Origin of the sequence: Streptomyces sp. NPDC046831, assembly GCF_040645305.1 — a bacterium.
GTDB lineage: Bacteria > Actinomycetota > Actinomycetes > Streptomycetales > Streptomycetaceae > Streptomyces.
Window position 1 is genome coordinate 117,779 of the sequence record NZ_JBEYXZ010000006.1, and the last position, 56,330, is coordinate 174,108.

The window sequence follows — 56,330 nt, forward strand, 5'->3', positions numbered from 1 at the left end:
CCGCCGCCCACCGGCACGGGAACGCGGACACCGCCGCCTTCACCGCCTACGTGGAGCAGCGCGCGCCGGACAAGGACTTCGGCGCCGTCTGGGCGGACTGGCTGTACGGCGAAGGGAAGCCGGACCATCCGTGAGGGGTGGCCCGGCGACTCCGACCCGCTTGCCGGGCCCGCGCCGTGCGGCGGTGAACCTCGCACGCCGCGTTTTCCGGTGGCTGCTTCAGGTGTGGAGGACGGGGGAGCCGCCGGAATGCGCGGCCCCCGGACTGCCCGCGGGCGGAGCGCATGTCGCGCGGTCCCGAAGGCGGCCGGTGACACGCGGAGCCCCGGCCGGCGGCGCCACCGCCGGCCGGGACTCCCGGCACCGTCGTGCCCGGAGCGGCCCGGTGCGGCCCGAAGGGCCCTGTGCCGGTCAGACGTTGACGCCGAAGTCCTGCGCGATGCCGACCAGGCCGGAGGCGTAACCCTGGCCGACCGCGCGGAACTTCCACTCCGCACCGTTGCGGTACAGCTCGCCGAAGATCATGGCCGTCTCGGTGGCGGCGTCCTCCGACAGGTCGTAGCGGGCGATCTCGGCGCCGCCGGCCTGGTTGACGATGCGGATGTAGGCGTTGCGGACCTGGCCGAAGTTCTGGCCGCGGTTCTCGGCGTCGTAGATGGAGACCGGGAAGACGACCTTCTCGATGTCGGCCGGGAGCGCGGCCAGGTTGACGTTGAGGGCCTCGTCGTCGCCGGCGCCCTCACCCGTGCGGTTGTCACCGGTGTGGACGATGGAGTTGTCCGGGGTCTGCTTGTTGTTGAAGAAGACGAAGTGCTGGTCCGAGTAGACCCTGCCCTGCGTGTTGACCGCGATCGCGGAGGCGTCCAGGTCGAAGTCCGTGCCGGTGGTGGTGCGGACGTCCCAGCCGAGGCCCACGGTGACGGCGGTCAGGCCCGGAGCTTCCTTGGTGAGCGAGACGTTGCCGCCCTTGGACAGGCTTACAGCCATGGTGTGGGAGTCCCTTCCCTCGTTGCGTGATGCCGACGAAGCTACCGGCACTCTGCACAACGCCTGGGGGGGTCCCCTCGGTTCCGGATCTCTTTACCTTTTTTACCCGGCTCGTCTCCTTCGGCCGCATCGCCGGGAAAACCGGGTGACGTGAACCGTGGGGGGACGGGAACATGGGAGCCATGTCCGGTCCGTATGTCGTCCGCGGCTCGGTGTTGCTGCCCGAGGCCGAGCTCATGTGGCGTTTCTCGCGGTCGTCGGGTCCCGGCGGACAGCACGTCAACACCAGCGACTCCCAGGTGGAACTCCGTTTCGACCTGGCGCGGACCGAGGCCCTGCCCCCGGTGTGGAAGGAGCGGGCGCTGCGGCGGCTGGCCGGCCGGCTCGTCGACGGCGTCGTCAGCGTCCGGGCCTCCGAGCACCGTTCCCAGTGGCGCAACCGGGAGGCCGCCGCCGTCCGCCTGGCCGCGCTGCTCGCCGAGGCGACCGCGCCGCCGCCCAGGCCGCGCCGGCCGACCCGGATCCCGCGCGGGATCAACGAACGACGGCTGCGGGAGAAGAAGCAGCGCTCGGAGACGAAGCGGGGCCGTTCCGGCCGCGACTGGAGCTGAGCCGCCCCGGCCGTCCCCGCCGTCCCAGGCCGCATCCGCGGCGCCCGGCCCCGCGCCCCGGCCGGCGGCCGCGGTCACGCCAGGTGCCGGTAGCGGCCCCGGAAGTACATGAGCGGGCTGCCGTCCGCGCTCGGGATCCTCGCCGTGAGGACACGGCCCAGCACCAGGGTGTGGTCGCCCGCCGGGACCCGCTGCTCCGTGCGGCACTCCAGGGTGGCCAGGGCGCCGCCCACCAGCGGGGCCCCGGAGACCTCGCCGCGCACATACGGGATGTCCTGGAACAGCAGGCGGTCGCTGATGCGGCCCTTCATGGAGAACCGGCCGGCGATGTGGCGCTGGCTCTCGGACAGGACGGAGACGGCCCACAGGGGCTGCTCGGCGAGCAGGTCGTCCATCCGGGAGTCGGTGCGCAGGCTGACCATGGCGAGCGGCGGGTCGAGGGAGACGGACATGAAGGCCGTCGCCGTCATGCCGGCGTCCTCGCCGGCCGGGGCCCGTGGGTCGTCCGGGTCGAGCGGCGGCTCCTGCGCGGTCACCAGGACCACGCCCGCGGCCAGCCGCGACATGGCGGCGCGGAACTCGTCGTCGGTCACTCCCCCAGCATGCCCGGAGCCGGGCGGGGCGAAGGAGCCCGGCGGGCCCGGCGAGGTGGAGGGGGCGGACCGGGCGGCGGACGGGTCGGAGGAAGTGTTCAGCACGCGAAAACGCTAGTCACCGGCCCGCGCCGGCCGCATCGGGCCAGGGCCCGAAACGGGACCTAGGACCCGGGGAGGAGCCGTTTCGGCCCGCCCGGCGCGCCCCTCGTGCATCATGTCCACACACCTACAAAGTCTGCGTTCGGGAAACGCGCAGGGAAACCGCAGGAACTCCACGCAATCGTTCACGTTTGGCTGTGACTTGAGTCACAAGAGCGACTAATTGTTGACCCTGTGTACCGAGTGGGCTTCGCGCTGTGATTCAGTGGCGGGGACGACCGCAAGGAAAGATACGCCGAAGAGAACCCTTGATTCGCTGCGAGGTCTCGGGGGGGAGGGCGAGCATGGAGACCGAGTCGGAGCCGTATGTCCGCCTTGCGACCCTGCGACAACTGCACCAGGTCATGGCGGACATGAACACCGCGCGGAGCCTGGCCGACACACTGCAGAGCGTCGCCGACGGCGTCGTGAACGGCCTGGGTTACGAGCTGGCGTGCGTGAACCTCGTCCGCCCCGACGGCGACCTCGTCGTCGCCGCCTTCTCCGGGAACTCCGCCGCCGAGGCGCTGATCACCGGCCGCGTCGGCTCCCGCGACTCCTGGGAGCGGCGGCTGACCATGGGGGAGCAGTGGGGCGACCTGGTCTTCATACCCCACGCCGAGGGCTGGGTCCTCGACGACGACGACGTCCCGCAGTGGTACACCGACGGGCCCGAGCCCCGCTTCGAGGACGAGTGGCACCCCTCCGACCGGCTCTTCGCGCCGCTGTACACCCCCGGAGGGCCGGGCGGCTCCTCCGGCGAGCTGCTCGGCGTGATCTCCGTGGACCGCCCGCGCAACGGCCGGCGGCCCGGCGCCTGGGGCCGCGAGGCGCTGCAGATGTACGCCTTCCAGGCCGCCATCGCGATCAGCAACGCCCGGCTGCGCGCCAACATGCAGCGCGCCCTGGTCCGCCTGGAGCGTGAGCAGCAGGCCCTGCGCGCCAGCGAGGAGAGCTTCCGGCAGGCCTTCGAGTACGCGCCCTCCGGCATGGCCATCGCCGAGATGGGCGGCGAGCAGCACGGCCGCATCCTGCGCACCAACGACGCCCTGTGCCGGCTGCTGGGCCGCCCCGCCTCGGCGATGCGCCGCTACTCCTTCTCCGACCTCGTCCACCCCGAGGACATCGGCACCCTGCTGCGGACCTCCGCCGAGGGCGGCCGCGCCGAGCTGCGCCTGGGCCGCCGCGACGGCACCTACGTGTGGGTGTCCCTGCGCAACTCCGTCGTCGCGGACGCCGCCGACGGCCCGCGCTTCCTGCTCACCCACGTCGAGGACATCGAGGAGCGCAAGCGCCGCGAGCTCCAGCTCGCCCACCGCGCCTCCCACGACTCGCTGACCGGCCTGCCGAACTCCGCCGAGCTGCGGGCCCGCCTGTCCGCCCGCCTCTGCCGGCGCCCGCAGTCGGGGTACGCCGGCGAGCTGGACTCGCTCGACGCGGCCTACGGCCACCCCGCCTACGACGTCGGCGGCCACGGCTTCGACTTCCGGCCGGAGGCGGAGGCGTACGACGCCTACGACCACCACGTGCACACCGTGGCCCCCGAGGGGGAGCACGACGACGGCACCAAGGGCCTGGCGGTCCTCTTCTGCGACCTCGACGGCTTCAAGTCGATCAACGACCGGTTCGGGCACAACGCCGGCGACGCCGTCCTCATCGAAGTCGCCCAGCGGCTCAGCAACGGCGTCCGCGACGGTGACACCGTCGCCCGGCTCGGCGGCGACGAGTTCGTCATCCTCGCCGACGGGCTCGGCCGCGCCGACGCCCAGGACCTGGCCGTACGGCTGCGCAACGAGATCATCCAGCCGATCAGCGCCGAGGGCCGCGCCGTCCGCGTCGGCGCCAGCTTCGGCATCGGGTGGGCGCACTGCGGCATGACGGCGGACGAGGTGCTGAAGTCCGCGGACGAGCGCATGTACGTCGAGAAGCGGTCTCGTCCCAGACAGCACCGGCGCGCCGGATGAACCCCCCGCCGGCGGGATGACGCGGGCGGTGTGACCCGTCACGGGCCCGCGCCGGGCGCCCCCCGTTCGACCGCGTTCGAGTACGGGGGAGGGTAGGCTCGCCTTTCCCATGTACCGCATCCGACCGCACCTGTTGAGGAGTACCTAGGGATGACGCCCGGCAACAACGGCGCGAGCACGCCCGAGGACGACGACCCGTTCGGCTACCTCTACGCCGACGGCCAGGCCAACGGAGCCCAGCCGCCGTCCGGTGGCTACGGCTACCCGAACTCGGTCAGCCGGGTCCGCACGGTCGGCCAGCGGCAGTACGGCCAGCAGTCCCCCACCGCGCCGCACGGGCAGGCCCAGCAGCAGGGCGCGTACGGCCAGCCCGGCGCCCACTACGCGGCCCCCGGGACCTCTCCGGGTGGCCCGAGCGGCCCCCGTGCGACCTCGTCCCAGGGCGGCAGCGGCGGCCGTGGCCGCGGCCCCAACACCAAGGGCCTGCTGATCGGCGCCGTCGCCGTGGTCGCCGCGGTCGTCGTCGGCATCGGCGTCGTGATGATCGGCGGCAACGACGACGAGAAGCCGAACGACTCGGCGGGCGGCGCCTCGCCGACGGCCGCGCAGAGCGACGGACCGAGCCCGTCGGCGAGCGACAGCGCCGCGTCCGAGGAGGACCTCCCGGCCATCGACGCCAAGGCCCTGCGCCTGGACGGCGGCGCGGTCACCGCGTCGAACGTCAAGGGCGCCCGGGCGGACGGCGGCGTCTACGTCACGAACTTCAACACCCCCGGCGCCTCGGTGACCTGGAACGTCAACGGCATCCCCGAGGACGGCAAGTACACCCTGTTCGTCGGCTACGGCGTTCCCGGCAAGGACGGCACGGCCACGCTCACGGTCAACGGCACCGCGGCCGGCGTGCCCGTCAAGCTGAAGAACTGGGCGAACGCGCCGGCCGGCGACTACGAGAAGGGCTGGACCAAGACGTTCAACTACATCCAGCTCAACAAGGGCACGAACATCATCAAGATCTCGTGCGAGCCGGGCAACCAGTGCGACGCCAACCTCGACCAGCTCTGGCTGGCCAAGGGCTGGGTGAAGTCCGGCTGACCCTCAGGCCGCGCTGGCCTCCGCCGTCACCGCCACCCGGCCCAGCAGCTTCGCGTAGGCCGTGTGGTCGAACTCGCCCGCCACGGGTGACAGGACACTCGCCGCGGACAGGGCGGTCGCGCGGGCCAGACGGTCCGGCCAGGGCAGGCCCTCGACCAGGGCGGACAGCAGGCCCGCGACCGCCGAGTCGCCCGCGCCCGTCGGGTTGCCGTGGATCCGGTCCGGGGGCGCGGCGCGCCACCGGCCCTCCGTGGTGACCGCGAGCAGGCCCTCGGCGCCGAGCGAGGCGACCACCGCCCCGGCGCCGCGCCGGCGGGTGTCCTGGGCGGCGCGGACCGGTTCGTGGGAGCCGGTGAGCTCGGCCAGTTCGTCGGCGTTGGGCTTGATGATGTCGGGGCGGGCCGCCACCCCCCGCCGCAGCGCCTCCCCACCGGTGTCCAGCAGCACGGGCACGCCCGCGGCCCGCGCCGCGCGCACCAGCCCGGCGTACGCCCCCACGGGCAGCCCCGGCGGCAGGCTGCCGCACAGCGCCACCGCCGAAGCCGACCCGAGCAGCTCCGCGTAGACGTCCTGGAAGGCGGACCACTCGGCGGTGGCGATGACCGGTCCGGGCTCGTTGAGCTGGGTGGTGTCCCCGGTCCGCTCGTCGACGACGGCCGTGGTGCGCCGGGTCGCCCCGGCGACCGGCACCAGCGCGTCCACCAGGCCGGGCGTGCCCGCGAGCAGGTCGCGCAGCAGGCGCCCGGTGCCGCCGCCGGCGAAGCCGGTGACCGTCACCTCGTGCCCGAGGGCCGCGAGGACCCGGGCCACGTTCACGCCCTTGCCGCCGGGCCGCTCGGCCACCGCGGTCACCCGGTGCGAGGCGTGGGGCCGCAGGGACGGCACCCGGTAGGTGATGTCGAGAGCGGTGTTCAGCGTGACCGTCAGGATCACGTCGGCTGCCTCCCCCGGGTGAATGCGCGTGTCGCGAAGTGCCGGAGGCACGATCATGCCAAACGGACGGCGGACGGCCCAGTCGAGGTGCGGGCCGCCGCCGCCGTATGGCCGGACGGATCAGCCCAGTTGGGGATCGACCACCCATTCACCGCGGCGCATCACGCCCTTGAGCGCGAAGTCCTCGTCCAGGATCACCAGGTCGGCGTCCTTGCCGGGCTCCAGGGAGCCGATCCGGTCGTCCAGGCCGAGCAGCCGGGCCGGGTTGGCGGACAGGGCGGCCACCGCGTGCTCCACCGGCAGTCCGTCGACCGTCACCGCCCGCTGGAAGGCCCGGTCCAGGGTGAGCGTCGAACCGGCGATCGAACCGCCCTCGACCAGACGCGCCACCCCGTCCGCGACCTCGACCTCCATCGGCCCGAGCAGGTAGCGGCCGTCGCCGAACCCGGCCGCGTCCATGGCGTCGGTGATGAACGCGACCCGCCCGGCGCCCGCGTGGTGGAACGCCAGCCGCAGGGCGGCCGGGTGCAGGTGCGTGCCGTCGTTGATCAGCTCGACGGTGATCCGCTCGTCCTCCAGGAGGGCGGCGATCGGGCCGGGGACGCGGTGGCCGAGGGCCGGCATCGCGTTGAACAGGTGCGTGGCCACCGTCGCGCCCGCCTCGATCGCCTCCACCGTCTGCTCGTAGGTGGCGTCCGTGTGGCCGATCGCCGCGATCACGCCCTGCTCGGCGAGCAGGCGCACGGAGTCGATGCCGCCGGGCAGCTCCGCGGCCAGGGTCATCATCCGGGCCTGGCCGCGCGCGGCGTCGACCAGCTTGCGCACCTGAGCCGGGTCCGGGTCGCGCAGCAGCTCCTCGGAGTGCGCTCCCTTGCGGCACGGCGAGATGAACGGTCCCTCGAAGTGGACGCCGGCGAGGTCGCCCTGCTCGGCCAGCTCGCTGAGCAGCCCGGCCCGCCGGGTGAGGAAGTCCAGGTCGCCGGTGACGGTGGAGGCGACGAGCGTGGTCGTGCCGTGCAGCCGGTGGGTGCGGATGCCGCGCAGGACGTCCTCGACGGTGCCGGAGGTGAACGAGGCGCCGCCGCCGCCGTGGTTGTGCAGGTCGACGAAGCCGGGCACCACCCAGTGGCCGCGCGCGTCGACCACCCGCGCGTCCGCCGGGAGCGCCGCCGGGCCTCCGTCGGGCTCCGGCCGCGCGGGGCCCACCTGCGTGATCCGGGCGCCCTCGACGACCACGCGTCCCTCGGGCACGACTCCGGTGGGCAGTACCACCCGGGCACCGGCGAGAACCTTGCTGGGGGCCATCAGGCGGTTACCTCCGGGGAGTCGTGGGAGGGGGTCAGGAGATCCCGGGCGAGGAGCCCCGCGCCCAGGCAGCCGGCGGTGTCCCCCAGGGCCGCGGGGACGATCGACGGCAGCTTCTGGAAGGTGACGCGCCGCCGGACGGCGTCCCGCAGCGGTGCGAAGAGGGTTTCCCCCGCCTCGGCGAGTCCGCCACCGATGATCAGCGTGCGCGGGTCCAGCAGGGTGAGCGCGGTGACCAGTCCGTCGGCGAGCGCGTCCACGGCCTCCTGCCACACGGCCCGCGCCCGCGGGTCGCCGGACTCGACGGCCCGTACGCAGTCGGCCGCGTCCGCCGCCGGGTTCCCCGCGGCCCCGGCCCAGGCCTGGCCGACCGCCGCCGCGGACGCGTACCGCTCCAGGCAGCCGCGCTGCCCGCACGGGCAGGCCGTGCCCCCGGGCCGGACGACGATGTGGCCGATCTCGCCCGCGACGCCGTGCGCGCCCGCCTCCACCCGGCCGTCGATGCCGATGGCGCCCGCGATGCCGGTGCCGAGCGGGACGAACAGGAACCGGTCGGCGCCGCGTCCGGCCCCGATCCGGCCCTCGGCGAGCCCGCCGGTGCGCACGTCGTGGCCGACGGCCACCGGCGCACCGCCCAGCCGCTCGCTCAGCAGGGCGCGCAGAGGCACGTCGCGCCAGCCGAGATTGGCCGAGTAGACCGCGGTGCCGCGCTCCTCGTCGACGACGCCGGGGACCGCGACACCGGCGGCGGCCGCGGGTTCGCCCAGGTGCTCCGCGCCCCACGCGCGCAGCTCGGCGGCGAAGCCGAGGATGTCCTCGACGACGGCGCCGGGCCCGCGTTCGCGGCCGGTCGGGCGACGCGCCCGGTGCAGCACGCGCGGCCGGCGGGAGGCGTCCCCGGGCGGCGGGGCGCCGTCCGCCGCGACCAGCGCGGCCTTCATCCCGGTGCCGCCCACATCGAGGGCGATGACGTGTCTCACGGGGGACAGTGTGACCCTTTCACCCGCAAGAGGTCTAGTCCACTTACGTGGTGTAGACCTTATGTCTGACGATTCGAAAAGTTTCGCGTCGCGGGGGGCACAGGGTCCGTTCCTGTCCGCGCCCCGGGCGGCGAGCCGGCAGTGAGCGGGACGGGAGAGGCAGTGCAGCGGCGCAGGACAGGAATGATCGCGGTGGTGTCCGCACTGGGCATGACCGCGGTCCTCGGCGGCTGCGGGAGCACGGGCTCCTCCGACGTCACCCTCCGGCTGGTCGCGGCCGACTACGGCGACTCCGCGGCCAACAGCTCGCAGAAGTACTGGGACCGGCTGGTGAAGGACTACGAGTCCGAGCACCCGGACGTGCACGTCGAGGTCAGCGTCCACTCCTGGAACGACGTCGACCGCAAGGTCGGGGAGCTGGTCGCCGCCGGGAAGGCCCCGGACCTCGCCCAGATCGGGGCGTACGCCGACTACGCCGACAAGGACCTGCTCTACCGGGCCGACGACCTGCTCTCCATCCCGGTCCAGGCGGACTTCCTCGGCCAGCTCTCGGACGCCGGGCAGGTGCGGCACACGCAGTACGGCATCCCGTTCGCCGCCTCCACGCGCGTCCTGTTCTACAACAAGGCCCTCTTCGCCGAGGCCGGCGTCACCCCGCCGAAGACGTGGAGCGGGCTCGCGACCGCGGCCCGGGCGCTGAAGGCCGAGGGCGTGAAGTACCCGTACGCGCTGCCCCTCGGGCCGGAGGAGGCGCAGGCCGAGACCATGCAGTGGCTGCTGAGCGGCGGCGCCGGCTACACCGACGACGTCGGCACCTACACCCTGGACTCCGAGCGGAACGTCGAGACCTTCACCTGGCTCAAGGACGAGCTGGTCGGCAAGGGCCTCACCGGGCCGATCGAGCCCGGCAGACTGAACCGCGCGGACGCCTTCGCCGCGTTCGCCGCCGGCGACGTCGGCATGCTGAACGGCCACCCGACGCTGATGCAGCAGGCGGCGAAGAAGGGCGTGAAGTTCGGCATGGTGCCGATGCCGGGCCGCGACGGCACGCCCGAGTCGACCATGGGCGTCACGGACTGGATGGCGGCGTTCAAGAAGAACGGCCACCGCGACGAGGTCGGCGACTTCCTCGACTTCGTCTACAGCGAGAAGAACGTCCTGGACTTCTCCCGGGAGTACGACCTGCTGCCCGTCACCGAGTCCGCGTCCGAGGTGATGGCGCAGGCGGAGGAGGACCAGGATCTCCGGCCGTTCCTGCAGGAGCTGCCGGTCGCCCAGCTCTACCCGGTCGGCAAGACGTCGTGGGCGCGGGTGAGCGCGGACATCAAGAAGACGATCGGGCAGGCGGTCGCCCCGGACGGCAGCCCGTCGGCGGTCCTCGGGCGGCTGCAGGCGACGGCGTCCACGGCGGACAGCGCGGCGGAGTAGGCGCCGCCTGCGCCGGCCGCCCCTGCCGGGGGAGGGCGGCCGTGCCGGCCGCCGCGACGACGGCCGCACCCGGCGGGCGGGCGGCCCGCCGCGGCCCGCGGGGTGCGGCCGCACGCCGGCCCGCCGTGCTGTCGGTGGCCGGGGTTACCGTGCCGGTATGGACGACCAGGAGCGGCTCGGCAGCAGGGAACGGGACATCCTCGCGCTGGAGCGCCGCGGCTTCGCCGGACCCGGTGCGAAGGAGCGGGCGATCCGTGAGGAGCTCGGGCTGTCCCCGGTGCGCTACTACCAGCTGCTCAACGCCCTCCTCGACGACACGCGCGCGCTGGCCCACGACCCGGTCACGGTCAACCGGCTGCGACGGGTGCGGGAGAGGCGGCGCGGGGAGCGGTGAGGTGCGGGGCGCGCGGTTCACCGGCCGCGTCGTCGTCGCTGCTGCGGCAGCGTTTCGGGCCGTGAGGGCCCCGTGCGCGGTGCCGGCCCCGGCGTCCCGCCGCCGGCGGCGCGGCCGAGGGATGGCGCAGGGCGCGTGGGTGTGCGGCGCGGACCGCCGTCGCTGCCGGACCACCGCTCGGCCGTCGGGGCGGTGCCGCCCGCCGGTGCCCGCCGGGCCGGCTGACGGGTCGCGCGCGGGTGGCCGGCGGGCAGGGGGCCGATCCGCCCGCGCCGCCGGGGCCGGCGACGGTGGGCCGTTCGCGTCCCCGTCGCGTCGTTCGGGACGACAGGCGCTTCGCGCAGGCGTGCGGTCGCGGCACGCTGGATAGGTTCGCCGTATGGGCAGCCACGACACGGACTCGACCAACCCCAGGCACCCCCTGCCGACGCCCGCCACGCAGGCCGGCCGGGACGGGCTCGACGCGATTCTCGCGCAGCCCGGGAAAGCGGTGATCGCGCTCGACTTCGACGGGACGCTCGCCCCGATCGTGCCGGACCCGGACCAGGCCCGGGCGCACCCGGACGCGGTGCCCGCGCTGGCCGCGCTCGCCCCGAAGGTGGGCGCCGTCGCGGTGGTCACCGGCCGCCCCGCCGGAGTCGCGGTGCGCCACGGCGGCTTCGCGGGCGTGCCCGGCCTGGAACGCCTCGTCGTCCTCGGCCACTACGGTGCCGAACGCTGGGAGGCCGCGACCGGCGAGGTCGTCGCGCCGCCCCCGTACCCCGGCGTCGCCGCCGCCCGCGCCGAGCTGCCCGGTCTCCTGGACCGGGTCGGCGCCTGGCAGGGCACCTGGATCGAGGAGAAGGGCCGGGCCGTCGCCGTCCACACCCGCCGGGCCGAGGATCCGCAGGCCGCGTTCGAGCTGCTCCGCGAGCCCCTCGCCGGCCTCGCGGACCGGCACGGGCTGCTCCTGGAACCGGGCCGGCTGGTCCTGGAGCTCCGTCCGCCGGGCATGGACAAGGGGGTGGCCCTGGCGGAGTACGCCCGCCGGGTCGGCGCCGGCTCCGTTCTCTACGCCGGCGACGACCTCGGCGACCTGCCCGCCTACGCCGCGGTCGACACCCTTCGCTCGGACGGCGTCCCCGGCGTGCTCGTCTGCAGCGGCAGTACCGAGGTCACGGAGCTCGCGGACCGGGCCGACCTGGTGGTCGACGGCCCGGCGGGCGTGGTGGAGCTGCTGACGGCCCTGGCGGAACGGCTGCACTGAGACCGGCGCCCCGGGCCGACGCCGAGCCGGCGTCGGCCCGGGGCGCCGGTGCGGCCGGGCCGTTGTCAGCCGGCTTCGCCGTCCAGCTCGGTGAGCTGGTCGAGGAACCACTGGGCCGGCGGGAGCGCCGTCGCGGCCGCCGCCAGCCGCTTCGAGCGCTCCGCCCGCTCGTGCTCCGGCATCCGCAGCGCCTCGTGCAGTGCCGCCGCCGTCCCGACCACGTCGTACGGGTTCACCGCGATCGCGTCCTCGCCCAGCTCCGCGAACGCCCCGGCCTCCCGCGAGAGCACCAGCGCGCAGCCCGCGTCCGACACGACCGGCACCTCCTTGGCGACCAGGTTCATGCCGTCCCGGATCGGGTTCACCAGCGCCACGTCCGCCAGCCGGTAGGCGGCCAGCGAGCGGGCGAAGTCGTCCTTGACGTGCAGGACGACGGGGGTCCACCCGGGCGTGCCGTACCGCTCGTTGATCTCCTCCGCGAGCCGCCGCACCTCGGCCGTGTACGCGCGGTAGACCTCGAGGTCCTGGCGGGAGGGGTAGGCGAAGGCCACGTGGACGACCCGCTCGCGCCACTCGGGGCGGTCCTCCAGCAGCCGCCGGTAGGCCAGCAGGCCGCGCACGATGTTCTTCGACAGCTCGGTCCGGTCCACGCGCACGATCGTCCTGCGCGGAGCGCCGTCGGGTCCGGTGCCGATCTCCTCGCGCAGGGCGGCCATCCGCTCGTCCACGTCGGCCCGATGGGAACGGTCGCGCAGGAACGCGGCGTCGGCCCCCAGCCCGTGCACGCCCACCCGTGTGTCCCACAGCCCGCCGACGATCTCCTCGCAGCAGCCGGCGAACGCGTCCGCCCACCGCCGGGTGAGGAAGCCCAGCCGGTCGGCGCCCAGCATGCCGCGCAGCACCTGCTCGGCGATGTCGTCCGGGAGCATCCGGAAGTAGTCGACGGGCGCCCAGGGCGTGTGCGAGAAGTGGCCGATGCGCAGGTCCGGGCGCAGATCGCGGAGCATCCCCGGGACCAGGGTGAGGTGGTAGTCCTGGACGACGACGGCCGCGCCCTCGGCCGCCTCCTCGGCCAGTGCCTGGGCGAAGGCGCGGTTGTAGGCCTCGTACGACGCCCACTGGCGCCGGAACTCCGCGTCGAACACCGGCTCCAGCGGCGTCTGGTACAGCATGTGGTGGACGAACCACAGCACCGAGTTGGCGATGCCGTTGTAGGCGTCGGCGAAGACGCCGGCGTCGATGTCGAGCATGCGGACCTGCTGGCCGCCGGTCGCGTCGGCCGGCAGCCGGCGGCCGCCCTCGAAGCGGCGGGCCGCCTCGCGGTCGGCGTCGCTCAGGGCGGCGCACACCCACACCGCGCCCGCCTCGGGCCCGATCGCCGACAGACCCGACACCAGCCCTCCGCCTCCGCGTCGGGCGTGCAGCGAGCCGTCCTCGCGCAATTCGTACGAAACCGGGCCGCGATTGGACGCGACCAGCACCTCGGCACCGTGCGTTGAAGCCATACGCCTCAACCTAGCCCGGCCCGGAAACGCTCAAACGTACGGTTCCGGTTCGTACCGGCCGGACCGGCGGGGAGGGCGGTCTTCACGCCACCCACCGGGAGGCGTACTCCGCGACCTCGATCATCGGCGGCCGCTCCTCGGTGTCCACCGGGTACGTCCGCGGCGCGAAGCCGTGCTCGACCCGCTCGAACTGGGTGAGGGACGGCCGGAGGAGATGGCCGCGCGCCAGGCGCAGCTGGGCGGTGCGGTAGATCGCGGCGGCCATGCGGCCCAGCGCCTGCCCGTCCTGGTGGCGATGCCGGCGCACGCCGACGTCGACCTGGGCGAGGGCGTCCAGGCCCACCAGGTGCAGCGCGTCGACGAGCATGCCGAACTCGACCCCGTAGCCGACCGGGAAGGGCAGCCGCTCCAGCAGCGAGCGGCGTGCCGCGTACTCGCCCCCGAGCGGCTGCACGAAGCCGGCGAGCTGCGGCCAGTGCATGTTGAGCAGCGGCCGGGCCATCAGCTCCGTGACACGTCCGCCCTGCCCGGCCACCACGCCGGACGCCTCTTGGCCGGCCAGGGCCAGCGGGCGGTCGTACATGGCCTTGACCAGGTCGACGCCGGGGTCGGTGAGCAGCGGGCCCACGATCCCGGTGACGAAGTCGGAGGAGAACTCCCGCAGGTCCGCGTCGACGAAGCAGACGATGTCGCCCTTGGTGACGAGCAGCGAGCGCCACAGCACCTCGCCCTTGCCGGGCACGGCCGGGATGCGCCGGAGTATGTCGTCGCGGTGGACCACCCGCGCGCCCGCGGCGGCGGCGACCTCGGCAGTGCGGTCGGTCGAGCCCGAGTCGACCACGACGATCTCGTCGACGAGCGGCGCCCGCACCACCAGGTCGCGGCGGATGGCGGCGACGATGTCGCCGACCGTCTCCTCCTCGTTGAGCGCGGGCAGCACGACGCTCACCGACGTGCCGCCGGCGCGTTTTGCGGCCAGGATGCTGTGCAGCGGACGATCGGTGACGGACCAGGAGCGGGTCCTGAGCCAGCGCTCGACTTCTTCCAGCATGGTCGGCGGCTCCCTCACTGATGCCTCGGATCACGGTGACGGAACGCACGGTTCGTGATCCGTCTCGCGGTTCGGACGACTCTCTGAACTGTCCTGGCCTTCGGTTACAGTCTTGAACAACGCGGGTGACCATCGCATGTCGGGAGGCCACCGCGCGCCGACAATCACATACCGCTCATCCAGAGGGGCAGAGGGACACGGCCCGATGAAGCCCCGGCAACCCTCCAGCCGGTTCTCGTGACGATCGCTGTGCGAGCACGGATCGTCCCCGCGAGGCTCCCGGCTAGGGAAGGTGCCAAATCCGTCTCACGGCGAGATGCGTCGTGAGGAAGATGAGGAGAAAGGGCCTCGCCTCACATGGCTGTGCAGACAGTTGCAAGCAGCACCGACTCCGCCGTCGACCTCGGCCCCGCCGCGGCCCTGAGCTGTCGCGAGTGCGGCCACCGCGTCCCCCTCGGACCGGTCTTCGCGTGCGAGGAGTGTTTCGGCCCGCTGGAGATCGCCTATGACTTCTCGGCGTACGACACCGAGGAGCTGCGCGGGCGGATCGAGGCGGGTCCGGCGAACATCTGGCGCTACGCGCCCCTGCTGCCGGTCCCCGCGGACGTGGCGACCAAGCCGAACCTGAACCCGGGCTGGACCAGGCTTGTCCAGGCCGACCGCCTCGCCCGCGAGCTCGGCGTGACCGGCGGGCTGTACGTCAAGGACGACTCCGGCAACCCGACGCACTCCTTCAAGGACCGCGTCGTCGCCCAGGCCCTGGAGGCCGCCCGCGCCTTCGGCTTCACCACGCTGTCCTGCTCCTCCACCGGCAACCTGGCCGGCGCCGTCGGCGCCGCGGCCGCCCGCGCCGGATTCCGCTCCTGCGTGTTCATCCCTCACGACCTGGAGCAGGGCAAGGTCGTCATGGCCGCCGTCTACGGCGGCGAGCTCGTCGGCATCGAGGGCAACTACGACGACGTGAACCGCTTCTGCTCCGAGCTCATCGGCGACCCGGCCGGCGAGGGCTGGGGCTTCGTCAACGTCAACCTGCGGCCGTACTACGCCGAGGGCTCCAAGACGCTGGCCTACGAGATCTGCGAGCAGCTCGGCTGGCGGCTGCCCGACCAGATCGTCGTCCCGGTCGCCTCCGGCTCCCAGCTCACGAAGATCGACAAGGGCCTGCAGGAGCTGGTCCGGCTCGGGCTGGTCGAGGACCGGCCGTACAGGATCTTCGGCGCCCAGGCCGAGGGCTGCTCGCCGGTGTCCACCGCCTTCAAGGCCGGGCACGACGTCGTCCGCCCGCAGAAGCCGGACACCATCGCCAAGTCGCTGGCGATCGGCAACCCGGCCGACGGCCCCTACGTCCTCGACATCGCGCGCCGCACCGGCGGCGCCGTGGAGGACGTGAACGACGAGCAGGTCGTCGACGCCATCAGGCTGCTCGCGCGCACCGAGGGCATCTTCGCGGAGACGGCGGGCGGCGTGACCGTCGGCGTGACGAAGAAGCTGATCGAGGCGGGCGTCCTCGACCCGGCCCTGACGACGGTCGTCCTCAACACCGGTGACGGCCTGAAGACCCTGGACGCGGTGGCGGGCACCGGCCCGACCGCGACCATCCGCCCGACCCTGGACTCCTTCCGAGAGGCTGGCCTCGCATGAGCGTGACCGTTCGCATCCCGACCATCCTGCGCACCTACACCGGCGGCCGGGCCGAGGTGACCGCCGAGGGCGCCACCCTCGCCGAGGTCATCGAGCACCTGGAGAAGAACCACACCGGCATCGCCGCCCGTGTGCTGGACGACCAGGGCAAGCTGCGCCGCTTCGTCAACGTCTACGTCAACGACGACGACGTCCGCTTCGAGCAGGGACTGCAGACCGCCACCCCCGACGGCGCGGGCGTGTCCATCATCCCGGCCGTCGCCGGCGGCTGATCATTACCTTCGGTAACTCCCGTCACCGCGCGTAGGTCGTATTGCCCCCTCCGTGAGAGAAACGGAGGGGGCAATTCCGTGTGATTGAGCGCGGTAGAGTTGGGGAACGCGTTCCCGGTTCGTGCCTCGGACGCCTTTGATTTCTGCCGCTCGCCCGACAAGAAGTAGCCAAAGTCCGGGTCTTTTCCGCGGCTTTTGTTCTGTTTATGGGGCCCGACTTGCCCTGAAATCGGGCGAATTGTCGGCATATTCCCGACCCCCGGGCGTCCGGAATTCTCGTCCGGATGACCTGTTGCAGACGGCAGTTGGACAGATACATTCAGCCGCGGTCGACGCGTTCCGGCGCACGCCCCCAATCCATGGGGGGTGAGGTCTGACCCGGATCCGCGAAGTGTGGATCTGTGCAAGGGCCAGTAATAGGGGAGTTAGGCATGGCTCAGGGCACCGTCAAGTGGTTCAACGCGGAGAAGGGGTACGGCTTCATCGCGGTCGACGGTGGTGCGGACGTCTTCGTCCACTACAGCGCGATCCAGATGGACGGCTACCGCACGCTGGAAGAGGGCCAGCGGGTCGAGTTCGAGATCTCGCAGGGCCAGAAGGGCCCGCAGGCCGACATGGTCCGCGTCACGGCCTGAATCGCGCGACCACCACGAGCGACGTTCTTTCGAAGGGCCCGTGTCTCCGCTGAGACGCGGGCCCTTCGGCGTGCCCGGGGTCCGCGGGAGGCGGCGCGGCCGGCGGTCGCCGTGAGCGGCGGGGGTCCGGGGGCCGGTGCCGTCCCGGAGGGCGGCGGTCGCCGCGGGACGCGCAGGCGCACCCGTGCGCACGCCGGCTGCCGCCTGGCGCAGGCGCACCCGTGCGGGCGCCGGCCGCCTCGGGGACGGGCGCACTCGTGCGCGGCGCGCCCCGGGGGCGGACCTCTTGTGTCCGGCGCCGTTCCGGGGGCGGACACGCTCGTTCCTGGCGCGCCCCGGGGGCGGACGCCTTGTGTCCGGCGCCGTTCCGGGGGCGGATGCGCGCCCATGCCCGGCGCCGTCACGGAGGCGGCTGCGCGCCCGTGCCCGCCGCCGTCATGGAGCGGGCGCATGCTCGTGCCCCGCGCCGTCACAGGGGCGCAGCCGGGCTCGGCCGGGCGCTGCCAGGGAGGCGCGCCCGGGCTCGGTCCGGTGCTGCCGGGGGGCGCACCCGCTCGCGGCTCGGCTGGCCCGGGCGTGGACCACTGCCCGGTCCGGTGCTGCCCGGGGGCGGACCGTGCTCGGTCCGGTGCTGCCAGGGGGGTGCACCCCGTGCTCGGTCCGGTGCTTGCCCCGGGGGGTGCACCCCGTGCTCGGTCCGGTGCTGCCCCGGGGGTGGACCCGTGCTCGGTCCGGTGCTGCCCCGGGGCTGGACCCGTGCCCGGTCCGGTGCTGCCGCGGAGGTGGACCCGTGCTCCGCCCGGTCTGCCACGGAGGTGCACAGGGCGTGGCGCCCGGTGCCGCCGCGGGGCGCACATGACTTCGCGCCCGGTGCCGCGACGGGGGCGCGCGTGGCTTCGCGGCCCGTGCCGTCGGGGGCGCACGGGTGTTCGTGCGCGGGGCCGTCGCGGGGCGCGCCGGTGTTCGCGCCCGGCTGAGTCGGCCGCGGACCACCCGGAGTCGCTTGCACTCTCATGGGTCGAGTGCTAATCATTGCGTTAGCACTCTGAAGGTGAGAGTGACAGCGAAGGACCGGGTCGGTGAGGCCACGGACCGGGTGGGGCAAGGAACCTCCGGTCGGGGCCGTCCGTCGCGGGCGCGGGCGCGGTCCGAAGTAATCACCCCCAGTCCTGGAGGGACCACTTCACATGGCCAAGATCATCGCGTTCGACGAGGAGGCGCGGCGCGGCCTCGAGCGCGGCATGAACCAGCTCGCGGACGCCGTCAAGGTGACCCTCGGCCCCAAGGGCCGCAACGTCGTCCTCGAGAAGAAGTGGGGCGCCCCCACGATCACCAACGACGGCGTCTCCATCGCCAAGGAGATCGAGCTCGAGGACCCGTACGAGAAGATCGGCGCCGAGCTGGTCAAGGAAGTCGCCAAGAAGACGGACGACGTCGCCGGCGACGGTACGACCACCGCGACCGTTCTCGCCCAGGCCCTGGTCAAGGAGGGCCTGCGCAACGTCGCCGCCGGTGCCAACCCGATGGCGCTGAAGCGCGGTATCGAGAGGGCCGTCGAGGCCGTCTCCGCCGCCCTGCTCGACCAGGCCAAGGAGGTCGAGACCAAGGAGCAGATCGCCTCCACCGCCTCCATCTCCGCCGCCGACACCCAGATCGGCGAGCTCATCGCCGAGGCGATGGACAAGGTCGGCAAGGAAGGCGTCATCACCGTCGAGGAGTCGCAGACCTTCGGGCTGGAGCTCGAGCTCACCGAGGGCATGCGCTTCGACAAGGGCTACATCTCCGCCTACTTCGCGACCGACATGGAGCGCATGGAGGCGTCGCTCGAGGACCCGTACATCCTCATCGCCAACTCCAAGATCTCCTCGGTCAAGGACCTGCTCCCGCTGCTGGAGAAGGTCATGCAGTCCGGCAAGCCGCTGCTGATCATCGCCGAGGACGTCGAGGGCGAGGCCCTGTCGACCCTGGTCGTCAACAAGATCCGCGGCACCTTCAAGTCCGTCGCCGTCAAGGCCCCGGGCTTCGGCGACCGCCGCAAGGCCATGCTCGGCGACATCGCCATCCTCACGGGCGGCGAGGTCATCTCCGAGGAGGTCGGCCTCAAGCTGGAGAACGCGTCCCTGGACCTCCTGGGCCGCGCCCGCAAGGTCGTCGTCACCAAGGACGAGACCACCATCATCGACGGTGCCGGCTCCCCGGAGCAGGTGCAGGGCCGCGTGAACCAGATCCGCGCCGAGATCGAGAACAGCGACTCCGACTACGACCGCGAGAAGCTGCAGGAGCGCCTGGCGAAGCTCGCCGGCGGTGTCGCGGTCATCAAGGCCGGTGCCGCCACCGAGGTGGAGCTCAAGGAGCGCAAGCACCGCATCGAGGACGCCGTCCGCAACGCGAAGGCCGCCGTCGAGGAGGGCATCGTCGCCGGTGGTGGCGTGGCCCTGCTGCAGGCCTCCCAGGTCTTCGAGAAGCTGGAGCTCGAGGGTGACGAGGCGACCGGCGCCAACGCCGTGCGCATCGCGCTCGAGGCCCCGCTGAAGCAGATCGCCGTCAACGCCGGCCTCGAGGGCGGCGTCGTGGTGGAGAAGGTGCGCAACCTGACCCCGGGCCACGGCCTGAACGCCGCGACCGGCGAGTACGTCGACCTGGTGGCCGAGGGCATCATCGACCCGGCGAAGGTGACTCGTTCCGCGCTGCAGAACGCCGCCTCCATCGCCGCGCTGTTCCTCACCACCGAGGCCGTCATCGCCGACAAGCCGGAGAAGGCCGCCGCGCCGGCCGGCGGCGGCATGCCGGGCGGTGACATGGACTTCTGATCGGCCCCTGGTCGATCGCCGTCCCGCACGTACCGAGGGCGGCACTCCCTGGAGACAGGGGGTGCCGCCCTCGGGCGTGTCCGGGATCACAGACGGGGCGCCGCCAGGGGCGGAATGCCGGAGCGGGGCGTGCGGGTTGTCGTAGGGACAGGTTTCGATGCGCGTGCACATACCATCCGGTACCCTGCCCAGGACCCCCGATCGAGGAGCCCCTCACGTGACTGCCAACGCCTCCGAGTCCGCCTCCCGCGCGGCCGAGATCCTCTCCCGTCCCGTCGTGCTGAACGGCCTGACCGTCCCCAACCGGATCGCGATGGCCCCGATGACGCGCATGTTCTCCCCGGGCGGCGTGCCCGGCGAGGACGTGGTGTCGTACTACGCCCGCCGCGCCGCCGCGGGCGTGGGCCTCATCGTCACCGAGGGCACCTACGTCGGGCACGAGTCGGCCGGCATCAGCAGGCGCGTGCCGCGGTTCCACGGTGAGGAGCAACTGGCGGGCTGGGCGAAGGTCGCCGAGGCCGTGCACGCCGCGGGCGGCACGATCGTGCCGCAGCTGTGGCACATCGGCATGGTCCGCGAGCAGGGCAAGGGCCCGTTCCCGGACGCGCCGGCCGTCGGCCCCTCCGGGCTGCGTGTCGACGGCACCGCGGGCACCGGCAAGGCCATGACCCAGCAGGACATCGACGACGTCATCGGCGCGTTCGCCGAGGCGGCGGCGGCCGCCGAGCGCATCGGCTTCGACGGCGTGGAGCTGCACGGCGCCCACGGCTACCTGGTCGACCAGTTCCTGTGGGCGGGCACCAACCGCCGTACGGACGCCTACGGCGGCGACGTGGTGGCCCGCACCAAGTTCGCGGCCGAGCTGGTGGCGGCCGTCCGCGAGGCGGTCTCGCCCGAGTTCCCGGTGATCTTCCGCTTCTCGCAGTGGAAGCAGGAGGCGTACGACGCCCGGCTCGCCGAGACCCCGGAGGAGCTGGAGGCCCTGCTGACCCCGCTGGCGGCGGCCGGTGTGGACGTCTTCCACGCCTCCACGCGCCGCTACTGGCTCCCGGAGTTCGAGGGCTCGGACCTCAACCTCGCCGGCTGGACCAAGAAGCTGACGGGCAAGCAGGTCATCTCGGTCGGCTCCGTCGGCCTGGACGGCGGTGACTTCCTCAAGGCGTTCCAGGGCGAGGGCGCGTCGGTGGGCAGCCTGGACAACCTGCTGGACCGGCTGGAGCGCGAGGAGTTCGACCTGGTCGCGGTCGGCCGCGCGCTGCTCCAGGACCCCGAGTGGGCGGCGAAGGTCCTCGGCAACCGCTTCGACGAGCTGAAGCCGTACGAGGCGTCGGCGCTGCAGACGCTCAGCTGAGCCCCGCCGGACGACGGCGGAACACTGGGCCGGCGCCTCCCCGCCGGGGAGGCGCCGATGCGTTTCCGGGAGCCCGGCGGCGACGGCGGGGCGCCGACGGCCTTCCCGGCGGTCCGTGTCCTGCCGGGGGAGCCGCTCGCGTCGGGGCGGTGGTCGCGATACTTCCGGTGCCCGGGGCCGGGCCGTCGTCCGGCAGTCCGGCCGAGTGAGGCCGGTCAAATGCCGCCCATGGGCTCGATGTCGACCCGCATCGGTGTGCCCCAGACGCGCACCACCTCGTAGTCGGTGAACTCGTGCACGAGCCGGTACGCCATGGCGGCGCGCGGGGCGCGGCGCTGCGCGGCGAGGTACTGCTCGGCCTCGTGCCGGTCGCGGCGCGGGGTGCCGCACAGCTGCCACTCCCTGCCGTTCCACTGCTCCGGCAGCCAGCGCTGCTGGGGCTGCGGGCGGTCCTCGCGCACGCCGTACCGGGAGGGGGCGGCGGCGACCGGCTCGGCCGGCCGGGCGTAGGCCGGATAGGAGCCGTTGAGTTCGGAACGGCGGGCGGCCCGGCGCCGGGTCTCGCACAGCAGGCACAGATCGGGGGCGGCCTCGTCGACGGGCCCGTTCGGATGCTCGGGGCAGCGGGTGGCGGGGGCGGCGGTGCTCACGCTCTCCTCCAGCAGGTCGAGCGCGCGCCGCAGATCGCCCTTGATCTCGTGCAGTCTGGCGTCGGGCGTGTCCGCGCCGAGGGCCTCGCCGTGCTCCCCGAGGAGACGCAGGGCGCGGCCGAGGGCGGTGAGCTGGGCGTGGTTCATGCTGCCAGTCTGCGCCCTGCCCCCGTCCGCGCGTGCCCGGGGCCGCCTCTCCGCCGGACGCCGGCTGCCGGGGCCTCCCTCCGTCCGCGCGTGTGGGGGGCCGCCGCCCCGTCGTAGGCCGCGTGCCGGGGGGTTCCTCCGTCCGCGGGTGTGGGGGGCCGCCTCTCCGTCGTAGGCCGCGTGCCGGGGGGTTCCTCCGTGCGCGGGTGTGGGGGGCCGCCTTTCCGTCGTAGGCCGAGTGCCGGGGGGTTCCTCCGTGCGCGGGTGTGGGGGGCCGCCTTTCCGTCGTACGCCGGCTGCCGGGGGGGTTCCTCCGTCCGCGCGTGTGGGGGGGCCGCCGCCCCGTCGTAGGCCGAGTGCCGGGAGGTTCCTCCGTCCGCGCGTGTGGGGGGCCGCCTCTCCGCCGGACGCCGAGTGCCAAGGTGTCCCTCCGTGCGCGCGAGCCCGGGGCCGCCCCGTTGTACGCCGGTTCCCGGACATGCTTCCGGCCGGCCCCGGCCCGGCCCGCCCGCCGGGCGGCGCGGGCGGCTTCGGCGCCGCGTTCGACCGGGCGCCCGGGGATCGGCGCGGGCACATACGGCGAAGCCCGCCCCGGGCGACGGGACGGGCTTCGTACTGGAGCGCCGGGCAGGCCTTGCACCTGCATCTCCCCGCAGGAAGCGGGACGTCTTTCCTTGGACCACCGACGCGTGACCCGGCGGCAGTTTCTGCCGGCCAGCTCAAGATCGAGTATAGCCGTACTCACCCGTGAGAGTGAAATCCGCGCCGAGGGGCGCCGCGTACGTCAGCCGTCCGCCGATCCGGTCGCCGCCGACAGGGCCGCGCGCAGATGTCCGTGCGACGCGGCGAGCAGCCGTGCGGCCGTCGGGCCGTCGACCCCGGCGAGGAGCACCAGGATCGCGTTCTTCACCTCGCCGTCGGTGGCGGCGAGGGCCTGCTCGATCTCGTCGTCCGGCGCGCCCGTGGCCAGGGCGACGATGCGGCGGGAGCGGGCGCGCAGCTTGTCGTTCGAGGCCCGCACGTCGACCATCAGGTTCCCGTAGGTCTTGCCCAGGCGGATCATCGTGATCGTCGAAAGCATGTTCAGGACCAGCTTCTGCGCCGTGCCCGCCTTCAGCCGGGTCGAGCCGGTGACCAGCTCCGGGCCCGTGACGATCTCGATGCCGTGCTCGGCGGCGGCCGCCAGCGCGCTGCCGGCGTTGCAGGCCAGGCCGATCGTGAGCGCGCCCAGCCGCCGGGCGTGCTCCACCGCGCCGATGGCGTACGGGGTGCGGCCGGAGGCGGAGACGCCGACCACCGTGTCGTCGGGGGTGAGGCGGAGGGCGTCCAGGGCCTCGGCCGCCAGCTCCCGGGAGTCCTCCGCGCCCTCCACCGACGTGACCATGGCCGCGGGGCCGCCCGCGATCAGGCCGACGACCTGCGCGGGGTCCGTGTTGAAGGTGGGCGGGCACTCGGAGGCGTCGAGGACGCCGAGGCGGCCGGCGGTGCCGGCGCCGGCGTAGAGCAGCCGGCCGCCGCGTGCCATCCGCTCCGCCACGGCGTCGATCGCGGCGGCGATCTGCGGCAGCCGCTCGGCGACGGCGGCGGGCACGGTCGCGTCCTCGGCGTTCATGAGCCGGGCGATGTCGAGGGTGGGCAGCCGGTCGATGTCGGAGAGCTCGGGGCGGAACGCCTCGGTGGTCAGCGTCTCCAACTCGGCGCGCAGTTCGCGGTAGTGGGGCGTGAAGGTCATGGGAGCGGCTCTTTCCGGTGCTTTCCAGTGCGGGGCGACGCGACGCCCTCGGGGAGGGCGGCGCGCGGCGCGGACGCCGCGGCCTGCCCCGGCGGTCGGGTCCTGCGGTCTGCCGCACGGCGCCGGCGGTGCACACCGCGGTCGCCCGCCGTGCGGTCCTGCGGTCCTGTCGTGCGGTCCGGCGGTCTACCGCGCGGTGCTGCGGTGACGGTGGGCCAGGGCCTCGTACGACGCGGCCAGCGCGGGCGCCGCCGTCTCGTACGTCCGCTGGGCCACACCGACGAACAGGCAGTCCACGACGAGCAGTTGACTGGTGCGGGAGGACATCGCCGCCGGGCGCAGTTCGCTCTCGCGGGCCGTGGAGGTGGTCAGCACGTGGTCGGCGTACTGCGTGACGGGCGCGTTCGGCCGGCCGGTGATCGCGACGGTGGTCGCGCCCCGCTCGAAGGCGACGCGCAGGGGTTCGATGACGTCGCCGGTGGAACCGGAGTGGGTGATCGCGATCGCCACGTCGCCGGCGCGCAGCTGCACCGCGTTGGTGACGGCGAGGTGCGGGTCGCTCGGCGCGTGGGCTATCAGCCCTATGCGCAGCAGCTTCTGGGTGAGGTCCTGGGCGACCAGGCCGGAGGCGCCTATGCCGTACACGTCGGTGCGGCGGGCGGCCGTGAGCGCGGTGACGGCCGCACCGAGCTGGACCGTGTCCAGCCCGGCGGCGGTGTCGGCGAGGGTCTGCTGCTCGTCGTAGGCGAGCTTGGCGACGACGTCGGCGATGGGGTCGTCCACCGCGATGTCGGTCGTGATGGCCGGCGCCCGGCCGGACTGCTGCTGCGCGGCGAGCCCGGCGAGGGCCAGGCGCAGGTCGCGGTAGCCCGGATAGCCCAGCAGGCGGGCGGTGCGCACGACGGTCGCCTCACTGGTGCCGGTGAGCTCCGCGAGGCCGGTGACCGTGAGGGCCGCGCAGCCGGCCGGGTCGCTCGCGACGGCCTCGGCGACCCGTTGCATGGAGCGGGTCATCGACGGCGCGAGGGTGCGGACCTTGGCGGCGAGCGCGGCGGGTGCGGGTGGTGCGCCGCCGGGCCCGCTCCCCGGTGCGAAAATTTCCTTCACTTCCTGGGTCACATGATGAAAGATATTTTCGACTCGGACGTGCGGTCAAGAGTGCGCACAATGGGGGCATGGAAGCCATCAGCCCCCTGGAGCAGGCGCTGCACGCCGCTCGCGCCCTCGTGCTCGCCGACCTCGTCGCGGGCCGGGTCGCCGAGGCCGACGTGGTCTCCCTGGTGGAGGACTCCGTCGCCGGGCGCCGCTGGTGGGTCGAGCAGTGGCCGGACGGCGTGGCGTTCGTCGCCGGCCTGGTCGCGCAGGACGTGCAGGACGCGCTCCTGGAGCGGTACGGCCGCTGGCCGCTGTGCCCGGTGTGCGCCTCGGGCGACCCGCACGCGCTGGACGTCGAGCCGGAACTGGGCCCCGACCCGCACTGGGTGTGCCCCCAGGCGGGGGTGAAGGTGGCTCCGGTCGGCTCGCTCGGGCAGGCGCTGCGCGGGGAGCCCTCCTCGTGACCGTCCGGACGAGGGGCGGGGCGCCGCGGTGACGCCGTGACGGTCTACATCGACCCGCCGACGTGGCCCGGACACGGCCGCCTGTGGTCCCACCTCGTCAGCGACGACTCGTACGCCGAACTGCACGCCTTCGCGGAGGCGTTGGGCGTGCCCCGGCGGGCCTTCGAACGCGACCACTATGACCTGCCGTCCCACCGGTACGCCGACGCGGTGGCGGCCGGGGCGGTGGAGGTCAGCAGCCGCGAGGTGGTGCGGCTGCTGCACGCCTCCGGACTCCGTCGCCGCAAGGGGCTCGCACGCCGGGGCTGCGGGTAGGCGCCGGCGGCGCGCCAGGTCGGGCGGTGCGAACGCGGTCCGGGGCCTGCCGCCGCAAGGGGCTCGTGCGCCGGGGCTGCGGGTAGGCGCCGGCGGGGCGTCGGGCGCTGCGGTGCGAACGCGGTCGGGGCCTGCCGCCGCGGCCCCGCCGCCGCCCGGAGGGCCGGGCGGACGGCGCCGCGACAGGCGGGGCGGACGGCCCGCGACGTCGGGCCCGGACGCCGGGGTGCTCCGCACGACAGGACCTAGCGGCGCAGCTCGTAGGTGATCTCCTCGTCGTTCCCGCCGGTCCGTGCGAACCCGGCGCGCGACACCACACCGTGCGAAGGGGCGTTGTCCGGGGCGACGTTCGCGCACACCACCCGTACCTCGTCGCGGGCGAGGGCCCACTCGGACAGCGCGCGCAGGGCCTCGGTGGCGTAGCCGTTGCCGCGGGCGGCCTCCGCCAAGTCGTAGCCCACCTCGACGCGGCCCGCCGCGTCCGGGGCGGAGTGGAAGCCCATCCCGCCGACCGCGCGGCCGTCCTCCCGGCGGACGAGCACGAACACGCCCCAGTCGGGGCGGTGCGAGCCCTCCTCGTAGGCCTTCAGCATCATCCCCGCGGCCTCGCGGGTGCCCTCGCACGGGCCGCCGTCGATCCACACGAAGCCGCCGTCGCCGCCCAGCCGCAGGTCCTCGGCCGCGGCGGGGGTGACGCCCTGGAGAGTGAGGCGTCCGGCCTCGATCACGAGGTTGTTCTGCCAGCGCCACTCGGTGACCGGCGCGCGGCCGGGCAGCTCGCCGCGGCCGGTCGCCCACAGCAGGGTGGGCCAGGGCGCCGGGCCGGGCGGGACCTGCGGGAAGATCCGGGTCAGGACGTCCTCGGCGAGCTCGGCGGGCGGCTCGTAGGCGAGTCGGAGGCCCTCGGCGATGTCGTGCGTGTGCAGCAGCACCTCGGCGACGCCCATCGCGGCGAACCCCTCGCGGTTCGCGCTGCCGAAGGGGAACGGGTGGAAGGCGCGCACATCACGCGGGGTGGTGCGCAGGGTGGCGGAGAGCAGGGCGCCGGTCGTCCCGATCACGTCCAGGACGTCCGCGGGGCCGGTGCCCTCGTCCAGGGTGATCTCGAAGGGGACGTAGGCCCGCTGCGCACGTCCGGCCAGCTGCCCCGCGTACGCCAGCAGGGCGCCGGCGACGTGCTCGCCGGTCCGCCGGCAGCTCCACTCCAGCCGGCCGGCCCGCACACCGTCCCAGTCCCGGTCCGTCGCCGTCCGCAGCAGCGCCACGGCGCCCGCGACGGCCTCCTCGACTTGTTCCCCGCCCATTGGTCGCATACGCGGCAGGGTAGGCGGGAGCCGTCCGTCAGGTCGACAGCATTTCCAGCTCGGCGGCGACGTTGTAGCGCGCCGTCGCCTCCCACTTCGAGGCCCCGTACGGCGTCCTGAACAGCTGCGGCAGATCGAGCAGTTGGCGCAGGACGGTGGCGCGGCCCGCGCGGAAGGCGTCGTTCGGCACGAAGTGGTACTCCTCGCGGACGGCGGCCGTGTAGGCGGCGTACACCGACGGCGGCGAGGCGAGGACCGCCAGGTCGGCGTCGCACAGCACCTGTCCGTCGCGGTCGTCGCCGGCCGGGTCGTGGGTGACCGTGAGGCGGACCAGGCGGGCGACTTGCTCGGTCTTCTCCGGGGGGACTCCGGCCTCGGTGAGGGCCCGTTCGGCGAGCCGGGCCGAACGCTCCTCGTTCTCGGACCGGTCGGGCAGGTACACCGCGTCGTGGAACCAGGCGGCGAGCCGTACGGCGTCCGGGTCGTCCGCGTACTGCTCCAGCACGTCGACGTGGTCCAGGACCGAGGTGAGGTGTTCGAGCGTGTGGTAGCGCCGCTGCGGCTCCTGCCAGCGGGCGAGCAGGTTGTCGGCGTACGGCGCGGGGTCGGGACCGCCCCCGGGGCCGCGGGCCCCTTCCAGGGCACGGGCGAAACGGGCACGCAGGGCGTCGGTGTCGGCCATGGGGCCATTCTTCCCGGCGCGGGCCCGTCCCTGTCCCGCGCCGCGCAGCTCCAGCTCGGCCCGCACCGTCTTGCCCGGGCCGCCCTCCGCGCGCGGCTCGACGGACAGCCGGGCGGCCAGACAGGACACCAGCCACAGACCGCGGCCCCCCTCCGCCTCCAGGTCCCGTGGGGCGCGGGGCCGGGCCGAGGGCAGGTCTCCGTCCCGGGTGTCCGTGACCTCGACGCGGACGACGTCACGGGCGGCGGCCAGCGTGAGCCCCAGACGGAAGTCGCGGCCGGGGACGAGTCCGTGGGTCACCGCGTTGGCGGCGAGTTCGGCCACGACGAGCGTCACGGTCTCGTTCACCTCCGACTCGTACGGGAAACCCCAGGCGTCCAAGCGGTGGGAAGCGAGCCGCCGGGCCAGACGGGCGCCTCGCGGGGTCGCGGTGAAGCACATGGCGAACTCCTCGGCCTGCGGCGCGTGTCGGTCGCTGTGCTCGATGGGGGGACTTTCGGTCGTCATGGGAGCGAGCGTGCCGTCGCGTACGTACCGTGACCAGCAGCGGGCCCCTTACACAGCGTGGCTGTAGGGATGCCCCGAGTGTCTGTCGGTGCGGGAGAGGGGCAGCCCATGGTGCAGGGTGTGGAGCAGTCGGGAGCGGCGCGGAGCGAGGAGCCCGCCGACGAGTTGCTGCGTTCCTTCGGCAGGCAGGTCAAGATCCTCCGCGAGCGGGCCGGGCTCACGCAGTCCGCGCTCGCCCCACGGCTCGGATACAGCGAGGCGCAGATCGCCGCGATCGAGCAGGGACGCCGGATCCCGCGTCCGGAGACCATCGACAACCTCGACAGCCTGCTGGACGGGGGTGGACTGCTCCTCGCTGCAAAGCGGGCCGTGGCCCTCACCCGGTACCCGGCCTTCTTCCGGGACGCCGCGCGAATCGAGGAGGAGGCCGTCGAGTTTCACGCCTACGCGGTGCTGGCCGTGCCCGGCCTGCTCCAGACCGAGGAGTACGCGCGGACCATGTTTACCGTGCGCAGGCCCCGGCGGCGCGAAGACGAGATCGAGCAGATGGTGACGGCGCGAATGGCTCGCCACAAGATCTACGAGCGGAAGCCCGCTCCAACGCTCAGCTTCGTCATCGAAGAGTCCGTACTGGAGCGGCCGTTCGGCGGCAAAGCTGTGCTGCGTGGACAGCTGGAGCACATGTTGCTCGTTGCCGAAAACCCGCACGTTGAGATCCAGGTCATGCCGACTCGGGTCGTCGATCATGCGGGAGCGGATGGTCCGTTCACGATGATGACCCCGGAGGGCGGGGAGCAAGTCGCGTACGTGGAGAGTCAAGGCAACGGGCGTGTGATCACCAAGCGGGAAAGCGTACGTGGGTTCGCCGTGCGGTATGGAATCCTGCGGGCACAGGCGTTGTCCCCTGCCGAATCCGTGCGCCACATCGAGAAGTTGCTGCAAGGAGACCTATGAACACCGAGCAGTCCCAGGCCAAGGTGCTCCACTGGTTCAAGTCCAGCTACAGCGGTGGTGAAGGCGGCGAGTGCGTCGAGGTCGCCACTCTCCCCGCCTCCGTCCACGTCCGCGACTCCAAGGACACCGGCCGGGGTGTCTTCACGGTGGCGCCTGCCGCCTGGTCCGCGTTCGTCGCTCACGCGCGCCGCGCGCACTGACCCGGAGCCGGTGTCGACAGGGTCGCCCCTTCGGAGGCGGCCCGAGTTGTTCCCGTCGGGACGGCGTGCGCCCCGTGCGTGGCGCGGTCGGCCGGACGGTGGGTCCCGGTTCGGGACGTGCGGCCGGGTCCCGCACTAGCGTGGCCCTCATGACGACCCCTGCTGATGTGCCGAACGAACGAGACCCCGAGCTGCCCGGCCGGCTGCTGGCCGCGGAGCGGGACGCGCTGATCCCGTTGCTGCGGGGCAGGGCCGAGGAGGACTTCGCGCTGCCGGTGGCAGCCTGTCCGGGGTGGACGGTGCGGGATGTGCTGGCGCACTGTTCCGCCGCGTTGATGCGGGTGGTGGAGAACCGGTTCGAGCCGGGCGTGTTCTCACCCGAGTCCAACGACCGGGACATCGCCGAGCGGGCCGAGTGGGACACCCCGCGTGTCGTGGACGAGCTGGAGCGCGGGATGACCGAGGCCGGGCCGGTGATCGCGAAGGCCGGCGGGGCGCTGGACAAGATCGCGCTCGGCGAGTGGGTGCACGCCGGTGACGTGCGCGAGGCCCTCGGTGAGCCGGGGGCCTACGCCGGTGCCGGGCTGCCGCACGCCCTGACGCTGCTCGCCCACGTCACCCGCGAGGCGGGCCGCCCGCCCGTGCACGCCGACCTGGACGACCTGGACGAGCCGCTGCGCCTCGGCGACCTGGACGGCGGGCGGACTCCGGCGCGCTACATCGGCGACGCCGCCACCCTGGTACGGCTCTGCGCCGGGCGTCCGCTGCCGGCGTCCGGGCCGTCGTACGAGCTCGCGGGCGCGGAGAAGGACGAGCTGAACGTCTTCGGGTGACCGCCGCCCCCGCGGGGCCCTGAGCGGCGTAGGCTGGGATTGGACTAGACCTGTAGCGCCCAGGGAAACCGTGGAGAGGGGTTCCATGAGCACGCGTGCAGTCCTGGAGGTGATCGCCCTCGACGCGGGCGACGCGGTCGCCGCCGAGGCGGGCGGCGCCGACCGCCTCGAGCTGGTCACCGACATGGCGGCCGACGGGCTCACCCCGTCGGCCGCGGACTTCGCGGCGATCCGTGCCGCCGTCGACCTCCCCCTGCGGGTGATGCTGCGTCTGGCGGACGGGTTCGCCGCGGGCGGGGCCGACGGCGTGGACCGGCTGGTCGGGACGGCCGGTGAGCTGCGCGCCGCCGGGGCCGAGGAGTTCGTGCTCGGGTTCCTGGACGAGGCGGGCGCGGTGGACCTGCCCGCCGTGGAGCGGGTCGTCACCGCGCTCCAGGGGTGCCGGTGGACCTTCCACCGGGCGATCGACCGGGCCGCCGACCGGGACGCCCTGCGCAAGCAGCTCGACGGGCTGCCCGGCCTCGACACGTATCTGACGGCCGGGGCGGCGGCGGGTGTGGACCACGGGCTGCCCACGCTGGCCGCGGAGGCCGGACGGAGCGGTGAGGCGGGGTACGAGCAGCAGATCCTCGTCGGCGGCGGGCTGCGGCTCGACCACGTGCCCGCGCTGCGGGCCGCCGGCATCGACGCCTTCCACATCGGCGGGGCGGCCCGCCCGGACGGCTGGGCGGGCCCGGTCGGCGCCGACGCGGTCGCACGGTGGCGGGCGGTGCTGGACGGCGCGCCCGACGGCGTCCCGGCCGGCGCCCGGCAGGGTGGCTCCGTTCCCGAGTAGCGGTTCCGGCTCACCTCCTGTGGAACCCCGCAGGGCTGCTTTCCCCCGGCCCCTCTTCAGCGCAGCGCACCTGCGAGGAGATCTCAGGTCCACGTCCTCGTCCGATCAGGTGCGCCGCGCCTGTCGGGCACCGCTGACCAGCCGCAGCGCGACGATTCGGTGCGGCCCCCGCGGGTCCCGCCACCACCGAGCGGGTCCCGGGAGGGCGCGTGTCACCCGCCGGCGGCCTCGAGGGTGCCGGAGAGGCGGAGGGCGTTCCCCGTGTCGAGGCCGAGGTGGGCCGCCCAGGCGAGAGCGTCGTCGAAGGTGGCGTCCGCGTCGGCCAGGCGCGCGGCGACGAGGGTGGGTGGCACCTTGGCCTCGTTCACGAGGGCGGTCCACTGGCGGGCGGTGAGGGAGAGGTAGCGGAGGTCCTGAAGGTCGGCCAGGACGGTCAGGTCCGGGACGTCGGCTCCCGAGAGATCGATACCCCGCAGGTGGGGGACGGTGCGCAGGGGGCTGATGTCGACCGGGCCGGTGGTGGCCAGGTCGAGCGAGGTCAGGTGGGGGTGGGCTGCGAGGGGGGTCAGGTCGGCTCCGGCGAGGGTGACGCGCAGCGACTCGACGGACAGTTCCCGCACGGGGGTCAGGTCGGCCGTGGTGGAACGGTTGAGGTGCAGGCGGCGGAGCCGGGGTGCGGCGGTGAGCGGGGCGAGGTCGACGAGGCCGGTGACGTCGTTGACGTGGATCGCCTGGAGGGTGGGCGGGACGTCGCCCGGGATGTCGCCGCCGACGATCTGCTGCGGGGCGGGATCGCGGTCGGGTTCGATCAGAAAGATGTGGTCGCCGTGCTTCTCGAAGGCGCCCTGGTTCAGGAGTTCCAGGTGGTGGCCCAAAAGTGAGGTGATCGAGTCGGCGACGTGGAAGGGGCCCTCGTCGTAGTCGCGGCCGGTCCGGATGATCTGGCCGGGACGTCCGTCACGGGCCGGAGCCGTGTCCACGGCCAGGAAGTTGCCGTCCTCGCTGCTGCCGAAGCGCAGCCAGCCGGGGTGGCCCCCACAGCGGCGGACGGTGTCGGCGGGTGCGGTGTCGAAGACGACGGCGTCCCACTCCAGGTCCCAGCCGTACCAGGGCCGCTCGTCCGCGCCCCACTCGGTGCGCTCGGCGACCATGCTCTCCAGTGACAGCCAGGCGTTGTTCCGGAACAGGTACCGGTTCTCGTGTCCGATGCCGTCCCCGTCGGCCACCAGGTACAGCGCCCGCAGGTCGGGGGGCAGGCGGTGGCCCAGGCGGCGTTCGGCCTCCTCGATCGCGGCGGCGGTGGCGGGCGGGGGCAGTTCCTCGGGGTGGCCCAGGATCGCGGCACGCCGCTCGAGGTAGTCACGGAAGCGGGCCACGGCCGCCTCGGGGTCGCCCGCCGGCGCGGCGGTGCCGGACTCCTGGAACAGACCCGGCTGGGGCAACCGGTAGCCGGGGTCCAGGACCACCTGGAAGCCGCCGTCCGTCCCGGTCACCCTGCTGACGGCGTCGCCGAAGGCGACCAGGCGGTACTCGCCGGACGGCCGGCACCGGATCTCCAGGCTGACGGGTTCCCAGCCGCGGTCCTCACGCAGTGTCTCCGCCAGCCCCATCAGTTCCACGTAGGGATTGGGCAGGCCGCTGCGCCAGTTCTCCCCCTGCCGGCTGTAGCCGCCGGTCACTCCGGTGCCGCCCCGCCCTGCCCGGCCGTGCAGCACCGCGTGCGTCCAGCCGTTCGGGGCCCCGGCGGCGATCGCCTCGACCACCGGTCGTACCGCCTGCTCCACCATGCTCTGCTCCCGTGCTGTCGACGATGCCGGGCAGCATGGCAGCGGCCACTGACATCGAGGGCGGCGGGTGCACCTCAACGCGCCGGACATCGACGACAGCAAGAAGCGTGGGGCTTCGTCGCCTGGTCGGGCTCATCTTCCGTGACGCGGCACTGCGCGTTCTGGTCCGCGGAGCGGGCGCAGGCCCCGAGGCGCCGGTCCCCCCGACGCCGCAGGACCGGTCCGCCGGACGCCGACGCGCCACCGCGGACGCTGGGGCCGGCACCCGTCCGCCTCAACGGGGCCGGCCGGGTCAGGAGAGCTGCGCCGGCAGCGGGGCCCTGTGGGTGACGATCAGGCCCGACACCGCTCGGGTCAGCGCCACGTACAGGCGGCGCAGGCCGGTGCGCTCGTCGGGTTCGCCGTCGACCACGGCCCGCGGTTCGTCGAGGACGACGTAGTCGTACTCCAGGCCCTTGGCCAGCGACGCCGGCACCAGGGTCAGCCGGGTCTCCCGGGTCGTCTCCTCACCGGGGGCCAGGTGGGGCAGCCCGGCCTCCGACAGCGCGGCCGCGAGCGCCGGGACGCGGGCGTCGGCGGCGATGAGGCCGGTCGAGCCCTCGTGGCGCAGCAGCTCCTCGCAGGCCGCGACCACGTCCGCGTCGCCGGTGATCGCGCGGACGGCGAAGAAGCCCGGGTTCTCCCGCACCGACGCGACCGGGGTGAGGCCCGGCGCGATGTGCGGCAGCAGGCGGGAGGCGTAGCCGATGACGTCTGTCGGCACACGGAAACCCGCCGTCAGCTCCTCGACCACCCCGTCGGGCTTGCCGAGGTGGGTGAGGGTCTCCTCCCAGGTCCGCGTCGCCCAGGGCGTGGTGCCCTGCGCCAGGTCGCCGAGGACGGTGGCCGAGCCGGTGGTGCAGCGCCGGCCGACGGCCCGGTACTGCATGGGGGAGAGGTCCTGGGCCTCGTCCAGGACCACGTGCCCCAGGGAGTGGGTGCGCTGCACCAGGTCGGCGGCCTCGTCGATCAGCACCGCGTCGGCGGCCGACCACCTGGCCGACTTCACCGACCGGACGGGCTTCGCCCACAGGAGCGTCTTCTGCTCCTCCTCGGTGAGGATCCCGTCCGCGTGCGCGGCGAGGAAGTCCGCGTCCGTCAGCAGCCGCAGCACCAGCTTCGCCGGGTCGACCGGCGGCCAGATCGCCTTGACGGCGGCCTTCACGGCCGCGTTCCGGGCGACGGCGTCCTGCACCCGGTCGTCCGGAGCCTCGCCCGCGCGCTCCATCTGCACCAGCACCGCGTGCGCGATGCGCTGCGGCAGCGCCTCGCGCGCGGCGCCGTAGCGGATGCCCCGGTCCAGCAACTCCCGGACCATCTCCTGAAGGTCGTACGCCGGGACGCGCCAGCGCCGTGAGCCGCGCACCACCACGACCGGTTCGGCGGGCACCGCGACGTGCGCGTACAGGGCCCTCCTGAGCACCTCGGCCATCCGCGCGTCGCCCTTGACGAGCGCGGCCGCCGCGTCGTCCGTCCCCCGGACCTCCACGTGGGCCACCAGGTCGTCCACCGTGGCCTGCCGCACGGTCAGCTCGCCGAGCGCGGGCAGCACCTGCTCGATGTAGTGCAGGAAGGACCGGTTCGGCCCGATCACCAGGGTGCCGGTGCGGGCGAGCCGCTCACGGTGGGCGTACAGCAGGTAGGCGACCCGGTGCAGGCCGACGGCCGTCTTGCCGGTGCCGGGGCCGCCCTGCACGCAGACCGTGCCCGACAGGCCGGACCGGACGATCTCGTCCTGCTCGGGCTGGATGGTGGCCACGATGTCGCGCATCGGGCCGACGCGCGGACGCTCGATCTCCCGCTGGAGCAGCCTGCTCGCGCCGGCCTGCTCCGCCGGGTCCGACAGGTGCTCGTCCTCGTACGCCGTGAGGTCGCCGCCCGTGTAGCCGAAGCGGCGGCGCAGCGCGACGTCCATCGGGTCCTTCCTGGAGGCCCGGTAGAACGGCTGCGAGACCGGCGCGCGCCAGTCGATCACCATGGGGTCGCCGTCGGCGTCGTGCACGTGCCGGCGCCCGATGTAGAACCTCTCGCCCTCGGCGCCCTCCGCCCGGTCCGCTCCCGGTGCGTGCAGGTAGTCGAGCCGTCCGAAGAACAGGGGGGTGTCGCTGAGGTCGGCCAGTGCCTTGATGCGCTCGTCGACCTGGCGGGCGAGGACCTGGGCGTTGACCCAGTTCGCGGCGACGTCGCGGAGGTCGAGCGCCTCGACGTCCTCCCGCATGGCGCGCAGGGCGGCGCGGGAGGCGGCCAGGTGCGACCGTTCCCGCGTCAGCGGGTCGCCGGCGGGGCGGACGGGTCCGGCGCCGGCGTCGGCGGGGCGCGCGGGGTCGGGGTCCGCCGTGGCGGAGGACGCGGGGGACGCGGGGGTCGAGGGGGACAAGGGGTGCCTCCGGTTGGCCTGGTGCGGGAGGGGCGGCGCGGAGGAGGGCGCGCGTCGCCGGCTCGCTGCGGTGACTCCTGGATGCCGTCCGGTTTCCGTGCGGACGACGGCGCTCCCGGCGGGGGGAGGCGGGCAAGAGCGGAGATTCTAGGGCGTGGCGGGAGTGGAGGGCCAATGGATTTCCCCGGGCGCGCCGGTGCCCCGCCGCCTGCCCGGGCCTCCGCCGCGGACATCACCGGGCCCCCGGCCGAGGGCAACCCCGGCCCCCGCCGCGGGCAACCCCGGCCCCCGCCGCGGGCGTCCCCGGGCGCGCGCACCCCCGGCGTCCCGGGCGGAACCCCTAAGGGAAACCGTCCGTCCCGGGCAGGGGGTCGGCTCCCTCCAGAGGGGTACGCGGAAGCCGACGAGGCGGCACCGCGGACCGATCCAGGTCTCGGGTTCCGGAAAGCACCCTTGAGTCATGAGCGCAGCGACCACCACCCCACGCCCCGCCCGCCCGGCCGGTGCCACGGCTGTGGGGGGCGACCACCACCACCGTCTGGGCAACGCCCTGCGCGCCGTCAAGGTGTTCGCGGGCGCCGTCTTCGACGTCGTCATCCTCGGCGAGTACGGCGAGGAGGCGGGCGTACGCCGCAGGTGACCGGCTAGGGTCGCCCCCGTGTTAGAACGGACGGTGGCCTTCCGGTCGCGTGCAGCAACCGCCCTTGTCCTCCCCGCCCTCTCCTTCACCGCCCTGGTCGTCCTCTGCGTCGTCCGGCGCTTCGACCTGTCGGACGCGCTGGTCTACCAGGCCGAGGGGCGGGCCGCGCTGCACGGCGGCGACCTCTACGGCACGGCCGTCACCGAGTGGCATCTGTGGGCCACCTACCCGCCGTTCGCGGCCCTGCTGTTCGTGCCGACCGCGTGGCTTTCCGCCCCGGTCCTCAAGGCGGTGTTCCTGGCGGGCAACGCGCTCCTGCTCGCCTGTCTCGTCCGGCTCTCCACGCGCCTGGCGGGCCGCCCGGCCGGCCTGCCGGCGGTCTGCGCCGCCACGGCCCTCGCCCTCTGGCTGGAGCCGGTCTTCCAGACCTTCGTCTACGGCCAGGTCAACCTCGCCGTCGCCTGCCTGGTGCTGTGGGACCTCACGCGCCCGCCCGGCGCCCGCGCCCGGGGAGCGGCGCTCGGAGTCGCCGCCGGGATCAAGCTCACCCCGGCCCTGTTCGTCGTCCACCTCCTGCTGCGCGGGCGCGGGCGCGGGCGCGAGGCGGCCACGGCGACGGCCGCGTTCGCCGCGACCGTCGCCGCCGGAGCCGCCGTCCTGCCCGCGGCGAGCGTCGACTTCTGGACCGGCCGCCTGTTCGAGACCGGCCGCGTGGGCAAGCCGTACATCGTCGACAACCAGTCCGTGCAGGGCGTCGTCGCCCGCGCGCTGCGGGACGCGGCGCCCGGCCCGGCCTGGGTGCTGCCCTCACTCGCCGTCGCCGCGGCCGGCCTGTGGCTCGCGCGCCGCGCCCGCGACGAGCGGTGGGCCGTCCTGCTGACCGCCGTGACAGCTCTGCTCGTCTCCCCGATCAGCTGGTCCCATCACTGGGTGTGGTGCGTCCCGCTGATCGCCGTGCTGCTGGCGGCGGGCCACCGCCGGTGGGCGGCGCTGACGGCGCTCGTGTTCACCGCCCGCACGATGTGGATGATCCCGCACGACGGCGACCTGGACCTGCGCGTGCCGTGGTGGCAGCAGCCCCTGGCGGCGCCCTACACGCTGCTGGGGCTGGCCCTGCTGGCGGTGGCCGCCCGCCGCCTCCGCCCGGCCGCCGGACGGCCCCCGGGTCAGCTCTCCGCGAGGATCTCGTCGGCGTCGACGATCCGGTAGGCGTAGCCCTGCTCCGCCAGGAAGCGCTGGCGGTGGGCGGCGAAGTCCTGGTCGATCGTGTCCCGCGCCACCACCGAGTAGAAGTGGGCCTGGTGGCCGTCGGCCTTGGGCCGCAGGACGCGGCCGAGGCGCTGGGCCTCCTCCTGGCGGGAGCCGAAGGTGCCCGAGACCTGGATGGCGACGGTCGCCTCCGGCAGGTCGATCGAGAAGTTCGCCACCTTGGAGACGACCAGCACGTTGATCTCGCCCTCGCGGAAGGCGTCGAACAGCCTCTCCCGCTGCGCGTTCGACGTCTCGCCCTTGATCACGGGCGCGTCCAGGTGCTCGCCCAGTTCGTCGAGCTGGTCGATGTACTGGCCGATCACCAGGATCTGCTGCCCGGCGAACCGGCGGACGAGCGCCTCGGTGACCTTCCGCTTGGTCGCCGTCGTCGCGCAGAACCGGTACTTCTCCTCCGTCTCCGCCGTGGCGTACGCCAGCCGCTCGGAGTCCGTGAGGTTCACCCGGACCTCCACGCAGTCCGCGGGCGCGATGTAGCCCTGCGCCTCGATCTCCTTCCACGGCGCGTCGAACCGCTTCGGCCCGATCAGCGAGAACACGTCCGACTCGCGGCCGTCCTCCCGCACCAGCGTCGCCGTCAGGCCCAGCCGCCGCCGCGCCTGGAGGTCCGCGGTGAACTTGAACACCGGGGCGGGCAGCAGGTGCACCTCGTCGTAGACGATCAGGCCCCAGTCGCGGGAGTCGAACAGCTCCAGGTGCGGGTAGACGCCCTTCCGCTTCGTCGTCAGGACCTGGTAGGTCGCGATCGTGACCGGCCTGATCTCCTTGCGGGTGCCGCTGTACTCGCCGATCTCGTCCTCGGTCAGCGACGTCCGCTTCACCAGCTCGTGCTTCCACTGCCGGGCCGAGACCGTGTTCGTGACGAGGATCAGCGTCGTCGACTGCGCCTGCGCCATCGAGCCGGCGCCGACCAGCGTCTTGCCCGCGCCGCACGGCAGGACGACGACGCCGCTGCCGCCGTGCCAGAAGTTCTCCACGGCCTGCTTCTGGTACGCCCTGAGCGCCCAGCCGTCCTCGCGCAGCTCGATCGGGTGCGCCTCGCCGTCGACGTAACCGGCGAGGTCCTCGGCGGGCCAGCCCAGTTTCAGCAGCACCTGCTTGATCTGGCCGCGCTCCGAGGGGTGCACCGCCACCGTGTCCGGATCGATCCGGGCGCCGACGAGCGGCGCGACCCGCTTGGACCGCAGCACCTCCTCCAGCACCGGCCGGTCCGTGGTCGTCAGGACCAGGCCGTGCGCCGGGTGCTTGCTCAGGGTCAGCCGCCCGTAGCGGTCCATGGTCTCGGCGATGTCGACGAGCAGCGCGTGCGGGACGGGGTAGCGGCTGTACTGCACGAGCGCGTCCACGACCTGCTCGGCGTCGTGCCCGGCGGCGCGCGCGTTCCACAGGCCGAGCGGGGTCACCCGGTAGGTGTGGATGTGCTCGGGGGCCCGCTCCAGCTCCGCGAACGGGGCGATGGCCCGGCGGCAGTCGTCGGCCTGGTCGTGGTCGACCTCGAGGAGCAGGGTCTTGTCTGACTGGACGATCAACGGACCATTCACGCGCGGCTGCCTTTCTGCATGAGCTGCCTGGCCTGACGGCGGCCAAACGTCCAGTGTGCCTCACCGGAGCGTGATCACGGCTGGTCGTCCGCCAGCTCCGCCACGCCGGTGATCCGGTGCAGGGGGAAGGTGCGGACCTCGTCCGCGGTGTGGTCGTACGCCGTCACGAAGCCGCCCTCGACCCGGACGGGCGCGATGACGCGCTGGCTGGCGGCGCCCTCGGCGTTGACGAAGCCGATCCACACCGCCTCGCCGGTGAGCACCGCGGCCTGCAGGGTGGCGAGGGTCTCGGCGGAGCCGGTGCGGGGCAGCACGCCCTCGGCGGCCGGGGCCGAGGTGGGCTTGCGCGGGGTGGTGGAGGCCAGGTCGCCGGCGCGGATCGCCCGGACCGCGGCGGACAGCAGGGTCGCGTCGGGCGGCGGGGGGCCGTCCGGGACCGGCTGCGGCGCGGTGCGCGGCGGGGTGCGGTGGGCGTGGGCGCGGGTGACCAGGACGTCGCCCTCGGCCGACTCGGCGGCCGGCGCGTAGCCCATGGCGCGCAACCGTTCGAGCAGCGTCGCCGGGTCCGCCTGCGCCGCCAGCACGGTCGGGGCGAGGCGGCGCAGGCGCAGGGCGCCGGACCGCTTGTCGGCGAGGATCTCGTTCAGCACCGCCTCGTCGTCGCAGCGCACGTACGCCGACGCCGCGCCGACGCGCAGGTGCCCGTGGCGGCGGGCCACGTCGTCGACGAGGTACGCCAGCGGCTGCGGCACCGGCGTGCGGGAGTGCTCCGCGAGGAAGGCGTGCAGGTCGGCCGCGGTGCGCCCGGCGTCCAGGGCCCGCCGTACGGAGGCCGGGGTGAACCGGAAGACGGTCGCGCCGCCCTTGGACTCCACGTCGGCGACGAGGCCGAGCAGATCGGCGAGCGGCCGCCGGAGCGGGCCGGGCGCCACCGCCGTGAGGTCCGCCTGCAGCAGGACGTGGTCCAGGGGCTCCGGCAGCAGCGGCGCCAGCGCGCGGGCCGCCGCCGCGGCGTGCGCGCCGCTCTGCGCGGGGGAGGGCGGCCGGGCGGTGGCCCCCGGTCCGGCGGGGGAGAGGGGATCCGGTGAGGCGGCCGGCCGGTGGTGGTGGACGGGCAGCTTGTCCCCGGGGCCCGTCGGCTCGGTCTCCGCCGACTCCGCCTTCGCGGGCGGCGGCGCCGGCGGCGCGCCCAGCAGCGCCCGTCCGTGCGCCGACATCGCGCCCCGGCCGGTGACGCCCAGCAGCTCGGCCTCCGCCAGCGTCCACTGGGCGAGGCGGCTGCGCAGGTCGCCCTCCCGCTGCGGGCCGCGCAGCGGACGCTCCCAGCGCAGCCGGGCCAGCACGGACTCGGCGGCCGGCGCGGTGCCGGGCGGCAGCGCGGCCAGCAGGGTCAGCACCCGGTGCCGCACCTCGGGCGCCGCCGAGCGGTCCAGGCCGGGGCCCAGCGCCGACAGCGCGCGGTCCTTGGCGTCGCGCTCGCCGACCAGTCCCGGCGTCCGTGTCGCCGTGAGCCAGGCCTGGGCGAGCCGCGCCCACCGCTCGGCCGCCGGCTGCTCCAGCCACTCGTCGTAGGCGGGGGTCGCCGCGTACCGCTCGTCCTCGCCCGCCGTCTGCACGCCGTGCGACGTGCCCATGCCCCCGTCCGAGGCCAGCAGGCCGGCCGCGTGGGCGAGCTCGACCCAGAAGGCGGCCACCGGCTCGGGCACGTCGAGCGCGACCGCCGTGCGCTTGAGGTCGCGCACGCTCAGCCCGCCCGCGCGTAGCACGCTCGGCCCGCCCTCGTCCCAGTCCTTCAGCAGTTCCTCGACGGTCGCGAGCGCCGTGTACGCCTGCCCGGCCGCGGTCGCGTCCACCATCCGCGCGCCGTGGACCGCCGCCGCCCCGACGGGCGGCGGGACGGGCTCCGGCGTGCGGTGGGCGCGGCCCCGGCGCAGGTGCAGGGCGACCTCGCGGGGCAGGACGACCGTGCCCGGGGCCGTCGGCAGCAGCAGGCCGCGGTCGAGCAGCCAGCGCAGCCGGGGTGCGGGGTCGGCGGTGACCTGCCCATAGGGCGGGCCCCAGACCAGGCGGTCCAGGACGTCGAGGGAGTCGGCGGGGGCGCCGGCGAGCAGCGCCGCCATCCGGGTCCGGTCCGTGAACAGCGCGGTGAGCGCGGCCACGGCGGACACCGAGTCGGGCGACGACGGCAGCCCGGCGGTGGTGACGATCTCCTGGATGCGGCCCGGCGACATGCCCGCCGTCGCCTCCTGCACCGTCGGCCCCAGGCCCGTCGGGGACGGGTGCTGCGGGGAGGGGCTGAGCAGCTCGCGGGCCGTGCGCACCAGGCGCAGCCGGTCGTCGCCGCCCCAGGCCAGGGCCTGCTCGCGCAGCGTGCCGAGGGCCCGCGGCAGCGCGGCGGCGACGGCCGGGTCACCGGCGTCGCCGGCCATCAGGCCGAGCAGCTCGCCGTACGTGGCCGGGTCCGGCGCGACCGCCAGGGCCTCCGCCGTCTGCAGGGCGAACCGGTCCAGCCGCTCCAGGGCGCGCACCACCGACGCACGGGTCCCGGCGCGGGTCGCGAGCTGGGTCAGGTCGGTCGGGACGGGCGTGATGAGGTCGGGCCGGCTGCGCAGCAGCGCGGCCAGTGAGGCGTCGTCGCGCGCGCGAAGCGCCTCCGCGAGCGAACGCGGGGCGGCCGGTGTCTCATCGCTCCTCATCCTGCCCACGGTAGCGGGTCGTCTCCGGCGGTTCGGCCGGACGCGGTGGGCGGGGCGGGGCCACGCCCGCGCCGCGCCCGGACCGAACGGCCCGCCGAGGCCGCACCCCCGTTGCCCCGCGCCCCCGTTCGCCCGCGCCCCCGGCGCCCGCGCGGCCACCGGCGCTCCCGCCCTCGGCCGGCCGTGGCGGGCGGCGCTCGTACGGCGGCGGGCCGGGCGGGGTGCGGCTGCGCTAACTTCGTCCCCACGGGGTTTCATCGCCGCCGCCCCGGAGGGGACTTCGTGGGAATCGAGAGCGACCAGGTCGTCTACGAGTATCTGAGCCGGGTCGGGGACGTCGCCCAGCAGCGCCAGTTGCCCTCGGCCACCCGGATGCGCCTGGTCTCGGAGCTGCGCAACGAGATCGACCGGCGCCGGGCCAGGGTCACCGTCGACAGCCCCGCCGCCGTCCGCCGCATCCTCGACCGGCTCGGCAGCCCGGACGACGTCGTCACGGCCGCCGGCGGCACGGCGGCCGCCGGAGGCACCGACGCGGCCGTCCCGCCGCCCCCGGCCGCCGCCGTGCCCGTCCAGCGCGACGCGGCGGCGGAGAAGGCCGCGCGGGCGGAGGCGGCCGAGCGGGCCGCGGAGGCCGAGCGGGCCGCGGAGGCCGAGCGGGCGAAGGACGACCGGCCGAGGGGCCTGCGCCGGATGGTCCCGCGGCCGCGTCCCGCCCGGCCGGAGCCGGATTCCGCGCCGCCCGCCGGCCCGGCCCCGCCGCACCTGGCGAGCCCGGCCGAGCTCGGCAGCTCGGCGACCGTGCCCGACTGGTGGCGGACGGAGACCGGCCCCTTCGGCATCGGCGACGAGGTGCCGGGCTTCGTCGGCGGGGTCGAGATCCCGGACCTGCTCAAGCCCCCGCCGCCGAGGGAACCGGCGCAGCCGGCCGGCCCGGCACCCGCGCCGGCCGCCGACCGGGCCGAGGAGACCGCGCCCGCCGGGGAGGCCGCCGCCCGGCGACGGCTGCTGCCGCGCCTGCCCACCGGCGGCTGGAGCAACCCTCTGCTGCTGCTCGCGTCCGGCCTGCTCGTCCTCGGCGCCGTCCTCGGCAGCTGGTTCGCCCTCCTGTTCGGCTGGGTCATCGCCTACGCCTCCCGCCGGCTGACCCCGCGGGAGTCGAAGTGGGCGGTGGCCGGCATGCCGGGGCTGGCGGTCGCGGCCGGAGCCGTGTGGCTGTGGGGCCGCGCGAACGGGCGCTGGGGCGCCCCCCTCGCCCAGGGCCACCTGAACGAGGCGGTCGGGGAGACCTGGCCGTGGGTGGTCCGGGCCGCGGCGGTGCTGTCGGCGCTGTTCCTGGTGTGGCGCTCGCAGCGCGGGCGGTAGGCGAGGCGAGAGCCGGCGGCGGGGCGACGGCGGCCGAAGGGACGGCTGCGGCAGCCCGGGGACGTCGTCGTCACGGTGCGTCGCGCCGCCCGCCCGCGCCGTCCGATCACGGGGACGGCGAACCGGCGCCGCGACCGCGCCGCGGCCGAAGGGACGCGCGGACGCGGGCGCGCCGGCGGAAAGGTGTATGTCACACGGGGCCGGCGCCTGCGGGCCGCGCCCGGTCGGCACAATGGCCCGCATGACCTCTCGCCCGCTCAACGTCGGCTTCGACCTCGACATGACCCTCATCGACTCGCGCGCCGGCATCCGGGCCTGCTACCTGGCGCTCTCCCAGCGGACGGGCACGCACATCGACGCCGACCTCGTGGTCACCCGGCTCGGGCCGCCCCTCGCGCACGAGCTGGCGAACTGGTTCCCCGCCGACCGGATCGACGCCATGATCGAGCTGTACCGCGAGGTGTACCCCACCACGGCGATCGCCGCCGCACCCGCGCTCACCGGCGCCCGTGAGGCGATGGCGGCCGTGCGGGCGGCCGGCGGACGGGCGCTCGTCGTCACCGGCAAGCACGGGCCGCACGCCCGGCTGCACCTGGAGCACCTGGGCATCGAGGCCGACGCGGTGGTCGGGAACCTGTGGGCCGAGCAGAAGGGCGAGGCGCTGCGCGCGTACGGCACGCACGTGTACGTCGGCGACCACCTCGGGGACATACGCGGCGCCCGTACCGCCGGCGCGCTGTCGGTGGCGGTGGCCACCGGGCCGTACGGCGTGGAGGAACTGCGCGCGGCCGGTGCCGACGTCGTCCTGCCGGATCTCACCGAGTTTCCCGATTGGTTTTCGGAGTACAGCGCGGCATATTCCGACGGCATCACGCGTTCGGGCGAAGTTCTGCCGTCTTAGGGCAGCACTCCTTCGCACGGCGCCGGGCGCCGCGCCGGCAACCGCGACTTCCCGCGAACGGGCTAGGCCCTGTCTGACAATTCGCGTCTGCCGCGCGACGCCCTGCACGCTCCCCCGGGCTCTCGGCTTCGCTCGAGCAGGGGGGACCCCCACGCGCCGCACCGGCCCCGGACCCGAGTACGTCCCGTACGAGGGCCTGGGGCCGGCACGCCGAGAGCACGCACCTGACGCCGCGCGGCCGCCCTTCGGGCGACGACGCGCATGGTCAGACAGGACCTAACGCGACTCTCCGCGCGCCTGCCGGCGCCCCGCCGCGACCGACCGCAGGACGCCCGCGGCCGCGATCAGGAACCCCACCCCCATGAGCATGCTCAGGCCGAACATGTAGGTGGGAAAAGGACGCGCGCCGAGGAACAGCGGCGCCACCGTGACCACAGTGGCCACCGCGCCGACGAAGAACACGACGGCACCGGCGCGGATCAGCCGGTCGCCGGCCGAGGCGGAATTCGGTTGGGTTTTGTCACGCACCCCACCAGGGTAGTTCCCAGCGCGGAGGAACAACCGGGCGACGTCTTGTCAGCGGCACGAAGACCATTAGCCTGGTTGTCGGCGGGTCCGGCGCGGCCCGCCCCAGTGCTATCACGAGCCGTTTTCAGAAGCAGTTTTCCGACGAGTACGAGGACGAGGACAGACGTGCCTACCGGCAAGGTCAAGTGGTTCAACAGCGAGAAGGGCTTCGGCTTTCTCTCCCGCGACGACGGCGGTGACGTCTTCGTCCATTCCTCGGTCCTCCCCGCCGGAGTCGAGACGCTGAAGCCGGGCCAGCGGGTGGAGTTCGGTGTCGTCGCCGGGCAGCGCGGCGACCAGGCCCTGTCGGTGACGGTCCTCGACCCGACCCCCTCGGTCGCCGCGGCGCAGCGCAGGAAGCCGGACGAGCTGGCGGGCATCGTGCAGGACCTGACGACCGTCCTCGAGGGCATCCTGCCGTCGCTCGAGCAGGGCCGTTACCCCGACCGGGCCTCCGGCAAGAAGATCGCCGGCCTGCTGCGCGCGGTCGCCGACCAGCTGGACGTCTAGGCGTCGTCCGGCGGATCAGGCCGGAGGGAACCCGCGGCGCCTCGCAGCCGGGACCACCCCGCTCCGGCCGGCCCCGCTCCGGCCGGCCCCGGGCCGACCGGAGCGGGACCCCGGGGTGCGGGGCTCAGGGGAAGGCGAGCGCGTCCGGGCCGATGGCCGGCACGAGTCCCTCGGCCGCCGCGCGGGTGAGCAGGCCGCGGACCGCCGCGTAGCCGTCGTCGCCGAGGCCGGCGCTGAACTCGTTGACGTACAGCGCGATGTGCTGCTCGGCGACGGCCGGGTCCAGTTCCTGGGCGTGCTCCATGACGTACGGCCGGGAGACCTCGGGGTCGTCCCAGGCGGCGCGCACGGACGCACGGACCGACTCGGCCAGGCGCGTCAGCGTCTCGCCGCCCAGCGACCGCTTGGCGATGATGGCGCCGAGCGGGATCGGCAGCCCGGTGGTCCGCTCCCAGTGCTCGCCCATGTCGGCGAGCTTGTGCAGGCCGTAGTTCCGGTAGGTGAAGCGCGCCTCGTGGATCACGAGACCGGCGTCGACCTTGCCGTCCCGCACGGCGGGCATGATCTCGTCGAACGGCATCACGACGATCTCGCCGACGCCGCCGGGGACGCTGTCCGCGGCCCACAGCCGGAACAGCAGGTACGCGGTCGACTTCTCGCTCGGCACCGCCACCGTCCGGCCCGCGAGCCCGGCACCGCCCGCGGGGACGCTCCCGGCCTCCGGCTCCCGGGTGAGCACCAGCGGCCCGCAGCCCCGGCCCAGCGCGCCGCCGCACGGCAGCAGCGCGTACTCGCCGAGGACGTACGGCAGCACCGCGTACGACACCTTCAGCACGTCGTACTCGCCGCGCTCGGCCATGCCGTTGGTGATGTCGATGTCCGCGAACGTGACGTCCAGCGCGGGCGCGCCGGGGACGCGGCCGTGGGCGAGGGCGTCGAAGACGAACGTGTCGTTGGGGCAGGGGGAGTAGGCGATCTGCAACCGCCGGCTCTCAGGGCTCATGGGGGTTCCAACTCTCCAGTACGGGCGCGAGCTTCCCGAAGCCCTCGGTCAGGGCCGTGAGGGCGTCGCCGATGCGCCAGGCGGCACGGTCCCGGGGGCCGACGGGATTGGACACCGCGCGGATCTCCAGCACCGGCACACGGTGCGCGGCGGCCGCCTCGGCGACCCCGAAACCCTCCATGGCCTCGGCCAGGGCGCCGGGGTGGCGGGCGCGCAGGGCGTCCGCCCGGCGGGCGGTGCCGGTGACGGTGGACACGGTCAGCACCGGTCCGACGCGTGCCCCGGTGGCGGCCGCCACGTCCCGTACGAGGGCCCCGGGCGGACGGTGGGTGACGGTGCCGAAGCCCAGCTCGGTCACCGGCAGGAAACCGTCGGCGGTCTCCGCGCCCAGGTCGGCCGCCGTGATCTCGCCGGCGACGACGAGGGAGCCGACGGGCGCGTCCGGGGCGAAGCCGCCGGCGATCCCGGCGGAGACGACGAGGCCGTAGGGGGCGCCGTCGAGGGCGGCGGCGGTGAGCGCGGCCGCGGTGGAGGCGGCGGCCGGGGCGGGGCCGACGCCGGCGGCGATCAGGTCGAACCCGGCGACCCGGTGCAGGGTCGCCCCGGGCAGCGGCGCCGTACGGGCCGGCTCCGGGAACGCCTGTGCCACCGCGTCCCGTTCGACGGGGACCGCGGTGGCCACGAGCACGCGGACGGACGACGTGGTCAGGAGTCCTTCGTCAGCTTGAACGACCACAGACCGGTCACGTCCTTCTCGCCCTCCTTGATGGAGACGAACGTGGAGTTGCCGCTGGCGCCGTACTGGGCGTTGAAGAACACGCTGCCCGGGATGGTGCGGTAGGTCTTCTTGCTGGAGTCGGTCAGCGGCTGGCCGTTCATCAGGATGGTCCAGCCGTTGTCGGCGATCTCCGGGTCGACGCCGAAGCGGACGGTCTCGTCCGGGTCGACCTTGACCGTCTTGACGCCCTCGCCCTTGAGGCACTTGGCCGGGTTGACGTCCTTCAGCGGGGCGCCGTCGTTGTAGCAGGTGGCTTCCGAGCTGACCGAGGTACTGCCGACCGTGATCGTCGACGTGGGCGTCGGCTTGTCACAGGCCGACAGGACGAGCAGTCCGGCGGAAACGGCGCCGGCAGCGGCGACGGCGCGGCGGCGTCGCACGGCGGATTGCATCGAGGTCATGGCCGAAGGCTATCGGGCACGTCCCGCCGCCTTTCCACGCGGGGTGCGGCGCGCCGCCCCGCCGGGGCCGCGGCGGCCCGGCCACGCCCCGTGCGTCAGGCCACCCGGGGCGGCGCGTGGCCGCCCTGGCGGGCGGAGGCGAGGAGCCCGCGGACGGTGGTCAGCCATCCGGCGGCGACGAGGGCGGCGCCGACGGACAGGCCCAGCACGCCGTTCAGCGGCAGGACGATGCCGATCGCGCCGCCCAGCACCCACGCCATCTGCAGCAGCGTCTCGGACCGCGCGAACGCAGAGGTCCGCACCGCCTCCGGCACGTCCCGCTGGATCAGCGCGTCCAGGGACAGCTTGGCCAGCGCCTGCGCGAAGCCGGCGACCGCGGCGAGGCACGCCACCAGGAAGGTGCTGAAGAAGACGGCGGCCGCGATCGCCGCGCCCAGTACCACGGCGACCACGGTCACGATGATGAGTTCCGGCGCGCGCGAGCGCAGCCACGCCCCCACCGCCGTGCCGATCGCGTTGCCCGCGCCCGCCGCGACGCCCACGATCCCCAGCGACACCGCCGCGCTCGCCCCGGTCAGCGGGTGCTCGCGCAGCAGGAAGGCGAGGAAGAAGATCAGGAAGCCGGACAGGCAGCGCAGGGACGCGTTGGCGCCGAGGGCGTGCGTGACGGCCGTGCCGACGGAGCGCAGGCCCGGCCGTCTGGCGGGTTTGCGGCGCGGGCCGTGCGCGTGCCCCTGCTCGCCGGCCGCGAGCAGCGCCCGGCCCTCGCCCTTGGCCGAGTCGACCTTCGGCGGCAGGGAGAAGGACAGGAACGTCCCCGCCACGAAGATCAGGAAGGCTCCGTAGAGCGGCCAGCGCGAGCCGAGGGCCTGCAGGCCCGCCCCGACCGGTGCGGCCACGCCCGTGGCGAGGAGCCCGCCGAGGGTCACCCGTGAGTTGGCCTTCACCAGGGAGAAGCGGGGTGGCAGCAGCCGGGGCACGACCGCGCTCCTGACCACCCCGTACGCCTTCGACGCGACCAGCACGCCCAGCGCCGCCGGATACAGCTCCAGGCTGCCGCTGGCGGCGGCCCCGGCGATGATCAGCGCGAGCAGGGCCCGGGTGAGCATCGCGCCGGCCATCGCGGCGCGGCGGCCGTGCGGCAGCCGGTCCAGCAGGGGGCCGATCACGGGGGCGAGGACCGTGAACGGCGCCATGGTGATGGCGAGGTAGAGCGCGACCCGGCCGCGGGCCTCGTCGGTGGGCACGGAGAAGAAGACGGTGGAGGCGAGCGCCACGGTGATCATGACGTCGCCGGCGCCGTTCACGGCGTGCAGTTCGATCAGCTTGCCGAGCCCGGACTCGCCGGCGCCGTGCGCGTGGGTCGCCTTCCGGATGCCCCGGGCCGTGCCGGTGACCGGGAGACGCAGGGCACGGCCGACCGCGCGGACGGACCCGCCGAACCGGCCCGAACCGCGGCTCCGGGTGCTCCCCTCGCTTTCCTCGGCCCCATCGATGCCGGTGGTCCCGGGGGGCGTCCTCGCGGCTGCCACCCCGTCATAGTGCCCCGAAGCGGGCGCCGGTAGTGCGATGACCTCGCGGGCGCGACGGAGGGAACACACCGAAGGCCCTCCCGGCACCGCCGTCCGTCCCGGCCCGGGGACCGGCCGGGCGACCGGTTCGGGGGTCGGCCGGGGTCCTGTCGGGCGACCGGTTCGGGGGTCGGCCGGGGGGTCCCGCCGGGCGACCGGTTCCGGGCCGGCCGGGCCGCCGGTGGCGGGCCGCGCCCGGGCGCGGTGAGCGTCCCGGGCGGCGGGACGTCGCGTTCTTTTCGCTCGCCGGGACGGGCCGGCGAGCGGCGCGCACCCGTCGCGGAGCCACGAAGACCGCCGTCGGTGTAGGCCGAGCGCACGCGAGAAGGTAGCGTGCGTAGCGCGCCGTGGCGAACGTTCTCGGCCGCGCGCCTTACGGGCATACCGCAGAATGGATGACGTAGGTGCGCCCGAGCGCGATCGGGCGCGGACGTCGACGCGGTCCCCCGGTCCGCTCCGTCCGCTCCGCCGCCTTCAGGCCGGCGCACCCGAGAGACGGCGTAGGAGAGAAGCGATACCTGTGAGCGCAGCGACAACGCGAAGCCGCACCCCCGACCGCCTGTGCGCCGAGGCCGTCGACCTCGCCCGCGCCGCAGCCGAGGAGGCGGCCGCTCCCGGCGTCGTCGGTGAGCACGCCGGGGTGGTGTCCGAGGGCGACCGCGTCGTGACGCACTTCTTCGAGTGCGTGGAGCTCGGCTACCGCGGCTGGCGCTGGGCCGTGACCGTCGCCCGCGCCTCCCGCGCCAAGATCGTCACCGTGGACGAGGTCGTCCTGCTGCCCGGCAGTGACGCGGTGCTCGCGCCGGAGTGGGTGCCGTGGAGCGAGCGCCTGCGCCCCGGGGACATGGGCCCCGGCGACCTGCTGCCGACCGACGCCGAGGACCCGCGGCTGGAGCCCGGGTACTCCGGCGAGGACGAGCCGGCGCCGAACTCCGCGGTCTCCGGGGAGATGGCCGAACTGGCCGAGTCGGAGGACGCCGACGTCACCGCGGGCCCGCCGCGGAACCTGCCCACCGTGCCGTCGCGCGGTTCGATCGCCTCGGTCGCCGAGGAACTGGGCATGCGCCGCGCCCGGGTGCTGTCCCGGTACGGCCTGCGACTCGCCGCCGAGCGCTGGGAGGAGGCCTTCGGCCCCAGGACGCCGATGGCGCAGGCCGCGCCGGCGTCCTGCGCGAGCTGCGGCTTCCTGGTGCCGATCTGCGGTTCGCTGGGCCAGGCCTTCGGCATCTGCGCGAACGAGTTCTCCCCGGCCGACGGCCGGGTGGTGTCGCTCGGCTACGGGTGCGGCGGGCACTCCGAGGCCGCCGTCATGCCGAGGCCGCCGCAGCCGGCGCCGCCGGTGATCGACGAGACCCGGGTGGACCCGTTCCCGCTGCGCCCGGCGCAGGACTCCGGGTCCGTCCCCGTCACGGACGACGAGACGGCGGAACTGGGGCACTCCTAGGGTCTGCCCCCACCCCTCCCGCGAGGCCCGCGCCGCCCCGGGTCCCCGGTCGGCGGCTGGTGCAACGCGCGTGCCGAGCGCCGTGCCCGGGTCCCGCACCTCGCCGCGTCGTCGGCGTCCTCACCCTGCCCGTACGGGGGCGCCCCCCGCCGCGCACGGCGCCGGACGCCCGCGCGGGCTGCGTCCCCCTGCGCACCGGGTCCGGACGCGCCGGCCGGGTCCGGACGGGCCAGGTCGGACGGGCCGGGCGCGTCGGCCACGGACGGTGCCCCCACACGGCCGGCCTCGCTCGTGGGGGACCCCTCCCGAGTGGCGGAGCCGTCCAGGACCGCACCGCAAGGAGCCGACCGCACGGCCGGACGCCCCCCTCCACGCCGTGCCACCACGCCCGGGCCGTCCGTGTTCCGGGGCGGGGTGCGCGGTGTTGTGGCCGTTCGGTGGTGGGTGTCTGCTCGGCCTTTTCGGGGTGTTTGAGCGGTCGCTGCGTGGGCCGTCGGCGTTCCGGGGCGGGGTGCGCGGGGTCGTGGCCGTCCGGTGGTGGGCGCCTGCCCGCCTTTTCGGGGTACTTGACCGGCCGCCGCCCGGGCCGTCCGGCACGGCGCGGTCCGGCTCGGCTCCGGCCGGGCCGCCGAGCGGTCCGGGACCGTGGGGGCCCGAGTCCGCTGGGGCGGTACCTTCGACCTCACGCCGATGAGGAGAGTGAACGTGAGCATGTTGGTGCGGCCGGCCCATGAGGGTGCGGACCCCTTTGCGACCGCGCGTCTGCGGCGTGGCGTGCTGGACGCCTGGGCCACCAGCCCGGCCCGGTTCCGTGAGGACGCCAACGCCGAGGAGGACCTGGTCCTCGGCGGCTACCGCGACCGGCTGGTCGTCGAGCTGGCGCAGAACGCCGCCGACGCCGCCGCCCGCGCCGGCCAGGCGGGCCGGCTCCGGCTCACCCTGCGCGACGGCGTCCTGCTCGCGGCGAACACCGGTGCCCCCCTCGACGCCTCCGGCGTGGAGTCGCTGTCCACGCTGCGTGCGTCCGCCAAGCGGGACACCCCGTCGGTCGGGCGCTTCGGCGTCGGGTTCGCGGCCGTCCTCGCCGTCACCGACGAGCCGGCGGTCGTCGGCCGGCACGGCGGAGTGCGCTGGTCCCTCGCCGAGGCCCGTGACCTGGCCGAGGACGTGGCCCGGCACAGCCCCGGCCTCGGGGACGAGATCCGCCGCCGCGACGGGCACGTGCCGCTGCTGCGCCTGCCCTTCGCCGCCGAGGGCACCGCCCCCGGCCCCTACGACACGGTCGTCATCCTGCCCCTGCGCGACGCGGCCGCCGCCGACCTCGCCGAGCGCCTGCTGAACGCCGTCGACGACGCCCTGCTCCTCGCCCTGCCGGGGCTGGAGGAGGTCGTCGTCGAGGTCGGCACCGCCGCACCGCGCACCCTGAGCCGCCGCACCGAGGGCGCCGTCACGATCGTGGAGGACACCCGCGACGGCACCACCCGCTGGCGCACCGCGTCCGCGCACGGCCCGCTCACGCCCGAACTGCTCGCCGACCGCCCGGTCGAGGAGCGGCTGCGCCCCCACTGGTCGGTCACCTGGGCCGTCCCCGTCGACGCCGACGGCAGCCCGTCGAGGCCCCGCACCAGCCCTGTCGTGCACGCGCCCACCCCGAGCGACGAGCCGCTGGGCGTGCCCGCGCTGCTGATCGCGTCCTTCCCCCTCGACAGCACCCGCCGCCACGCCGCGCCCGGCCCGCTGACCGACTTCCTGGTGCAGCGCGCGGCGGACGCCTACGCCGAACTCCTCGCCGGGTGGCGGCCGGTGACCGAGGGGATCATCGGCCTCGTGCCCGGCCCGCTCGGCAAGGGCGAACTCGACGGCGCGCTGCGGCAGGAGATCCTGCGGCGGCTGCCGCGGACGTCCTTCCTGCCGCCCGCCGTGCCGCCGGGGGAGGACGACACCGACCTGTCCGAGTCCCTGCGCCCGCGCGACGCGGAGGTGGTGGAGGGCGCCGGCGCCGACACCGTGCGGGTCCTGGCGGAGGTGCTGCCGACCCTGCTGCCCGCCGGGCTCGAACGGCGCGCGGAGCTGCGGACCCTGGGCGTGGCCCGGGTCCCGCTCACCGACGCGATCGACCGGCTGGCCGGGCTGGAGAAGGACCCGGACTGGTGGCGGCGGCTGTACGAGAGCCTCGCGGGCGTCGACCCCGACCGGCTGACCGGGCTGCCGGTGCCGCTGGCCGGAGACACCGCCCGGACGTCCGGCACCGGGGGAGTCAGGACGGCCATCGGGCCCCGGCAGGTGCTGCTGCCCGCCCCGGACACCGCCCGCATCGACCCGGACGTGCTGGTCCGGCTCGGCTTGAAGGTGGCCCACCCCGACGCCGTCCACCCGGTGCTGGAGAAGCTGGGCGCGCTGCCCGCGACGCCGCGCGCCGTGCTCACCACGCCCCAGGTGCGGGCCGCGGTCGCCGCCTCCCTGGACGAGGACAGCGGCGCGTGGGACGAGGACGTCCCGGACGCCGAGGAACTCGCCGACACCGTGCTCGCGCTGGTGCGGGACGCCGGCCTGGAGCCCGGCGACGAGCCGTGGCTGGGCGCGCTCGCCCTGCCCGACGAGGACGGCGAACTCGCCCCGGCGGGCGAACTGGTCTTCCCCGGCGGCCCGTTCGCCCGGGTCATGCGCGAGGGCGAACTCGCCGCCGTGGACGCCGACCTGGCCCGCAAGTGGGGCGAGCAGCCGCTGGCCGCCTGCGGTGTGCTGGTGGACTTCGCCCTGGTGCGGGCCACCGACGTGGTCCTCGACCCGGACGAACTGGAGCCCCGCGAGGCCGACTTCCCCGAGCCGGACGACCCGGGCCTGCTGGACGCGGTCGACGTGTGGTGCGAGGACGTCCTAGACCGGTTCCCGGAGACCCCCGTGCCGCCGGTCGCCACCGAGATCGTCGCCGTGCGCGACCTGGACCTCGTCGACGACGACCAGTGGCCCGAGGCGCTCGCCCTGCTCGCCCGGCCGCCGCTGCGGGACGCGCTCACCCAGCCGGTGCGGATCCTGCTGCCGGACGGCACCCACGAGGTCGTACGGCCGTACACCGCGTGGTGGCTGCGCGGGCACCCGGTGCTCGGCGGGCGCCGCCCGGCCGGTCTGCGCGCCGCCGGCGGGGACCCGCTGCTGCGGGGCCTGTACGACGAGGCCGACGCGACCGGCTTCGACGACGAGCAGGTGCTGCGGGCGCTGGGCGTGCGCACCAGCGTCCGGGCGCTGCTCGACGAGCCCGGCGGCGCCGCCGAGCTGCTCGACCGGCTCGCCGACCCCGGCCGCCCGGTCACGGCGGCCCAGCTGCACGCGCTGTACGGGGCGCTCGCCGAGCTGGACCCCGAGCAGGTGACCCTGCCGGACGAGCTGCGGGCCGTGGTGGACGGGCGGGTGGAGGTCGTGGACGCGGCCGGGGCCGTCGTCGTCGACTCGCCGGACCTGCTGCCGTTCACGGAGGGCGTCCCGCTGCTTCCGGTCCGGCCGTCGCGGGCCGCGGAGCTGGCCGAGCTGTTCCAGGTGCGCAGGCTGAGCGAGTCCGTCACCGGGCGGGTGGACTCCGAGGGCACCGAGCACGACGTGCCGGAGTCCGTACGGGTGCTGCTCGGGCCGGGGACGCCCGCGACGTACGTCGAGCACGAGGAACTGGTCGTCGACGGGGTCGAACTGGACTGGCGCGTCACCTCCGACGGGGTGCTGCACGCGGCGACGCTGGAGGGCGTGGCCGCCGGGCTCGCCTGGGCGGCCGGTCAGTGGCCGCGCCGCTTCGAGGTCGCGGCGCTCCTGGAGGATCCGTCGCGGACGGAGGAACTGGCCCGGGACCGCTGGTTCGACTGAGCCCCACGGCCCGCCGCGCCCGCGCCGGCGCCCCGGCGCGGACGCGCCCGGAGCGCCGCCGCGCGGGAGCAGCGGTGCACCCCGACCGCAGCACCACCGCGCCCGGATCGTCGCCGTCCCCGCGCCCGGAGCACCGCCGTACCGGCGTCCGGAGCACCGCCGCAGGCTCGCCGCCCTGCTCGGCTCCGCCCTGCCCGGCCGGCGGGGCCGCGCACCGGCCGCACCGGGTGGCGTGCCGGCGTTCGAGGGCGTAGCCGCTGAAAGGCCGCGCGGCGGCCCCCTCGGTGGGGTGCTCCAGAGGCGCGGCGGCCTGCCGGGCAGGACCGCTCCGGGCGGTGCGGCGGCCGTCGGAGCGGGGCGGACCCCCGTCCCGTCCGGCCGGGGCCTAGGTGGGGAAGCGGCGGGCGACCCATCTCCACAGCAGTTCCAGGGCGGCCGCCGCCACCGCGGCGATGCCCACCGCGATCCACGGCATCGTCGTGCCGACCAGCTTCAGGGCGAAGAAGTCCTGGAGCGCCGGCACCGCCAGCACCACCAGGAACGCGCCGCCCATCGCCGCCACCAGCACCACGCGCCACCAGGTGTAGGGACGGGCGACGATCGCCAGCACCGCCATCGAGACCAGGAAGAGCGTCAGCGTGGCGACGCTGGTCTCGGCTTCCAGGGAGCCGGGGCCGGTGTAGTGGTGGCGGGCGGTCAGGTAGGCGGCGAAGGTCGCCGCCGCGGCCACCACGCCGCCCGGCACGGCGTAGCGCATCACGCGCCGTACGAAGTGCGGGCGGGCCCGCTCCCGGTTCGGGGCGAGGGCCAGGAAGAAGGCCGGGACGCCGATGGTGAGGGTGGACAGCAGGGTCAGGTGGCGGGGCAGGAACGGGTACTCCACCCGCCAGCACGTCACCAGCAGCGCCAGCAGCACCGAGTAGACCGTCTTCACCAGGAACAGGGTCGCGACGCGGGTGATGTTGCCGATGACCCGGCGGCCCTCGGCGACGACCGACGGCAGCGTGGCGAAGCTGTTGTCCAGCAGCACGATCTGCGCGACGGCCCGGGTGGCCTCCGAGCCGGACCCCATGGCGACGCCGATGTCGGCGTCCTTCAGGGCGAGGACGTCGTTCACGCCGTCGCCGGTCATGGCGACCGTGTGCCCGCGCGACTGCAGGGCGCCCACCATGACCCGCTTCTGCCGCGGGGTGACCCGCCCGAACACCGTCCCCTCGTCGAGGGCCCGTCCCAGCTCCCGCTCGTCCTCGGGCAGCCGGCGGGCGTCGACCGCGGCGCCGTCGAGGCCGGCCTTGGCGGCCACCGCGCCGACGGACACGGCGTTGTCGCCGGAGATGACCTTGGCGCGCACCCGCTGCTCGGCGAAGTAGCGCAGGGTCTCGGACGCGTCGGGCCGCAGCCGCTGCTCCAGCACCACCAGCGCGGCGGGCTCCGCGGACCGCGCGGGGTCCGGGTCGTCCAGGTCGCGGCCGGTGCGGGCGAGCAGCAGCACCCGCAGCCCCTGCTCGTTGAGCCGCCCGGTCTCGGCGAGCGCCGGCGCGCCGGCCGGCAGCAGCACGTCCGGGGCGCCGAGGACCCACGTACTGGTCCGGCCGCCGCCCTCGCTGAAGGTGGCGCCGCTGTACCGGCGGGCCGAGGAGAAGGGCAGCGACTCCACGCAGCGCCACTCCCCGGTGTCCGGGAAGGCGTCGACGATCGCCCGCAGCGAGTCGTTCGGGTGCGGGTCGGACTCGCCGAGCGCGCCGAGCACCGTGCGCACGCAGCCGTCGTCCTGCCCGTTCAGGGTGGTGACCCCGGTGACCCTCATGCCGCCCTCGGTGAGGGTGCCGGTCTTGTCGAGGCAGACGGTGTCGACGCGGGCCAGGCCCTCGATCGCGGGCAGCTCCTGGACGAGGCACTGCCTGCGGCCGAGCCGGATGACGCCGACGGCGAAGGCGACGGAGGTGAGCAGCACGAGCCCCTCGGGGACCATGGGCACGATGCCGCCGACGGTGCGGGCGACGGAGTCCCTCAGCCCGTACCGCGTCAGCACGAGCTGGCTGACGATCAGGCCGACCGCGGTCGGGACCATCATCCAGGTCACGTACTTGAGGATGGTGGAGATGCCGGTGCGCAGCTCGGAGCGCACGAGGGTGAAGCGGGACGCCTCCTCGGCGAGCTGGGCGGCGTAGGCCTCGCGGCCGACCTTGGTGGCCCGGTAGGCGCCACCGCCGGCGACCACGAAGCTGCCGGACAGCACCGGGTCCCCGGGCCGTTTGGGGACGGGGTCGGCCTCCCCGGTCAGCAGCGACTCGTCGACCTCCAGCCCGTCGGCCTCCGCGCAGACGCCGTCGACGACGACCTTGTCGCCGGGGCCGGCCTCCAGCAGGTCGCCGAGCACGATCTCGGAGGTGCCGACCTCCAGAGCCGTGCCGTCGCGCCGGACGGTGGGGCGGACGTCGCCGATCACGGCGAGCGCGTCGAGGGTCCGCTTCGCCCGCCACTCCTGGACGATGCCGATGCCCGTGTTGGCGACGATGACGAAGCCGAAGAGGCTGTCCTGGATGGGGGCCACGACCAGCGTGACCAGCCAGAGCACGCCGATGATCGCGTTGAAGCGGGTGAGGACGTTCGCGCGGACGATCGCGCCGACGGTGCGGCTGCTGCGCACCGGGACGTCGTTGACCTCCCCCCGTGCGATCCGCTCCGCGACCTCGGCGGCGGTGAGCCCGGTGGCCCCCGGCGCGACGGGCGCGGGGGGCGGGCGTTCCAGCCCGGCACCCGCGTCGCTGTGCGTCATGCATTCGACGGTACGTGCCGAGGGAGCCCGCACGCGCAGGGAAGCCGGGAGCCGGGCGGCGGGAGGCGTCGGACGCGGGCGTCGGACGCGGGAGGCGGCGGACGCGGGCCTCGGGAGGCGGCGCCGGAGGCGGTCCGCCGCCCCGGCAGCCCGGCG

46 protein-coding genes, 2 pseudogenes and 1 riboswitch (1 of these 49 cut by a window edge) are annotated in these 56,330 nt (G+C 74.8%); of the genes and pseudogenes, 25 read left to right on the forward strand and 23 right to left on the reverse strand.

Features of this window, described 5'->3' with window-relative positions:
- A pseudogene (locus ABZ920_RS08395) lies at positions 1–134 on the forward strand (M1 family peptidase) (its annotated part extends 157 nt beyond the left edge of the window); the annotation flags it as partial.
- Between the two features lie 277 nt (positions 135–411).
- Here ABZ920_RS08395 and ABZ920_RS08400 read toward each other — a convergent pair.
- Entirely contained in the window at positions 412–987 is a 576-nt protein-coding gene (locus ABZ920_RS08400; RefSeq protein ID WP_361500161.1) for a TerD family protein, read from the reverse strand.
- Positions 988–1,160: 173 nt separating this feature from the next.
- Between ABZ920_RS08400 and arfB the strand changes: the two genes are divergently transcribed.
- Positions 1,161–1,598, forward strand: coding sequence for an alternative ribosome rescue aminoacyl-tRNA hydrolase ArfB (gene arfB, locus ABZ920_RS08405; protein ID WP_361500164.1), 438 nt, complete (start codon positions 1,161–1,163; stop codon positions 1,596–1,598).
- A gap of 74 nt (positions 1,599–1,672) precedes the next feature.
- Here arfB and ABZ920_RS08410 read toward each other — a convergent pair whose 3' ends face one another.
- Entirely contained in the window at positions 1,673–2,191 is a 519-nt protein-coding gene (locus ABZ920_RS08410) for a flavin reductase family protein (RefSeq protein ID WP_361500437.1), read from the reverse strand.
- A gap of 446 nt (positions 2,192–2,637) precedes the next feature.
- Here ABZ920_RS08410 and cdgB point away from each other — a divergent pair, with 446 nt between their 5' ends.
- Positions 2,638–4,296 carry a diguanylate cyclase CdgB gene (cdgB, locus tag ABZ920_RS08415; RefSeq protein ID WP_361500167.1) on the forward strand — a complete coding sequence of 553 codons (1,659 nt, stop codon included), beginning with the start codon at positions 2,638–2,640 and terminating at the stop codon, positions 4,294–4,296.
- Positions 4,297–4,446: 150 nt separating this feature from the next.
- On the forward strand, positions 4,447–5,388 hold the full coding sequence (locus ABZ920_RS08420; protein ID WP_361500169.1) for a carbohydrate-binding protein: 942 nt from the start codon (positions 4,447–4,449) through the stop codon (positions 5,386–5,388).
- A 3-nt stretch (positions 5,389–5,391) separates the two neighbouring features.
- Here ABZ920_RS08420 and ABZ920_RS08425 read toward each other — a convergent pair whose 3' ends face one another.
- From ABZ920_RS08425 to ABZ920_RS08435, 3 genes are all read right to left on the reverse strand, one after another.
- A complete protein-coding gene (locus ABZ920_RS08425) occupies positions 5,392–6,321 on the reverse strand; it encodes a 1-phosphofructokinase family hexose kinase (RefSeq protein ID WP_361500172.1) in 930 nt (309 codons plus the stop codon).
- A 120-nt stretch (positions 6,322–6,441) separates the two neighbouring features.
- Complete coding sequence (gene nagA / locus ABZ920_RS08430) at positions 6,442–7,626, reverse strand: N-acetylglucosamine-6-phosphate deacetylase (RefSeq protein WP_361500175.1); 1,185 nt, start codon at positions 7,624–7,626, stop codon at positions 6,442–6,444.
- A complete protein-coding gene (locus ABZ920_RS08435) occupies positions 7,626–8,606 on the reverse strand; it encodes an ROK family protein (RefSeq protein ID WP_361500178.1) in 981 nt (326 codons plus the stop codon). The genes nagA and ABZ920_RS08435 overlap by 1 nt, the downstream gene beginning before the upstream one ends.
- A 183-nt stretch (positions 8,607–8,789) precedes the next feature.
- Here ABZ920_RS08435 and ABZ920_RS08440 point away from each other — a divergent pair, with 183 nt between their 5' ends.
- From ABZ920_RS08440 to otsB, 3 genes are all read left to right on the forward strand, one after another.
- Complete coding sequence (locus ABZ920_RS08440; RefSeq protein ID WP_361500181.1) at positions 8,790–10,034, forward strand: extracellular solute-binding protein; 1,245 nt, start codon at positions 8,790–8,792, stop codon at positions 10,032–10,034.
- A gap of 157 nt (positions 10,035–10,191) precedes the next feature.
- A complete protein-coding gene (locus ABZ920_RS08445; RefSeq protein WP_361500184.1) occupies positions 10,192–10,428 on the forward strand; it encodes a DUF3263 domain-containing protein in 237 nt (78 codons plus the stop codon).
- A gap of 379 nt (positions 10,429–10,807) precedes the next feature.
- The gene (gene otsB, locus ABZ920_RS08450) at positions 10,808–11,674 is read left to right on the forward strand and encodes a trehalose-phosphatase (RefSeq protein WP_361500187.1); all 867 of its coding nucleotides are present in this window, start codon (positions 10,808–10,810) and stop codon (positions 11,672–11,674) included.
- Positions 11,675–11,739: 65 nt separating this feature from the next.
- Here the strand turns inward: otsB and ABZ920_RS08455 are convergent, their stop codons facing one another.
- Positions 11,740–13,179, reverse strand: a complete 1,440-nt coding sequence (locus ABZ920_RS08455; RefSeq protein ID WP_361500190.1) for a trehalose-6-phosphate synthase — start codon at positions 13,177–13,179, stop codon at positions 11,740–11,742.
- 82 nt (positions 13,180–13,261) lie between these two features.
- The gene (locus ABZ920_RS08460) at positions 13,262–14,230 is read right to left on the reverse strand and encodes a glucosyl-3-phosphoglycerate synthase (protein WP_361500193.1); all 969 of its coding nucleotides are present in this window, start codon (positions 14,228–14,230) and stop codon (positions 13,262–13,264) included.
- A 172-nt stretch (positions 14,231–14,402) separates the two neighbouring features.
- Positions 14,403–14,569: riboswitch (SAM riboswitch) on the forward strand.
- Between the two features lie 18 nt (positions 14,570–14,587).
- Between ABZ920_RS08460 and thrC the strand changes: the two genes are divergently transcribed.
- The 5 genes from thrC to ABZ920_RS08485 all read left to right on the forward strand — a co-directional run bounded on the left by thrC (position 14,588) and on the right by ABZ920_RS08485 (position 20,939).
- Positions 14,588–15,871 carry a threonine synthase gene (thrC, locus tag ABZ920_RS08465; protein ID WP_361500196.1) on the forward strand — a complete coding sequence of 428 codons (1,284 nt, stop codon included), beginning with the start codon at positions 14,588–14,590 and terminating at the stop codon, positions 15,869–15,871.
- Positions 15,868–16,143 (forward strand): MoaD/ThiS family protein, encoded by a 276-nt coding sequence (locus ABZ920_RS08470; RefSeq protein WP_361500198.1) that lies wholly within the window; start codon positions 15,868–15,870, stop codon positions 16,141–16,143. Before thrC ends, ABZ920_RS08470 begins: the two co-directional genes overlap by 4 nt.
- 431 nt (positions 16,144–16,574) lie before the next feature.
- On the forward strand, positions 16,575–16,778 hold the full coding sequence (locus tag ABZ920_RS08475; protein ID WP_004986573.1) for a cold-shock protein: 204 nt from the start codon (positions 16,575–16,577) through the stop codon (positions 16,776–16,778).
- A 1,187-nt stretch (positions 16,779–17,965) separates the two neighbouring features.
- Positions 17,966–19,588, forward strand: coding sequence for a chaperonin GroEL (groL, locus tag ABZ920_RS08480; RefSeq protein ID WP_361500201.1), 1,623 nt, complete (start codon positions 17,966–17,968; stop codon positions 19,586–19,588).
- A 217-nt stretch (positions 19,589–19,805) separates the two neighbouring features.
- The gene (locus ABZ920_RS08485) at positions 19,806–20,939 is read left to right on the forward strand and encodes an NADH:flavin oxidoreductase (RefSeq protein ID WP_361500204.1); all 1,134 of its coding nucleotides are present in this window, start codon (positions 19,806–19,808) and stop codon (positions 20,937–20,939) included.
- 215 nt (positions 20,940–21,154) lie between these two features.
- Here the strand turns inward: ABZ920_RS08485 and ABZ920_RS08490 are convergent, their stop codons facing one another.
- The 3 genes from ABZ920_RS08490 to ABZ920_RS08500 form a co-directional block, all read right to left on the reverse strand.
- On the reverse strand, positions 21,155–21,736 hold the full coding sequence (locus tag ABZ920_RS08490; RefSeq protein WP_361500207.1) for a hypothetical protein: 582 nt from the start codon (positions 21,734–21,736) through the stop codon (positions 21,155–21,157).
- Between the two features lie 784 nt (positions 21,737–22,520).
- Entirely contained in the window at positions 22,521–23,468 is a 948-nt protein-coding gene (gene murQ / locus ABZ920_RS08495; RefSeq protein ID WP_361500210.1) for an N-acetylmuramic acid 6-phosphate etherase, read from the reverse strand.
- A 186-nt stretch (positions 23,469–23,654) separates the two neighbouring features.
- Positions 23,655–24,587: a MurR/RpiR family transcriptional regulator gene (locus ABZ920_RS08500; RefSeq protein ID WP_361500213.1), complete on the reverse strand. Its 933-nt coding sequence runs from the start codon at positions 24,585–24,587 to the stop codon at positions 23,655–23,657.
- A 56-nt stretch (positions 24,588–24,643) separates the two neighbouring features.
- Between ABZ920_RS08500 and ABZ920_RS08505 the strand changes: the two genes are divergently transcribed.
- On the forward strand, positions 24,644–25,027 hold the full coding sequence (locus ABZ920_RS08505) for a hypothetical protein (protein ID WP_361500215.1): 384 nt from the start codon (positions 24,644–24,646) through the stop codon (positions 25,025–25,027).
- Between the two features lie 36 nt (positions 25,028–25,063).
- Positions 25,064–25,342 (forward strand): DUF4031 domain-containing protein, encoded by a 279-nt coding sequence (locus tag ABZ920_RS08510; RefSeq protein WP_361500218.1) that lies wholly within the window; start codon positions 25,064–25,066, stop codon positions 25,340–25,342.
- A 245-nt stretch (positions 25,343–25,587) separates the two neighbouring features.
- On the opposite strand, the gene ABZ920_RS08515 is transcribed toward ABZ920_RS08510, so the two are convergent.
- The 3 genes and pseudogenes from ABZ920_RS08515 to ABZ920_RS08525 all read right to left on the reverse strand — a co-directional run.
- The gene (locus ABZ920_RS08515; protein WP_361500221.1) at positions 25,588–26,655 is read right to left on the reverse strand and encodes a GNAT family N-acetyltransferase; all 1,068 of its coding nucleotides are present in this window, start codon (positions 26,653–26,655) and stop codon (positions 25,588–25,590) included.
- Positions 26,656–26,683: 28 nt separating this feature from the next.
- Positions 26,684–27,328, reverse strand: coding sequence for a hypothetical protein (locus ABZ920_RS08520; RefSeq protein ID WP_361500440.1), 645 nt, complete (start codon positions 27,326–27,328; stop codon positions 26,684–26,686).
- 72 nt (positions 27,329–27,400) lie between these two features.
- Positions 27,401–27,835: pseudogene (locus tag ABZ920_RS08525) on the reverse strand (ATP-binding protein); the annotation flags it as partial.
- Positions 27,836–27,943: 108 nt separating this feature from the next.
- Here ABZ920_RS08525 and ABZ920_RS08530 point away from each other — a divergent pair.
- The 4 genes from ABZ920_RS08530 to ABZ920_RS08545 all read left to right on the forward strand — a co-directional run bounded on the left by ABZ920_RS08530 (position 27,944) and on the right by ABZ920_RS08545 (position 30,657).
- Positions 27,944–28,789 (forward strand): helix-turn-helix transcriptional regulator, encoded by an 846-nt coding sequence (locus ABZ920_RS08530; protein ID WP_361500224.1) that lies wholly within the window; start codon positions 27,944–27,946, stop codon positions 28,787–28,789.
- The gene (locus tag ABZ920_RS08535) at positions 28,786–28,989 is read left to right on the forward strand and encodes a DUF397 domain-containing protein (RefSeq protein ID WP_361500227.1); all 204 of its coding nucleotides are present in this window, start codon (positions 28,786–28,788) and stop codon (positions 28,987–28,989) included. Before ABZ920_RS08530 ends, ABZ920_RS08535 begins: the two co-directional genes overlap by 4 nt.
- Before the next feature lie 149 nt (positions 28,990–29,138).
- Positions 29,139–29,822, forward strand: a complete 684-nt coding sequence (locus ABZ920_RS08540; RefSeq protein WP_361500230.1) for a maleylpyruvate isomerase family mycothiol-dependent enzyme — start codon at positions 29,139–29,141, stop codon at positions 29,820–29,822.
- An 85-nt stretch (positions 29,823–29,907) separates the two neighbouring features.
- Positions 29,908–30,657: a copper homeostasis protein CutC gene (locus tag ABZ920_RS08545; RefSeq protein ID WP_361500231.1), complete on the forward strand. Its 750-nt coding sequence runs from the start codon at positions 29,908–29,910 to the stop codon at positions 30,655–30,657.
- Between the two features lie 212 nt (positions 30,658–30,869).
- Here the strand turns inward: ABZ920_RS08545 and ABZ920_RS08550 are convergent, their stop codons facing one another.
- Together ABZ920_RS08550 and ABZ920_RS08555 are read right to left on the reverse strand one after the other, a co-directional pair.
- Positions 30,870–32,444, reverse strand: a complete 1,575-nt coding sequence (locus ABZ920_RS08550) for an SMI1/KNR4 family protein (protein WP_361500234.1) — start codon at positions 32,442–32,444, stop codon at positions 30,870–30,872.
- 292 nt (positions 32,445–32,736) lie between these two features.
- A complete protein-coding gene (locus tag ABZ920_RS08555) occupies positions 32,737–34,701 on the reverse strand; it encodes a UvrD-helicase domain-containing protein (protein ID WP_361500442.1) in 1,965 nt (654 codons plus the stop codon).
- Positions 34,702–35,320: 619 nt separating this feature from the next.
- On the opposite strand from ABZ920_RS08555, the gene ABZ920_RS08560 reads away from it, so the two are divergent.
- A complete protein-coding gene (locus tag ABZ920_RS08560; RefSeq protein ID WP_361500237.1) occupies positions 35,321–35,500 on the forward strand; it encodes a hypothetical protein in 180 nt (59 codons plus the stop codon).
- Between the two features lie 18 nt (positions 35,501–35,518).
- On the forward strand, positions 35,519–36,709 hold the full coding sequence (locus ABZ920_RS08565; RefSeq protein ID WP_361500240.1) for a glycosyltransferase 87 family protein: 1,191 nt from the start codon (positions 35,519–35,521) through the stop codon (positions 36,707–36,709).
- Here the strand turns inward: ABZ920_RS08565 and ABZ920_RS08570 are convergent.
- Both ABZ920_RS08570 and ABZ920_RS08575 read right to left on the reverse strand, forming a co-directional pair.
- Complete coding sequence (locus tag ABZ920_RS08570; RefSeq protein ID WP_361500243.1) at positions 36,667–38,310, reverse strand: DNA repair helicase XPB; 1,644 nt, start codon at positions 38,308–38,310, stop codon at positions 36,667–36,669. The two genes, ABZ920_RS08565 and ABZ920_RS08570, sit on opposite strands and share 43 nt — an antisense overlap.
- A gap of 74 nt (positions 38,311–38,384) precedes the next feature.
- Positions 38,385–41,006, reverse strand: a complete 2,622-nt coding sequence (locus ABZ920_RS08575; protein WP_361500246.1) for a helicase C-terminal domain-containing protein — start codon at positions 41,004–41,006, stop codon at positions 38,385–38,387.
- A gap of 282 nt (positions 41,007–41,288) precedes the next feature.
- Between ABZ920_RS08575 and ABZ920_RS08580 the strand changes: the two genes are divergently transcribed.
- Positions 41,289–42,368 carry a hypothetical protein gene (locus ABZ920_RS08580; RefSeq protein ID WP_361500249.1) on the forward strand — a complete coding sequence of 360 codons (1,080 nt, stop codon included), beginning with the start codon at positions 41,289–41,291 and terminating at the stop codon, positions 42,366–42,368.
- A 241-nt stretch (positions 42,369–42,609) separates the two neighbouring features.
- On the forward strand, positions 42,610–43,269 hold the full coding sequence (locus tag ABZ920_RS08585) for a haloacid dehalogenase-like hydrolase (protein WP_361500252.1): 660 nt from the start codon (positions 42,610–42,612) through the stop codon (positions 43,267–43,269).
- A 276-nt stretch (positions 43,270–43,545) separates the two neighbouring features.
- Here the strand turns inward: ABZ920_RS08585 and ABZ920_RS08590 are convergent, their stop codons facing one another.
- On the reverse strand, positions 43,546–43,797 hold the full coding sequence (locus tag ABZ920_RS08590) for a hypothetical protein (protein ID WP_361500255.1): 252 nt from the start codon (positions 43,795–43,797) through the stop codon (positions 43,546–43,548).
- A 165-nt stretch (positions 43,798–43,962) separates the two neighbouring features.
- On the opposite strand from ABZ920_RS08590, the gene ABZ920_RS08595 reads away from it, so the two are divergent.
- Entirely contained in the window at positions 43,963–44,346 is a 384-nt protein-coding gene (locus tag ABZ920_RS08595) for a cold-shock protein (RefSeq protein WP_361500258.1), read from the forward strand.
- 124 nt (positions 44,347–44,470) lie between these two features.
- Here the strand turns inward: ABZ920_RS08595 and ABZ920_RS08600 are convergent, their stop codons facing one another.
- From ABZ920_RS08600 to ABZ920_RS08615, 4 genes are all read right to left on the reverse strand, one after another.
- Entirely contained in the window at positions 44,471–45,349 is an 879-nt protein-coding gene (locus tag ABZ920_RS08600) for a 1,4-dihydroxy-6-naphthoate synthase (RefSeq protein WP_361500261.1), read from the reverse strand.
- Positions 45,339–46,085, reverse strand: coding sequence for a futalosine hydrolase (locus ABZ920_RS08605; protein WP_361500263.1), 747 nt, complete (start codon positions 46,083–46,085; stop codon positions 45,339–45,341). The genes ABZ920_RS08600 and ABZ920_RS08605 overlap by 11 nt, the downstream gene beginning before the upstream one ends.
- Positions 46,055–46,528 (reverse strand): DUF2771 domain-containing protein, encoded by a 474-nt coding sequence (locus ABZ920_RS08610; RefSeq protein WP_361500266.1) that lies wholly within the window; start codon positions 46,526–46,528, stop codon positions 46,055–46,057. The genes ABZ920_RS08605 and ABZ920_RS08610 overlap by 31 nt, the downstream gene beginning before the upstream one ends.
- Positions 46,529–46,623: 95 nt before the next feature.
- Positions 46,624–48,060, reverse strand: a complete 1,437-nt coding sequence (locus ABZ920_RS08615; protein ID WP_361500269.1) for an MFS transporter — start codon at positions 48,058–48,060, stop codon at positions 46,624–46,626.
- 559 nt (positions 48,061–48,619) lie between these two features.
- Between ABZ920_RS08615 and ABZ920_RS08620 the strand changes: the two genes are divergently transcribed.
- On the forward strand, positions 48,620–49,543 hold the full coding sequence (locus ABZ920_RS08620) for a DUF3027 domain-containing protein (protein ID WP_361500272.1): 924 nt from the start codon (positions 48,620–48,622) through the stop codon (positions 49,541–49,543).
- 705 nt (positions 49,544–50,248) lie between these two features.
- On the forward strand, positions 50,249–53,395 hold the full coding sequence (locus ABZ920_RS08625) for a molecular chaperone Hsp90 (protein ID WP_361500274.1): 3,147 nt from the start codon (positions 50,249–50,251) through the stop codon (positions 53,393–53,395).
- Between the two features lie 385 nt (positions 53,396–53,780).
- Here the strand turns inward: ABZ920_RS08625 and ABZ920_RS08630 are convergent, their stop codons facing one another.
- A complete protein-coding gene (locus ABZ920_RS08630) occupies positions 53,781–56,174 on the reverse strand; it encodes an HAD-IC family P-type ATPase (protein ID WP_361500277.1) in 2,394 nt (797 codons plus the stop codon).
- Positions 56,175–56,330: the final 156 nt, after the last annotated feature.

What these genes read in the sequence shown, in the direction of transcription:
- ABZ920_RS08560 (WP_361500237.1), top strand. Translation starts at nt 35,321, where the DNA reads ATGAGCGCAGCGACCACCACCCCACGCCCCGCCCGCCCGGCCGGTGCC.
- ABZ920_RS08600 (WP_361500261.1), bottom strand. Translation starts at nt 45,349, where the DNA reads ATGAGCCCTGAGAGCCGGCGGTTGCAGATCGCCTACTCCCCCTGCCCC.
- groL (WP_361500201.1), top strand. Translation starts at nt 17,966, where the DNA reads ATGGCCAAGATCATCGCGTTCGACGAGGAGGCGCGGCGCGGCCTCGAG.
- ABZ920_RS08475 (WP_004986573.1), top strand. Translation starts at nt 16,575, where the DNA reads ATGGCTCAGGGCACCGTCAAGTGGTTCAACGCGGAGAAGGGGTACGGC.
- ABZ920_RS08455 (WP_361500190.1), bottom strand. Translation starts at nt 13,179, where the DNA reads ATGGCTTCAACGCACGGTGCCGAGGTGCTGGTCGCGTCCAATCGCGGC.
- ABZ920_RS08440 (WP_361500181.1), top strand. Translation starts at nt 8,790, where the DNA reads ATGATCGCGGTGGTGTCCGCACTGGGCATGACCGCGGTCCTCGGCGGC.
- ABZ920_RS08630 (WP_361500277.1), bottom strand. Translation starts at nt 56,174, where the DNA reads ATGACGCACAGCGACGCGGGTGCCGGGCTGGAACGCCCGCCCCCCGCG.
- cdgB (WP_361500167.1), top strand. Translation starts at nt 2,638, where the DNA reads ATGGAGACCGAGTCGGAGCCGTATGTCCGCCTTGCGACCCTGCGACAA.
- ABZ920_RS08555 (WP_361500442.1), bottom strand. Translation starts at nt 34,701, where the DNA reads ATGCGGGAGGACGTCGAGGCGCTCGACCTCCGCGACGTCGCCGCGAAC.
- ABZ920_RS08400 (WP_361500161.1), bottom strand. Translation starts at nt 987, where the DNA reads ATGGCTGTAAGCCTGTCCAAGGGCGGCAACGTCTCGCTCACCAAGGAA.
- arfB (WP_361500164.1), top strand. Translation starts at nt 1,161, where the DNA reads ATGGGAGCCATGTCCGGTCCGTATGTCGTCCGCGGCTCGGTGTTGCTG.
- ABZ920_RS08460 (WP_361500193.1), bottom strand. Translation starts at nt 14,230, where the DNA reads ATGCTGGAAGAAGTCGAGCGCTGGCTCAGGACCCGCTCCTGGTCCGTC.
- thrC (WP_361500196.1), top strand. Translation starts at nt 14,588, where the DNA reads ATGGCTGTGCAGACAGTTGCAAGCAGCACCGACTCCGCCGTCGACCTC.
- ABZ920_RS08610 (WP_361500266.1), bottom strand. Translation starts at nt 46,528, where the DNA reads ATGACCTCGATGCAATCCGCCGTGCGACGCCGCCGCGCCGTCGCCGCT.
- otsB (WP_361500187.1), top strand. Translation starts at nt 10,808, where the DNA reads ATGGGCAGCCACGACACGGACTCGACCAACCCCAGGCACCCCCTGCCG.
- ABZ920_RS08540 (WP_361500230.1), top strand. Translation starts at nt 29,139, where the DNA reads ATGACGACCCCTGCTGATGTGCCGAACGAACGAGACCCCGAGCTGCCC.
- nagA (WP_361500175.1), bottom strand. Translation starts at nt 7,626, where the DNA reads ATGGCCCCCAGCAAGGTTCTCGCCGGTGCCCGGGTGGTACTGCCCACC.
- ABZ920_RS08530 (WP_361500224.1), top strand. Translation starts at nt 27,944, where the DNA reads ATGGTGCAGGGTGTGGAGCAGTCGGGAGCGGCGCGGAGCGAGGAGCCC.
- ABZ920_RS08545 (WP_361500231.1), top strand. Translation starts at nt 29,908, where the DNA reads ATGAGCACGCGTGCAGTCCTGGAGGTGATCGCCCTCGACGCGGGCGAC.
- murQ (WP_361500210.1), bottom strand. Translation starts at nt 23,468, where the DNA reads ATGACCTTCACGCCCCACTACCGCGAACTGCGCGCCGAGTTGGAGACG.
- ABZ920_RS08515 (WP_361500221.1), bottom strand. Translation starts at nt 26,655, where the DNA reads ATGCGACCAATGGGCGGGGAACAAGTCGAGGAGGCCGTCGCGGGCGCC.
- ABZ920_RS08535 (WP_361500227.1), top strand. Translation starts at nt 28,786, where the DNA reads ATGAACACCGAGCAGTCCCAGGCCAAGGTGCTCCACTGGTTCAAGTCC.
- ABZ920_RS08420 (WP_361500169.1), top strand. Translation starts at nt 4,447, where the DNA reads ATGACGCCCGGCAACAACGGCGCGAGCACGCCCGAGGACGACGACCCG.
- ABZ920_RS08470 (WP_361500198.1), top strand. Translation starts at nt 15,868, where the DNA reads ATGAGCGTGACCGTTCGCATCCCGACCATCCTGCGCACCTACACCGGC.
- ABZ920_RS08505 (WP_361500215.1), top strand. Translation starts at nt 24,644, where the DNA reads ATGGAAGCCATCAGCCCCCTGGAGCAGGCGCTGCACGCCGCTCGCGCC.
- ABZ920_RS08550 (WP_361500234.1), bottom strand. Translation starts at nt 32,444, where the DNA reads ATGGTGGAGCAGGCGGTACGACCGGTGGTCGAGGCGATCGCCGCCGGG.
- ABZ920_RS08575 (WP_361500246.1), bottom strand. Translation starts at nt 41,006, where the DNA reads ATGAGGAGCGATGAGACACCGGCCGCCCCGCGTTCGCTCGCGGAGGCG.
- ABZ920_RS08490 (WP_361500207.1), bottom strand. Translation starts at nt 21,736, where the DNA reads ATGAACCACGCCCAGCTCACCGCCCTCGGCCGCGCCCTGCGTCTCCTC.
- ABZ920_RS08585 (WP_361500252.1), top strand. Translation starts at nt 42,610, where the DNA reads ATGACCTCTCGCCCGCTCAACGTCGGCTTCGACCTCGACATGACCCTC.
- ABZ920_RS08520 (WP_361500440.1), bottom strand. Translation starts at nt 27,328, where the DNA reads ATGGCCGACACCGACGCCCTGCGTGCCCGTTTCGCCCGTGCCCTGGAA.
- ABZ920_RS08445 (WP_361500184.1), top strand. Translation starts at nt 10,192, where the DNA reads ATGGACGACCAGGAGCGGCTCGGCAGCAGGGAACGGGACATCCTCGCG.